The organism is Flavobacterium sp. Leaf82 (assembly GCF_001422725.1).
GTDB lineage: Bacteria > Bacteroidota > Bacteroidia > Flavobacteriales > Flavobacteriaceae > Flavobacterium.
Map to the genome: position 1 here is coordinate 288,358 of NZ_LMMA01000032.1, position 57,671 is coordinate 346,028.

48 protein-coding genes (1 of these 48 running past the window's edge) are annotated in these 57,671 nt (G+C 33.3%); 14 read left to right on the forward strand and 34 right to left on the reverse strand.

The annotated features are described in order from the left end of the window. Positions 1-868, forward strand: the 3' portion of a protein-coding gene (locus ASF10_RS15755; RefSeq protein ID WP_056250880.1) for an AAA family ATPase. It extends 344 nt beyond the left edge of the window; the window shows 868 of its 1,212 coding nt (coding positions 345-1,212); its start codon lies off the left edge, out of view; its stop codon occupies positions 866-868. A gap of 3 nt (positions 869-871) precedes the next feature. Then, the gene (locus tag ASF10_RS15760; RefSeq protein ID WP_056250883.1) at positions 872-1,594 is read left to right on the forward strand and encodes an RloB family protein; all 723 of its coding nucleotides are present in this window, start codon (positions 872-874) and stop codon (positions 1,592-1,594) included. 79 nt (positions 1,595-1,673) lie between these two features. Here the strand turns inward: ASF10_RS15760 and thrC are convergent, their stop codons facing one another. The 3 genes from thrC to thrA form a co-directional block, all read right to left on the reverse strand. Further along, on the reverse strand, positions 1,674-2,963 hold the full coding sequence (gene thrC, locus ASF10_RS15765) for a threonine synthase (protein WP_056250887.1): 1,290 nt from the start codon (positions 2,961-2,963) through the stop codon (positions 1,674-1,676). Positions 2,964-3,430: 467 nt separating this feature from the next. Further along, positions 3,431-4,366 carry a homoserine kinase gene (locus ASF10_RS15770; protein ID WP_056250890.1) on the reverse strand — a complete coding sequence of 312 codons (936 nt, stop codon included), beginning with the start codon at positions 4,364-4,366 and terminating at the stop codon, positions 3,431-3,433. 152 nt (positions 4,367-4,518) lie between these two features. Beyond that, a complete protein-coding gene (thrA, locus tag ASF10_RS15775) occupies positions 4,519-6,966 on the reverse strand; it encodes a bifunctional aspartate kinase/homoserine dehydrogenase I (protein ID WP_056250893.1) in 2,448 nt (815 codons plus the stop codon). A gap of 714 nt (positions 6,967-7,680) precedes the next feature. On the opposite strand from thrA, the gene hutH reads away from it, so the two are divergent. From hutH to ASF10_RS15795, 4 genes are all read left to right on the forward strand, one after another. Beyond that, a complete protein-coding gene (hutH, locus tag ASF10_RS15780) occupies positions 7,681-9,195 on the forward strand; it encodes a histidine ammonia-lyase (RefSeq protein WP_056250895.1) in 1,515 nt (504 codons plus the stop codon). Between the two features lie 48 nt (positions 9,196-9,243). Continuing rightward, positions 9,244-9,888 (forward strand): DUF47 domain-containing protein, encoded by a 645-nt coding sequence (locus tag ASF10_RS15785; protein ID WP_056250900.1) that lies wholly within the window; start codon positions 9,244-9,246, stop codon positions 9,886-9,888. A 32-nt stretch (positions 9,889-9,920) separates the two neighbouring features. Beyond that, positions 9,921-11,264 (forward strand): inorganic phosphate transporter, encoded by a 1,344-nt coding sequence (locus ASF10_RS15790; protein WP_056250903.1) that lies wholly within the window; start codon positions 9,921-9,923, stop codon positions 11,262-11,264. Between the two features lie 420 nt (positions 11,265-11,684). After that, positions 11,685-13,046 (forward strand): SMI1/KNR4 family protein, encoded by a 1,362-nt coding sequence (locus ASF10_RS15795; RefSeq protein WP_056250906.1) that lies wholly within the window; start codon positions 11,685-11,687, stop codon positions 13,044-13,046. Positions 13,047-13,131: 85 nt separating this feature from the next. Here the strand turns inward: ASF10_RS15795 and ASF10_RS15800 are convergent, their stop codons facing one another. From ASF10_RS15800 to ASF10_RS15825, 6 genes are all read right to left on the reverse strand, one after another. After that, positions 13,132-14,448, reverse strand: coding sequence for a serine hydrolase domain-containing protein (locus ASF10_RS15800; RefSeq protein ID WP_198529600.1), 1,317 nt, complete (start codon positions 14,446-14,448; stop codon positions 13,132-13,134). Then, positions 14,445-15,062 (reverse strand): HAAS signaling domain-containing protein, encoded by a 618-nt coding sequence (locus ASF10_RS15805; RefSeq protein ID WP_056250913.1) that lies wholly within the window; start codon positions 15,060-15,062, stop codon positions 14,445-14,447. The genes ASF10_RS15800 and ASF10_RS15805 overlap by 4 nt, the downstream gene beginning before the upstream one ends. Beyond that, entirely contained in the window at positions 15,059-15,394 is a 336-nt protein-coding gene (locus ASF10_RS15810) for a PadR family transcriptional regulator (protein ID WP_056250915.1), read from the reverse strand. The genes ASF10_RS15805 and ASF10_RS15810 overlap by 4 nt, the downstream gene beginning before the upstream one ends. Positions 15,395-15,503: 109 nt before the next feature. Further along, positions 15,504-16,022 carry a DUF421 domain-containing protein gene (locus ASF10_RS15815; protein WP_056250918.1) on the reverse strand — a complete coding sequence of 173 codons (519 nt, stop codon included), beginning with the start codon at positions 16,020-16,022 and terminating at the stop codon, positions 15,504-15,506. Positions 16,023-16,120: 98 nt separating this feature from the next. Further along, entirely contained in the window at positions 16,121-17,491 is a 1,371-nt protein-coding gene (gene rimK / locus ASF10_RS15820; RefSeq protein WP_056250921.1) for a 30S ribosomal protein S6--L-glutamate ligase, read from the reverse strand. Between the two features lie 143 nt (positions 17,492-17,634). Continuing rightward, positions 17,635-20,181 carry an ATP-dependent Clp protease ATP-binding subunit gene (locus ASF10_RS15825; RefSeq protein ID WP_055098076.1) on the reverse strand — a complete coding sequence of 849 codons (2,547 nt, stop codon included), beginning with the start codon at positions 20,179-20,181 and terminating at the stop codon, positions 17,635-17,637. Positions 20,182-20,439: 258 nt separating this feature from the next. Between ASF10_RS15825 and gyrA the strand changes: the two genes are divergently transcribed. Together gyrA and ASF10_RS15835 are read left to right on the forward strand one after the other, a co-directional pair. After that, positions 20,440-23,082, forward strand: coding sequence for a DNA gyrase subunit A (gene gyrA / locus ASF10_RS15830; protein WP_056250924.1), 2,643 nt, complete (start codon positions 20,440-20,442; stop codon positions 23,080-23,082). Positions 23,083-23,129: 47 nt separating this feature from the next. Continuing rightward, positions 23,130-24,398 (forward strand): tetratricopeptide repeat protein, encoded by a 1,269-nt coding sequence (locus tag ASF10_RS15835; RefSeq protein WP_056250927.1) that lies wholly within the window; start codon positions 23,130-23,132, stop codon positions 24,396-24,398. Between the two features lie 86 nt (positions 24,399-24,484). On the opposite strand, the gene ASF10_RS15840 is transcribed toward ASF10_RS15835, so the two are convergent. From ASF10_RS15840 to ASF10_RS15880, 9 genes are all read right to left on the reverse strand, one after another. Then, positions 24,485-24,901, reverse strand: coding sequence for an OsmC family protein (locus ASF10_RS15840; RefSeq protein WP_056250930.1), 417 nt, complete (start codon positions 24,899-24,901; stop codon positions 24,485-24,487). A gap of 627 nt (positions 24,902-25,528) precedes the next feature. Continuing rightward, positions 25,529-27,520: a DUF349 domain-containing protein gene (locus ASF10_RS15845; protein WP_056250932.1), complete on the reverse strand. Its 1,992-nt coding sequence runs from the start codon at positions 27,518-27,520 to the stop codon at positions 25,529-25,531. A gap of 225 nt (positions 27,521-27,745) precedes the next feature. Then, positions 27,746-28,063, reverse strand: coding sequence for a hypothetical protein (locus ASF10_RS15850; RefSeq protein WP_056250934.1), 318 nt, complete (start codon positions 28,061-28,063; stop codon positions 27,746-27,748). Next, on the reverse strand, positions 28,023-28,493 hold the full coding sequence (locus ASF10_RS15855) for a hypothetical protein (protein ID WP_131726547.1): 471 nt from the start codon (positions 28,491-28,493) through the stop codon (positions 28,023-28,025). The genes ASF10_RS15850 and ASF10_RS15855 overlap by 41 nt, the downstream gene beginning before the upstream one ends. A gap of 124 nt (positions 28,494-28,617) precedes the next feature. Beyond that, entirely contained in the window at positions 28,618-29,367 is a 750-nt protein-coding gene (locus ASF10_RS15860; protein ID WP_056250939.1) for a hypothetical protein, read from the reverse strand. A gap of 70 nt (positions 29,368-29,437) precedes the next feature. After that, the gene (locus tag ASF10_RS15865; protein WP_056250942.1) at positions 29,438-30,187 is read right to left on the reverse strand and encodes a shikimate dehydrogenase family protein; all 750 of its coding nucleotides are present in this window, start codon (positions 30,185-30,187) and stop codon (positions 29,438-29,440) included. Further along, positions 30,187-31,584: a tetratricopeptide repeat protein gene (locus tag ASF10_RS15870; RefSeq protein WP_056250945.1), complete on the reverse strand. Its 1,398-nt coding sequence runs from the start codon at positions 31,582-31,584 to the stop codon at positions 30,187-30,189. The genes ASF10_RS15865 and ASF10_RS15870 overlap by 1 nt, the downstream gene beginning before the upstream one ends. Before the next feature lie 277 nt (positions 31,585-31,861). Beyond that, entirely contained in the window at positions 31,862-33,058 is a 1,197-nt protein-coding gene (locus tag ASF10_RS15875; protein ID WP_056250950.1) for an aspartate aminotransferase family protein, read from the reverse strand. 286 nt (positions 33,059-33,344) lie between these two features. Then, positions 33,345-35,024, reverse strand: coding sequence for an OstA-like protein (locus tag ASF10_RS15880; protein WP_395395005.1), 1,680 nt, complete (start codon positions 35,022-35,024; stop codon positions 33,345-33,347). Positions 35,025-35,304: 280 nt separating this feature from the next. Here ASF10_RS15880 and ASF10_RS15885 point away from each other — a divergent pair, with 280 nt between their 5' ends. Beyond that, positions 35,305-37,176: an alpha-amylase family protein gene (locus ASF10_RS15885; RefSeq protein ID WP_056252207.1), complete on the forward strand. Its 1,872-nt coding sequence runs from the start codon at positions 35,305-35,307 to the stop codon at positions 37,174-37,176. A 240-nt stretch (positions 37,177-37,416) separates the two neighbouring features. Here ASF10_RS15885 and ASF10_RS15890 read toward each other — a convergent pair whose 3' ends face one another. The 8 genes from ASF10_RS15890 to rsfS all read right to left on the reverse strand — a co-directional run bounded on the left by ASF10_RS15890 (position 37,417) and on the right by rsfS (position 44,254). Next, positions 37,417-38,472, reverse strand: a complete 1,056-nt coding sequence (locus ASF10_RS15890; RefSeq protein ID WP_056250955.1) for a glycoside hydrolase family 130 protein — start codon at positions 38,470-38,472, stop codon at positions 37,417-37,419. Positions 38,473-38,629: 157 nt separating this feature from the next. Beyond that, a complete protein-coding gene (locus ASF10_RS15895; protein WP_056250958.1) occupies positions 38,630-39,412 on the reverse strand; it encodes a superoxide dismutase in 783 nt (260 codons plus the stop codon). A gap of 8 nt (positions 39,413-39,420) precedes the next feature. After that, a complete protein-coding gene (locus tag ASF10_RS15900; RefSeq protein ID WP_056250960.1) occupies positions 39,421-39,690 on the reverse strand; it encodes an acyl-CoA-binding protein in 270 nt (89 codons plus the stop codon). After that, positions 39,690-40,343, reverse strand: coding sequence for a phosphatidylserine decarboxylase family protein (locus tag ASF10_RS15905; RefSeq protein WP_056250963.1), 654 nt, complete (start codon positions 40,341-40,343; stop codon positions 39,690-39,692). The genes ASF10_RS15900 and ASF10_RS15905 overlap by 1 nt, the downstream gene beginning before the upstream one ends. After that, positions 40,333-41,220 carry a phosphatidate cytidylyltransferase gene (locus ASF10_RS15910; RefSeq protein ID WP_056250966.1) on the reverse strand — a complete coding sequence of 296 codons (888 nt, stop codon included), beginning with the start codon at positions 41,218-41,220 and terminating at the stop codon, positions 40,333-40,335. The genes ASF10_RS15905 and ASF10_RS15910 overlap by 11 nt, the downstream gene beginning before the upstream one ends. 1 nt (position 41,221) lies before the next feature. Then, on the reverse strand, positions 41,222-41,827 hold the full coding sequence (locus ASF10_RS15915) for a hypothetical protein (protein WP_056250968.1): 606 nt from the start codon (positions 41,825-41,827) through the stop codon (positions 41,222-41,224). A gap of 114 nt (positions 41,828-41,941) precedes the next feature. Next, positions 41,942-43,867 carry an ATP-dependent zinc metalloprotease FtsH gene (gene ftsH, locus ASF10_RS15920; protein ID WP_056250971.1) on the reverse strand — a complete coding sequence of 642 codons (1,926 nt, stop codon included), beginning with the start codon at positions 43,865-43,867 and terminating at the stop codon, positions 41,942-41,944. A gap of 15 nt (positions 43,868-43,882) precedes the next feature. Continuing rightward, a complete protein-coding gene (gene rsfS / locus ASF10_RS15925) occupies positions 43,883-44,254 on the reverse strand; it encodes a ribosome silencing factor (RefSeq protein WP_055098058.1) in 372 nt (123 codons plus the stop codon). Between the two features lie 93 nt (positions 44,255-44,347). Here rsfS and ASF10_RS15930 point away from each other — a divergent pair, with 93 nt between their 5' ends. After that, positions 44,348-45,085, forward strand: coding sequence for a biotin--[acetyl-CoA-carboxylase] ligase (locus ASF10_RS15930; RefSeq protein WP_056250973.1), 738 nt, complete (start codon positions 44,348-44,350; stop codon positions 45,083-45,085). Between the two features lie 287 nt (positions 45,086-45,372). On the opposite strand, the gene ASF10_RS15935 is transcribed toward ASF10_RS15930, so the two are convergent. Both ASF10_RS15935 and pyrE read right to left on the reverse strand, forming a co-directional pair. Further along, positions 45,373-45,765 carry a hypothetical protein gene (locus ASF10_RS15935; protein ID WP_056250976.1) on the reverse strand — a complete coding sequence of 131 codons (393 nt, stop codon included), beginning with the start codon at positions 45,763-45,765 and terminating at the stop codon, positions 45,373-45,375. Positions 45,766-45,874: 109 nt separating this feature from the next. Then, positions 45,875-46,525 (reverse strand): orotate phosphoribosyltransferase, encoded by a 651-nt coding sequence (pyrE, locus tag ASF10_RS15940; RefSeq protein WP_056250979.1) that lies wholly within the window; start codon positions 46,523-46,525, stop codon positions 45,875-45,877. Between the two features lie 7 nt (positions 46,526-46,532). Between pyrE and ASF10_RS15945 the strand changes: the two genes are divergently transcribed. Beyond that, positions 46,533-47,135, forward strand: coding sequence for an NUDIX hydrolase (locus ASF10_RS15945; RefSeq protein WP_056250983.1), 603 nt, complete (start codon positions 46,533-46,535; stop codon positions 47,133-47,135). A gap of 458 nt (positions 47,136-47,593) precedes the next feature. Then, positions 47,594-48,010, forward strand: a complete 417-nt coding sequence (locus ASF10_RS15950; protein ID WP_056250985.1) for a helix-turn-helix domain-containing protein — start codon at positions 47,594-47,596, stop codon at positions 48,008-48,010. A gap of 1,347 nt (positions 48,011-49,357) precedes the next feature. Here the strand turns inward: ASF10_RS15950 and ASF10_RS15955 are convergent. Beyond that, a complete protein-coding gene (locus ASF10_RS15955) occupies positions 49,358-49,702 on the reverse strand; it encodes a cyclic-phosphate processing receiver domain-containing protein (RefSeq protein WP_056250989.1) in 345 nt (114 codons plus the stop codon). Positions 49,703-49,871: 169 nt separating this feature from the next. Then, positions 49,872-51,599, reverse strand: a complete 1,728-nt coding sequence (locus tag ASF10_RS15960) for a M14 family metallopeptidase (RefSeq protein ID WP_056250991.1) — start codon at positions 51,597-51,599, stop codon at positions 49,872-49,874. Between the two features lie 275 nt (positions 51,600-51,874). On the opposite strand from ASF10_RS15960, the gene ASF10_RS15965 reads away from it, so the two are divergent. Both ASF10_RS15965 and ASF10_RS15970 read left to right on the forward strand, forming a co-directional pair. Beyond that, positions 51,875-53,224 (forward strand): DEAD/DEAH box helicase, encoded by a 1,350-nt coding sequence (locus ASF10_RS15965; protein WP_056250994.1) that lies wholly within the window; start codon positions 51,875-51,877, stop codon positions 53,222-53,224. Positions 53,225-53,581: 357 nt separating this feature from the next. After that, complete coding sequence (locus ASF10_RS15970) at positions 53,582-54,028, forward strand: hypothetical protein (protein WP_056250997.1); 447 nt, start codon at positions 53,582-53,584, stop codon at positions 54,026-54,028. Positions 54,029-54,209: 181 nt separating this feature from the next. Here ASF10_RS15970 and ASF10_RS15975 read toward each other — a convergent pair whose 3' ends face one another. From ASF10_RS15975 to ASF10_RS15990, 4 genes are all read right to left on the reverse strand, one after another. Next, positions 54,210-54,788, reverse strand: coding sequence for a PhnA domain-containing protein (locus ASF10_RS15975; protein WP_056251000.1), 579 nt, complete (start codon positions 54,786-54,788; stop codon positions 54,210-54,212). Positions 54,789-54,998: 210 nt separating this feature from the next. Further along, on the reverse strand, positions 54,999-55,457 hold the full coding sequence (coaD, locus tag ASF10_RS15980) for a pantetheine-phosphate adenylyltransferase (RefSeq protein ID WP_055098044.1): 459 nt from the start codon (positions 55,455-55,457) through the stop codon (positions 54,999-55,001). Positions 55,458-55,499: 42 nt separating this feature from the next. Further along, positions 55,500-56,192, reverse strand: a complete 693-nt coding sequence (locus ASF10_RS15985; protein ID WP_056251002.1) for a DUF421 domain-containing protein — start codon at positions 56,190-56,192, stop codon at positions 55,500-55,502. 176 nt (positions 56,193-56,368) lie between these two features. Next, positions 56,369-57,340, reverse strand: coding sequence for a D-alanine--D-alanine ligase (locus tag ASF10_RS15990; protein ID WP_056251007.1), 972 nt, complete (start codon positions 57,338-57,340; stop codon positions 56,369-56,371). Positions 57,341-57,671 lie beyond the last annotated feature (331 nt).

A 57,671-nucleotide genomic window follows, 5' to 3' on the forward strand; every position in this document is an offset into this window, starting at 1 on the left:
ACTTGATAATGAAAGAATTCATGAAGAATGGCTATACATATTAAATGAAAATTCAAAAAAAGAAACTTTATATTTTATCAGAAATATTGATGGAATTGGAGTGGCTGATGTTTTTGAGGAGGCAAAAATATTTATTGAAAATACGAAGGAGAATAGCTTGTTTATATCTTTGCTAGATCAGTTAAATATTGAAATAGGTAAGCAAATAATGGGAAGTTTCTCTTATATTTTTATACAATCTGGTGTAGAGCATGAGAAGTCTATTACTATGACGTCTTTAATGCATCAAACTAACAGTTATCAAGAAACAGTTGAAAAACTAATAAATAGATTAAATTTAGGTTTTCGATCTTTTCGTCTTGAATCGGACTCTAATGAGACTTTTAAAAAACGGATTAACACTATTCATAGTATTTTTGATGATAATGGAAAAATAGTTGGGGAGCGTGAATTTAAATTAGTTGAACATGAATCTTCAGGAACTAATAAAGTTTTTGATATTTCTGGTCATATTGCTTTTACGCTTTCGCTTGGATTGCACTTGTTTATTGATGAATTAGATGCGAAATTACACCCAATTTTAACTCAAGAGATTATTAAATTATTCAATAACCCAGAAACAAATCCTAATGATGCTCAACTAGTTTTTACTACTCATGATACTAATTTGCTTGGAGCAGGACTTTTTAGAAGAGACCAAATTTGGTTTACCGAAAAAGATAATTGTGAAGCAACTGATTTGTACTCTTTATTGGAGTTTAAAGATGAAGAAGGGCATACAATTAGAAAAGATAGAAGTTTTGAAAAAGACTATATAAATGGTCGTTATGGTGCTATTCCGTATATTTCAAACTTTCAAGAATTATAATCTATGGCAAATATTATTAAAATTGACAATGCTGATCTTAAGCGACAAAAAAGAATAGAAAAAAAACGAAAAGAGAATACTAAAGAAGTACGAGTTTATTTTTTAATAGTTTGTGAAGGAGAAAAAACAGAACCTAATTATTTTAAGTCATTTAAATCAAATGTGAAATCATTTGTTTATACAATAGATACATTAGGAGAAGGTTCTAACACCAAGGATTTAGTAAAAAGAACTATCAAAGCGAGGGATAAGTCTAGTCAAAAATATGATAGAGTTTGGACTGTTTTTGATAGAGATAGTTTTAGTCCAGATAATTTTAACGGAGCTGTTCAATTAGCAAATAGTCAAGACATTAAAGTGGGATGGTCAAATGAGGCTTTCGAGCTTTGGTATTTATTACATTTTCAATATAGAAATACCTCAATGTCTAGAACAGAATATAAAAAAGCTATAGAAGATGAAATAAACGCTAAAATAGCGAAAGAATCTAAAAGCAAAAAGCCTAAAAAGTTTGAGTATAAAAAAAATAGTACAGAAATGTACAATATTTTAGAAAAATATGGCAATCAAAATCAAGCAATTAAATGGGCTGAACAATTAATTGCAACACATACTTGCGAAAATTATGCTATTCATAATCCTTGTACTTTAATTCATCTTTTAGTTAAGGAATTAATTGGCGAATCAGATGAATTGATGAAAGAAATAAAAGATAGAGATGCTTAGTTTTACTATGAACGCTTAGATAAAGCCAAGAATTATTAAGTTTTATTCTTGGCTTTTATTTTTTCTAATATAAAGAATACTACCCCAAAAAGGCCTTCAATTCCTCATAACTAGAAATCTTAACACTAACTTTTTCCTCATTAATAACACTTTCAATTTGTTCCGGAATAGGAAGTGTAATACCCAATGCAGGTTCAACAACATCAAGGAATTTAATAGGATGTGCCGTTTCTAAGAAAACACCAATCGCATTCTCATGTTTTTGTAATTCTTTTTTCAAACCTAAATATCCAACTGCGCCGTGTGGTTCTGCGATATAACCGTTTGTATTGTATATTTGTTTTAGAGCTTCAAGAGTTTCTTCATCAGTATAACTATAAGAAGAGAAATCTTTTTCGAAAGCTTTTAAATCGTTGTTGTATAATTCCTGAATTCTGATAAAGTTACTTGGGTTTCCAACGTCCATAGCGTTAGAGATTGTTGCTTTAGAAGGTTTTGGATCATATTTTCCGCTTTCTAAGAATCTTGGTACAGTATCGTTTACGTTTGTAGACGCGACAAAATGTTCGATTGGTAAACCTAGTTTCTTTGCCATAATTCCGGCACAGATATTTCCAAAGTTTCCACTTGGGCAAGAAAAAACTAAAGGTTTGTTTTGGCTTTTCAAAGCTTTGTAAGCAAAGAAGAAATAGAACATTTGCGGCAACCAACGCGCAATATTAATAGAATTTGCCGAAGTAAGGTTTTTATGCGCTAAAGTCTCGTCCAGAAACGCTTTTTTCACCATATCCTGGCAATCATCAAAAACACCGTCAACTTCCAGAGCTTTAATATTTTTTCCTAAAGTTGTCAATTGTTTTTCCTGAATATCGCTCACTTTTCCTGACGGATATAAAATCACAACATCAACGCCGTCAACGCCAAGAAATCCGCTTGCAACAGCTCCGCCCGTATCGCCCGAAGTCGCTACTAAAACCGTATTTTTACTGTCTTTTTTGTCTTTATTAAAATACGCCAGACAACGTGACATAAATCGCGCGCCAACATCTTTAAAAGCCATTGTAGGTCCGTGAAACAATTCAAGCGAGTAAATTCCGTTTTCGACTTCCACAACCGGAAAATCAAAAACCAGAGTATCAGCAATGATTTCTCTTAAATTATCTTCCGGAATTTCATCCCCCACAAATTGCTGAATCACATCAAATGCAATATCGTTATGGCTTAGATTTTCGATTACGTTAAAAAATGCAGGATTTAATGGCGTAATAGTTTGAGGAAAATACAATCCTTTATCACTCGCTAATCCTTGTATCACAGCTTCTTTAAACGAAACTTCTGGTGCATTATGGTTTAAACTGTAGTATTTCATTTTTTTTGTGGCTTTAAGCAATAAGCTTTACGCTGTAAGTTTTGACTATTGCTTTTAATTATTTAAAATTTCAATAATTGTTATTCGGTTTGTTTTTGTCATTTCGACGTAAGGAGAAATCTTCGCAAGTAACTCCGTAAACTAAATCGATAATCTTTGTCGAGCTTCTCGTGAAGATTTCTCGTTCCTCGAAATGACAAACTGTGTGTTTACGCTTTTTGTCTATACTTTGTCGACAAACTAGTGCGATTCCTCGTTCCTCGAAATAACAAACTGTATGTTTACGCTTTGTGTCTATACTTTGTCGACAAACTAGTGCGATTCCTCGTTCCTCGGAATGACAAACGTTATGTTTTTTGTTTGCGTCTTTACTTTGCGGGACTTCTCCCGGCCCGAAGCTTCGGGATCGGGATCGCTCAGTCTGACAAACTTTGTCTTCTTATTTAATACATTTCACATTTCACATTTTACAAAATGCGTACACCATCCGGATTAATTTTCGAAACGTGAATTTCATATGGTAAATTCATATTTTCGTAAACATCGCTCATGGCTTTTGCGATTTTGTCTGCGGTTTCTTTTCCTTTGCTTAAAGCAAAAATCGACGGGCCAGAACCTGAAATTCCAGAACCTAAAGCGCCATTTTCGAGAGCCGTTTGTTTGATTAAATCAAAACCCGGAATCAAAACGCTTCTTAAAGGTTCTACGATTTCGTCATGAAGCGATCTTCCAATCAAATCATAATCTTTGGTGTATAAACCTGCGATTAATCCGCCCACATTTCCCCATTGCATGATCGCGCTTTTTAGGGAAACGGTTTGTTTTAAAACCGAACGCGCATCAGATGTTTTTAACTCAATTTGAGGATGAACCACCGTTGCAAACAATTCTTCCGGACTATCAATTCTGATAATGTCAAGCGGAGCATAACTTCTTACCAAAGTAAAACCACCCAAAAGGGCAGGAGCAACGTTGTCTGCATGAGCGTTTCCGCTGGCTAATTTTTCGCCCTGCATCGCAAATTGCACCAAATCTTTACGAGAATAAGGTTGTCCTAATAATTCATTAATCCCAAAAACTGCTCCAGCAGAACTTGCAGCGCTGCTTCCAATTCCGCTTCCGGCTTTGATATTTTTATAGATTTCGATTTCAAACCCAAAAGTTATCGGATTAAAATCTCTTTGATAAGCTTCTAACATCGCTAAAGCCGCAACACCCGAAACGTTTTTCTCGGTTTCTAAAGGTAAATCGGCACCAACAATTTTAGTAATACGAACTCCTTTTTGATCTGTTTTTCGAACAATCATTTCATCACCCGCATTGTCTAAGCAAAGTCCAAGTACGTCAAATCCGCAGGAGAGATTCGCGATAGTTGCCGGGCAAAATAGTTTTATTTGTGTCATTTTATTAAGGTTCTAAGTTGCTAAGGTTCTAAGTTTCTGAGTTTTCTTTTGCAACTTTTTATTTTTATGCTTCTAAGAATCTTAGGTTCTAAGTGGAAGATTTAAGGAAAAAACCTCAGAATCTTAGCAACTTAGAACCTTAGTACCTTTTTTTAATTATTTCCAATTCTAATAACATCCGCAAAAATTCCTGAAGCGGTTACGGCTGCTCCGGCTCCGGCGCCTTTGATCAATAACGGCTGATCTACGTAACGATCTGTGTAGAAAAGTACGATATTGTCTTTTCCTTCTAAGTTATAGAAAGGATGATCTTTTGCAATGAATTGAAGACCAACGCTTGCTTTTCCGTTTTCGAATTGAGCAACGTATTTCAATCTTGAATCTTTGGCTAAAGCTTCTTCATAAATACCTTCAAAATGAGCGGCGTGTTTGATTAGTGAAGCAAAAAAGTCTTCATTATTAGTGGTTTCTAAACAATCTGCCGGTAAAAACGATTCGTTTGCGATGGCATCAATATCCATTTCGTAACCGCTTTCGCGAATTAAGATTAAGATTTTACGCGCAACGTCGATTCCGCTTAAGTCAATTTTTGGATCTGGTTCTGTAAATCCCTGAACTCCAGCTTCTTTTACTACATCATGAAAAGAATTATTCTTATCAAAATTGTTGAAAATAAAGTTCAGACTTCCAGATAAAACCGCCTGAATTTTATGCACTTTATCGCCCGAAGCAATTAAGTTTTTTACGGTATCTATAATTGGTAATCCCGCACCAACATTGGTTTCAAATAAAAACGGTGCGTTGTATTGACGAGATAAACTTTTTAGTTTTTTATAATTATCGTAAGCAGATGAACAGGCAATTTTATTACAAGTTACAACGGCAATACTTTCTTTTAAGAACTTCTCATACATTTCAGAAACGCTTGCATTTGCTGTAATATCAACAAAAATACTGTTACGTAAATTCAGTTCTTTGGCGCGTGCGATAAATTCTGTTGGAATCGCGTGTTCGCCTTTATCTAAAGCCAATTGCCAGTCTTTTAGTGAAATTCCGTCTTCATCAAAAAGCATTTTTCTGGAGTTTGATAAAGCAATTACGCGAACATTTATTTTTAGATTTTCTTTTAAGAACTTTCTTTGATTATGAATTTGTTCGATGAATTTTTCACCTACATTTCCAACTCCCATTACAAATAGATTCAGCTGTTTTGTGTTTTCTTCAAAGAAGTTTTCGTGCAACGTATTCAACGCTTTTTTAACGTCTCTTTCGTTGATTACAGTCGAAATATTACGTTCAGATGCACCTTGCGCAATAGCACGAATGTTTACGTTGTTTTTACCCAAAGTACTAAACATTCTTCCGCTTAAACCTTGGTGATTTTTCATGTTTTCACCAACCAAAGCAATAATGCAAAGGTCTTTTTCGACAATAGCAGGATCAATTTTGTTTTGTAAAATCTCTACTTCAAAAGCTTTATTTATTGCAGCTTCGGCATTTTCAGCGTCTGAATTTAGAATTCCGATACAAATCGAATGTTCAGAAGAAGCCTGAGTGATAAAAATAACATTGATTTTTTCCTGAGACAATACTTCAAACAAACGTCTTGATGAACCAGCAACTCCAATCATTCCGGGACCTTCAAGCGTTACTAACGAAATATTATCGATATGGCTGATTCCTTTTACGACAGTATCTGTAGATGAAACCTGACTGGAAATTAAAGTTCCCTCAGCTTCCGGTTCGAAAGTATTTTTGATTAAAATTGGAATATTTTTTCTTAAAACAGGCTGAATCGTTGGCGGATACAAGACTTTTGCTCCAAAATGCGATAATTCCATCGCTTCCTGATATGAAATTGTTGCAATAGGCTGCGCTTGTTTTACGATTTTTGGGTTTGCAGTAAACATTCCGTTTACGTCAGTCCAGATTTCTAATTGTTCTGCATCCAGCGCTCCCGCAATTATTGCTGCAGTATAATCAGAACCTCCACGACCTAAAGTAGTGGTAATTCCGTCAAGAGTTAAGGCTATAAATCCTGGTAAAATATTAATTTTTGATTGATTCTCTGCAAAGTATTCCTGAATCAACTTATTCGAAACTTCAAAGTTTACAACCGCTTTTCCAAAATTGTTATTGGTTTTGATTAACTCGCGGCTGTCTTTATAAGAAATATTATTATCAACCTGTTTATAAGCCTGCGCTATGATATAAGAGGAAAGTAATTCTCCAAAACTTAAGATTGTATCAGCAGTTCTTGGAGATAATTCGCCTAATAAAAAGCAGCCATCCAATAAAGTTTCTAAGTGATTGATAATTCTTTTTACGTGACTTAATAAACTGCTTTGTTCGCTTACCGGAATTAAATCTTTTAAGGTATCAAGGTGTTTTTTCTCAATTTCGGCAACGATATCCCTAAAACTTTCGTCGTTTGCTGCCGCTTTTGCTGCTGCTAATTGCAATAAATCAGTGACTTTACTTAATGCTGAAACGACAACAACTAATTTATCTTGTTTAGATTTTTGGTTTATAATTTCGAGAACGAGTTTTATATTTTGAGCATTGGCAACCGAAGTTCCGCCAAATTTTAATACTTTCATTTTTTTGTTTTTTAATAAGGTGCAAAGATTTTGAGTAACAAAGGTTCAAAGGTTATCAACTGTGAACTGAAACTGAAAACTGCGGCTTTTTTTTCTTTGTAAATGTTTTTTATGTATCCATTGCCTCTCTTCTTTTAAGAAAAAAGTATAGATAACCAGGATTATATGTAAAATGTATACCCCTAAGGGGTAGTAGTTGTTGTAGTAGAAATTGTTGTAGCAGCAATTGCAACTCTTGTTTGAGCTGTCATTGTAGAGTGATATTTTGCGCTGTTACTTTTCATTTTGATTTTTCAAAAGTACAGTTTTTTATAAAAGTTAAAAAACCTAAAGACCTTTTTGCGAATATTTTAATATTTCAAATATAGGAAAAATAATATTGAGTATTTGTTAAAATTAAAACTACAAATATGACTTATTCATATATTTCGGAGTTTTTTACAGACTTTCAACAATGAATAAAAGCCGAATCCTCTGCAAAAGCGATTAAAAATAACAGATTTTGTCCTATATGTTAAGTAGGAGAAAAATTTTGAAATTTTAAGATTATAATTAAAATCAATTCATATAGATAAAGACTTAATTTTTGTCTGATATAGATTATGAAATAAGTAATAGGGAGGAAGTCAAAATGGCTAAATTTTAATTATTATGAACAAATGTTGCTTTTTAATATTGATTTGTTGAATTTTGACGTCTTAAAATACAAACATCATGAGAGAAATCCATTACATAAGTACCGAAACCTTAAATTTAGAAGCTTTACAAGAAATTATAGTAAATCAAAAAACACTTGAATTATCAGAAGAAGCTAAAGTAAATGTTCAGAAATGCCGTGATTATTTAGATAAAAAAATGGCTTCACATTCTGAACCTATTTATGGTATCAATACAGGATTTGGATCGCTTTGTAATGTGAAAATATCGAATGAAAATTTATCGCAACTTCAGGAAAATCTGGTAAAGTCGCATGCATGCGGAACCGGAGAAGAAGTTCCTGCTGAAATTGTAAAATTGATGTTGTTGCTTAAAATTCAATCTTTAAGTTACGGACATTCAGGAATTCAGTTGCAAACCGTAAACCGTTTGGTTGATTTTTATAACAATGATGTATTACCTATAATATATACACAAGGATCACTTGGAGCTTCTGGAGATTTGGCGCCATTGGCACATTTATCGTTGCCATTATTAGGAGAAGGTGAAGTTTTGTTTGAAGGTAAAAAAGTAGCTTCGGGCGAAGTATTGAAACATTTTGGCTGGGAACCAATTGTTTTACAATCAAAAGAAGGTTTGGCATTACTAAACGGAACTCAATTTATGAGTGCCTACGGAGCTCATATTTTAATAAAAGCGTATAAATATTCGTATCTGGCTGATTTAATTGGGACAATTTCGCTTGAAGGATTTGACGGAAGAAGCGAACCTTTTAACGAATTGATTCATTATATACGTCCGCATAAAGGACAAATTATTACGGCACAACGTATTAATGAGTTCCTTGAAGGAAGCGAAATTATTGCCCAAGAGAAAAAACATGTACAAGATCCGTATTCTTTCCGTTGTATGCCACAAGTTCATGGCGCTTCAAAAGATGCGATAGATTATGTTCGAAAAGTATTTAAAACCGAGATTAATTCGGTAACCGATAATCCAAATATATTCATAGACGCAGATCAGATTATCTCCGGAGGAAATTTTCACGGACAACCTTTGGCTTTAGCCTTAGATTTTATGGCGATTGCGTTGGCTGAACTAGGAAGTATTTCTGAAAGAAGAACGTATCAGTTGATTTCTGGATTGCGTAACCTTCCGGCATTTTTAGTAGACAATCCGGGATTAAATTCAGGATTTATGATTCCGCAATATACGGCTGCAAGTATTGCAAGTCAAAACAAGCAATTGGCAACTCCGTCAAGCGTAGACAGTATTGTGTCGAGCAATGGGCAGGAAGATCACGTAAGTATGGGAGCAAACGGAGCTACAAAAGCGTTACGTGTTTTAGATAATTTAGAGCGTATTTTAGCGATCGAATTGATGAATGCTTCTCAAGCAATTGCGTATAGAGAACCACTGAAATCAAGCGATTTTATCGAGATGTTTTTGAGCAGTTACAGAGAGGTTGTTCCGCTTGTAAAAGAGGATAGAATCTTACATTATGATATTGAGAAAACCGTTGAATTCCTTGACAGTTTCCAAATTGAAAACGATTTGTTAACAATGGCTTAACATTGCAAAATATTAATGAAGTAATTTTGCACTATCAAAAATATAAAAATGTCAATAAACAGTATTTTCCAATTTTTAGTGCCGAAAGACAAGAAATTCTTTCCACTTTTTGAAGAAGCTTCAAGCAATTTAATTGAATTAGCTTCTAATTTACACGAAGCTGTAAATCTTCCATTAAAAGAAAGAGAAGTTCTTTTTCAAAAAATTGATGAGTTAGAGCAAAGAGGAGAAGACATTACACGTCAAACCAATCTGGAATTAAGTAGAAACTTTATTACTCCGTTTGACAGAGAAGATATTCACACATTGATTACTTCTATTGACAACGTTGCAGATTATTTGCACGGAGCAGCAAGCAGAATGAGATTGTATCAGGTTGATAAGATTACAAAATCAATCAGAAAAATGACAGAAATCAATCTTGAAGCTTGTCAAAACATTGATAGTGCAGTAAAAGAATTGAGAAATTTAAAGAATTTCAAAGTCATAAAAGATGCTTGTGCCAGAATTAATAAACTGGAAAACAAGTCAGATAACGTTTATAACAAAGCAGTTTTTGAAATTTTTGAAAACGAAACAGATGCTAAAAATATTATTAAATATAAAGAAGTATTGTCTGTTTTAGAATCAGCAACAGATAAATGTAAGAGTGTTGCAAACATACTGGAATCTATTTCTGTAAAACATTCTTAAATTCAATTTATTTCATTCTGAAGTTATAATTTATGACGCTACTTATAATTATTATAGTATTAGCCTTAATTTTTGATTACATCAACGGTTTTCATGATGCGGCAAATGCTATTGCAACAGTTGTTGCCACTAAGGTTCTAACGCCTTTTCAGGCAGTTCTTTGGGCAGCATTTTTTAACTTTTTGGCATATTGGGTTTTCGGATTTGGTGTTGCAGATACTGTTGCAAAAACAGCGCACACAATGGAGATTAACCTGGTTGTTATTCTTGCTGGTGTTATTGCAGCAATTTGTTGGAATTTATTGACTTGGTGGTTAGGGATTCCTTCAAGTTCATCACATACTTTGATTGGTGGTTTTGCGGGAGCAGCAGTTGCTCATGCGATCGCCGTACATGGTTTTTCAGGTTATGTAGATGCAGACGGAACTACACATTACTGGTATCAAATCGTAAGTTGGTACAAAGCCGGAAAAGATGGCGGAATGCCTTCTGGGGTTCTTATTATCATTGCCTTTATTGTTTTAGCACCTTTATTAGGGGCTTTAGCATCGTATTTAATTTCGATCTGGTTACTAAATGCTTCTCGCAAAGTTATTGGTCCTAAAATATTTACAGTAGTTTTAATGATTGCTACCGTTTGGTTTGTGAGTACTTTAATGGTACCTTATGAAGAGATTCTTAAGCATGGTAAACCTCGTTTTGATTCTCATTTTTGGAGTGTAGCTTTTGATCCGCATAACATCAAATGGTTTTTAGTTGCTTTTATTATCTTAACGGTAAGTGCATTTTGTTTGATATTTAGTAGTTTAAATCTACATCAGGCAGATGCTGCGTTGAAAAAAATGCAATTACTTTCTTCTGCTGCTTTTAGTTTAGGACACGGAGGAAACGATTCTCAAAAAGTAATGGGTATTATTGCTGCTGCTGTAGCAGTTTATATCAATACAAATCCGGGTGTACATATGGATTCCTGGTTAGATGTTGTATTGCCAAATGATGATTTAGGAATAAAAGGAGTAATGCCGGGATGGATTCCGTTAGCGTGTTATTCTGCAATTGCTGCAGGAACTTTAAGTGGAGGTTGGAAAATTGTGAAAACAATGGGTTCTAAAATCACAAAAGTAACTTCGTTTGAAGGTGTTGCTGCTGAAACTGCTGGAGCTTTAACGCTTTATTTTACTGAGCATTTAAAAATTCCGGTAAGTACAACACACACAATTACAGGTTCTATCATTGGTGTTGGATTAACAAAACGTGTTTCTGCTGTTCGTTGGGGAGTTACCGTAAGCTTAATTTGGGCTTGGATCTTAACGATTCCTATCTCAGCTATATTAGCAGGTTTGGTATACTATATTTTAAGTATATTCATAGGATAATAAAAAGTTTTTTGTAAATGTGAGATCTCAAAATCATATTTTAAAACAGATAAAAAAAGCTGGTTTCTTTATTGAAACTGGCTTTTTTGTTTGATATCATAGGTTGTTTTGAAATTATAATGTGTTTATATTTACTCCATAATATACCATCAATTCTAAAACCTGTGGAAAGAGAAAAAAAAATACCACGGAGAACGCAAAGTTTTTAAATATACGAAGTTTAGTAAAAAACACAAAGTTCGCAAAGCTTTGTGTGCTTAAATTGTGTAAACACAACTTAAATCTTAGTGAACTCTGCGAATCCCGATAGCTATCGGGATTGCGTTCTCTGCGGTAAAAAATAATTACGGCGTATATTTTTTTTACTTCCCTACAGCATTTAGAATTGATCCATAATAGAGGAAGACAAAAAGATTGTAAATGGATAAATTGAACCAGATAGATAGAATTAAAAGTAAGCTGCTGATCGCGAAAAATACTGATAAAGATTTAAAAGTATTTGGTGCAGCAAGTCATAAATATATTTTAGGAAAAACGATTAGTAACGATGATGTTCTAAGTTTTGAAAAGGACTTTAATTTAGTGCTTCCGGAGGATTATAAAGCATTTTTACTTCGTATTGGTAATGGAGGAATTTCGTATGAGAATTCTGCCGCTGGACCAGGTTACGGAATTTATCCTTTTGGAGAAAATGTAAATGAATTTCTATATGAAAATGCAAAGCAATATTTAAAAGAAGATTCTAAGATATATCCAAAGATGTCGGATGAATTTTGGCATATTCTAAACAAAAATATAGAAGAAAATGACGATCTGGCTGACGAAGATTATGAACTCGAATTAGGTAAAATATTTTCGGGATTATTGCCTATCGGAAGTCAGGGATGTAGTTATTATCATGCACTGGTTTTAAATGGCGAATTTAAAGGAAGAGTTGTTAATGTAGATAGTGACAGGCAAAAACCGTATTTTGCTTTCGAGTCAGATTTTTTGCATTGGTACGAAAGATGGCTTGACGAAATTATACCTGAAAATGAAATGGCAAAGCAACCTGATTTATTTAAATATACATTAGGTGGTATTACAAGTTATATTCTTGAAGTGTATTTTTCTACGGATGATTATGAAACTAAAATGGAATGCTTGTCTGGTATTTTGAAAAAGCAAAATCCCGATTCAGAAACTATTGATGTCTTAGAAAAAGAATACAAATTAAGTTCTGGCGAAATTCAAAAAAAGCTGCTTCAACTACTTACTAAGTTTGATTTTGAACGAGCGTATCCTTATTTAGTTGATTTTTCAGAGGTGAATTTGTTGGCTGTTTTTCAATTTGTGTTTTGGTATGCAAAAGATAAAAGTTTTAGGTTTCTGGATATTATAAAATCAAAAGGGGACAATATTAATGACGAAGAAACTTTTGATTTTTGTACTTATTTATTAAAAGAAATGAATTTTGACTACGGTTCTATTATTGTTCCGTTTACGACTAATCAAAGTGAAAGCATAAGAGTTAGTGCTTATTATTCGTTAGGCGAGTTGCAAAACAAAAGTGATTATATTGATGCTTTTATTGCGGGTCTTAATGATGGTTCAAATAGGGTTATTCATATTACTTTACAGGCATTAGAAGGAATAAAAGATAAAAAGCTTTTAAAGTATTACAAAGCCATCGCTGAAAAATTCCCTGTAGAGCAAGATTATATTTTAGTGAATCTTAATCATAGACTAAAGTCATTTGGTTTAAATAATAAAACAATAAAGAAAATTAAAACAGATTCTTAAAGCAAGAATGTTTTGGTTTTTAGAAATAAAAAAGCTGGTCCTATATTTAGAAACCAGCTTTTTTTTATCATTTAAAATTTTCTGTTTATTGTTTATTAAATGTAAATTCTTTTCCGCCCTGTTTTAGGATCATTTCTTTTTTATCAGGATTAAATTCTAAAATAATTCCTGCAGCATCAAATTTAAAAATGTTGGTGGCAGTTGCCTCAAGAGGAAAAGAAGGTTGTCCTGTTGCTTGCGCGACTAATATGTTGTCTTTTTTGGAAATATCTATTTTTAACGGAATTTGCGTACTGCCATAACTCCCCAAATAAGGATCAAGTGTTTCTGTAGTGACAGTAATACTCGTAAAAACCGGCATTGTATAAGGTTTGTTAAAATACGAACTCAAAGCGCATAATAAGATATTGTTGTTGTCGTAACCCATTGCTCCGTTTGAAGTTATGGCTAATGCCAGTTTTTCTTCCGGATAATAATCTACAACAGATCTAAATCCATCAATTGCCCCATTATGACCGTAACCTTTTCTTTCGAAGTACGGAAGCTCCATAATTACCATTCCGTATTTGTCTTTTATAGTTTTCATCTCATTTAAATGTTCAATAGAAACAATTTTTCCGGCAAAAAGACCTTCGATGAATAGGTTTAAATCTGTTGGATTAGATACAATTGCTCCGGCTCCAAGCGGAATCGACATATCGGTCTCAGTTTCTTTTTCCCATTTTCCTGACAAAGTATAAGAATAAGCTTCGTTGTTTTCTAAATTTATTTTTCCTCCTAAATAAGTATTTTTTAATTTTAAAGGTTTGATAATTTTTAAATTTAGGATTTCGCCATACGATTTCTTGTAAATGTCTTCCAGAATATAGGATAATAAAATATAGTTCGAATTACTGTATTTTCCTTTTGTATTGGGTTCAAAAACGACATCTCCGGCAGCTATACGTTCTGTCATTTTAGCTCTGGATTGAGGTTGAGTATTCCATTTTAGATAATCTGGGTTATTGGTAAAATCATAAATACCGCTTCGGTGGTTTAATAAATTAGAAATCGTAATGGTTTTTGCATTTTTTATAGTCGGAAAATAGTTGTCGATAGTTTGGTTTAAATCTATTTTTTTCTCTTCGACAGCTTTAAAAATAAGAGATGCAGTAAAAGTTTTTGAGATAGAACCAATTCGGTATTTTGAATTTATACTGGATTTTTTCGAACTTGCAATATCATCAAACCCAATTGATTTGGTATATATTGTTTTTCCGTTTTCAGCAATGGCAATGCTTCCCATGAATTTATTATTCTTCTCCAGTAAAGCAAATAAACTGTCCAGTCTTTTGGCATTGAAAGTTTGTGAGAAAGCGCTCGTAACAATAAGAGCACATAAACAAGTAATGATTTTTTTCATAATAGTGTTTTTTGATTGATTGATTTTTTGAATTTTAGTAATAGGGTTATAATGAAATAGAAAAATACGATTGATAATAACATTACCGGAATAAACCAGTTGCCCAGAACTTCATGAGTCTGACTTTTAATCTGATCTTCGGGATTTATCATTCCTAATACAAAAACAGAAAAGGAGTCTTTTTTCATGTAAAGACCAACAAGGGACGGATTAAAAATTTTTGCGAAAATCAGAAAAACGAAGCCAAATAGAAAAAGATATAAAACAAAGAAAAAGATGTACGAAATGCCGTTTGTAAAATTTAATACCAATGCTTTGAAAACGTGAACAGGATTAAATGTTTTTGTTGCCTGTTCCAGTTTTTTATCAGCTACAAGTGGTTTTAGAACTTCTTCCGGAGAACCTAGTTTTTCTATAATGTCTAAAAGGGAATCAACTTCGTTTGCGCCATTTTTATGTTGAATCGATTCATAAATATGGCTGTTAAATTCCATATAAATATCATCCTGATTTATTTTTGATAATGAAGCTGTAGCTTTTCTAATGCGCTTCATGTAGTCGTTGTAAATTCGTTGCGAAGCTTTCTCTTCGAATTTGATGTCTTCTATTCTCATTGAATGATTTTTTTGATTGATTTTTCGAGATTCTCCCAGTAAATATTCATCTGGATTAAAGTTTCGGTTCCGGCTTCTGTAAGAGAATAATATTTTCTTGGAATACCGGTTTCCTGTTCTACCCATTTAGAATCTACTAATTCCTCTGTTTTTAATCGATTCATTAAAGGATAAAGAGTTCCTTCTGCAATTTCTATTTCGGTATGTTTTCTTATTTGTTCGATAAGTTCATAACCATAATACTCATGATTTTTGAGCACGTTAAGAATAATGAAAGTCAATGTGCCTTTCTTTACCTGCGATTTCCAGTTTGTCACAAATGTTTCGTTCATTTGGCTAATATATAACAAAATACATAGTATAACAAAGTATATAGCTAAGTTTTTTTTAATTTATAAAAATAAATTTGTTGATATTTAGGTGTTTAGCGGGTTTTAACGGCTATTTTTGCAGATTTTTACGATTGTGTTTTCGTTTGTAGTGCGTTTGTTTCAGGCTCTTTTTATCTTCTGAGATGATGCTTATTGTGCCGTCAATTTCCAGCATCGCAAGTTTTACATCTCCAAAAAATTCAATTCCGTGTTCGCGCATTGCTTCTTTTAATTCTTCGTGCGAAATGTCTAATTTGCTTAATGCATTGAAATCTAATTTCCCGTCGTGAATCAGGATTTCGGGTTTGTCTAATAGTAAACTATTTAGAAATTTATATTTATGCGTTAATTTTTTAATGATATAATTGACCACAAACAAAACCAAAGCGGCAACTAATCCTCCTGAAAGACTGGTATCAGGACCAACCATAGCATTTTGAACAGAATTACTAATTAATAAAATCAGGATAATATCTGCCGTATTTAATTGTGAAAGTTCTTTTTTGCCAAAGATTCGCAATGCTATTGTCATAAAAAAATAGACAGCAACGCTTCTTAAAATAATATCTAAATAGGGTAGTAATATCATTTTTTAGGATTTAAATTAAATAAAAAAGCTTTGCCGAAGTTTAAACTTTGACAAAGCTACTAAATTAATTAGGTGTGATTAAGTTCAAATGAACTTACTTATATCAGTTTAAAATTCTTTTCAATTGCTTTAATCATTTCGCCTGCAATATCTTTGTTTGTTGCGCCTTCGATTCCTTCAAGACCTGGAGAAGAATTTACTTCAAGTAATAAAGGTCCTTTTGAAGAACGGATAATATCAACTCCGGCTACTTTTAAATCCATTGCTTTTGCAGCTTTTATGGCAATTCGTTTTTCTTCGGCAGTTACTTTTATAACTGATGCAGTTCCTCCAAGATGTATATTTGCTCTAAATTCTCCCGGCATTGCTTCACGCTGAATAGCAGCAACCACTTTTCCGTCGATTACAAAACAGCGAATGTCTTTTCCGTTTGCTTCCTTAATAAATTCCTGAACCAGAATATTAGCATTTAAACTTTTAAAAGCATTGATAACACTTTCTGCAGCTTTTTTGGTTTCGGCCAAAACAACACCTTTTCCCTGCGTTCCTTCTAATAATTTTACAATTAAAGGCGAGCCTCCAACCATTTTAATCAAATTGTCAGTATCAAGAGGAGAATTTGCAAAACCAGTAGTAGGAATGTCAATTCCGCTATTTAAAAGCAATTGTAAAGAGTATAATTTATCACGTGATTGCGTAATCGCAGTAGCGGAGTTTAAAACAAAAACTTTCAAGGCTTCAAACTGACGTGTCAGAGCGCAACCGTAGAAAGTAATACTTGGACGGATTCTTGGAATTATTGCATCAAATTGATTTAATATTTTTCCGCCACGATAATGAATTTCCGGAGTTTTAGCGTCTAGTTTCATATAGCATTCCTTGATATTCAAAAAATGCATTTCATGTCCGCGCATTTCACCCGCTTCCATGATTCTTTTATTGCTGTATAATTCAGGATTACTGGCCAAAAGCCCAATTCGTAAACCAGAAGTTGCTTTCTCTGAATTTTGATATAATTCTTTTAAGGTTTCAGGAGTTGGCTGTCCTAACATGTATTTTTCTTCAGGATCAACCAGTACGCGTCCGCTCATGGCTTCACGTCCTAAAAGCATGCGAAAACCCATTGAATCCCTGTTAGTCAGAGTCATTTCTATTGGCCATTTGATATCGCCAAGTTTTATGCTGGTTTGAATAACATAACGATGTTCTCTAAAACCGCTTGAACTTTTTACTATTCTTTTGTCAACCAACGGAGCTTCGCAATGAATGATGGTTTTAATATTATTCTGAATTGGATTAATATCAAATTTCACCCAATTGGCATCATTTTTTATAAAAGGAGCTATGTTTATAGCGTGCATTGCCGAAGTTTTAGCACCGGAATCCACACGAGCTTTGATTGTTGGGATTCCTAGTTCTGGAAATGAGCACCATTCTTCGCTACCTAAAATGACTTTGTTTTGAAGCATACGTTATTATTTGTTTTTATAGAATTTAATAGCCAAAAATAGCTATTTGCTTTTACTAAAGATACTAATTTTTATAAAAAAAATACCCGTTATGTTATGAAAACGTAACGGGTAAATTATATTTGTTATAAAATTTAAATTATTTACAAATTTGTAGGTTCCTCGGCTTTATGTATTTCTACTGAAAGTTCCTGAGAATCATCTTTTAAATCCATTAAGATTTCATCACCTGAATGTATTTTAGAAGTTATGATTTCTTCTGCCAACAAATCTTCAACATATTTCTGGATTGCTCTTTTTAGAGGTCGTGCTCCAAACTGTCTGTCAAAACCTTTTTCTGCAATAAATGCTTTGGCTTTGTCAGTAAGATTCAGTTTGTATCCTAACTCTGCAATACGAGAATATAGTTTTGCAAGTTCGATTTCGATAATCAAATCAATATCGCCTTTTTCTAATGCGTTGAATACGATTACGTCATCAATTCTGTTTAGGAATTCAGGTGCAAAAGTTTTTTTCAAGGCATTTTCGATAATGCTTTTAGAGTTTTCATCGGCCTGAGCTACTTTTGCAGCAGTACCAAATCCTACACCTTGTCCGAAATCTTTTAACTGACGTGCTCCAACATTCGATGTCATGATAATGATCGTGTTTTTAAAGTCGATTTTGCGACCTAAACTATCCGTTAAATATCCGTCATCTAAAACCTGAAGCATCATATTGAATACATCCGGATGCGCTTTTTCGATCTCATCTAAAAGTACAACACAATATGGTTTTCTACGAACTTTTTCAGTCAATTGACCCCCTTCTTCGTAACCTACATATCCCGGAGGCGCTCCAACTAAACGAGAGATAGCAAATTTTTCCATGTATTCACTCATGTCAATACGAACTAACGCATCTTCAGAATCGAATAATTCTTTTGCTAAAACTTTAGCTAATTGGGTTTTACCAACTCCGGTCTGACCTAAGAAAATAAACGAACCAATTGGTTTATTAGGATCTTTAAGTCCAGCTCTGTTACGCTGAATAGAACGTGCAATTTTTAAAACTGCTTCGTTTTGACCAATTACTTTATTCTGAATCAATTCAGGTAATTTAGCCAGTTTATTACTTTCTGTTTGTGCAATTCTGTTTACAGGAATTCCAGTCATCATAGAAACAACATCGGCTACATTATCTTCTGTAACTTCGATTCTGTTGTTTTTAGAATCCTCTTCCCATTGTTCTTGTGCAACAGCAAGATCTTTTTCGATGCGTTTTTCATCATCGCGAAGTTTGGCAGCCTCTTCGTATTTTTGTTTTTTGACTACCATGTTTTTCATTTCGCGAACTTCTTCTAACTGACGTTCTAAATCAAGGATTTGTTTAGGAACATCAATATTAGTAATGTGTACGCGAGACCCGGCTTCGTCAAGAGCATCAATAGCTTTGTCCGGTAAAAAACGCTCAGACATATATCTGTTTGTTAATTTAACACAAGCCTCAATAGCTTCCTGAGTATAGGTAACATTGTGGTGATCTTCGTATTTGTCTTTAATATTGTTCAGGATCGCAATAGTTTCCTCAACAGATGTTGGTTCAACAATTACTTTCTGGAAACGTCTTTCAAGAGCACCGTCTTTCTCAATATATTGTCTGTACTCATCAAGAGTTGTAGCACCAATACATTGAATTTCTCCTCTTGCCAAAGCAGGTTTAAACATGTTCGAAGCATCTAATGAACCAGTTGCTCCGCCAGCACCTACAATGGTATGAATTTCATCTATAAAAAGAATGATATCATCATTTTTTTCAAGTTCGTTCATTACGGCTTTCATTCTTTCTTCAAACTGACCGCGGTATTTTGTTCCTGCAACTAAACTGGCAAGATCAAGTGTAACCACACGTTTATTAAAAAGAATACGAGATACTTTCTTCTGGATGATGCGTAGTGCCAGTCCTTCTGCAATAGCAGATTTACCAACTCCGGGCTCTCCAATTAAAAGTGGGTTGTTCTTTTTTCTACGGCTTAGGATCTGAGAAACACGTTCAATTTCTTTTTCGCGTCCTACAACCGGATCTAGTTTTCCTTCTTCGGCCATTTCTGTTAAATCTCTCCCAAAATTATCTAAAACCGGAGTTTTGGATTTTTTGTTTGACTTATTGGCTGGATTATTAAAACTACTTTCTTTAAGACTGTCATCTTGTCCTGAATCATCATTATACGATTCGTTTCTTGGCAAGTTTTCTAAGAATTCTTCTTCGTTTGGAGTCATATTTAAATATTGTTCTTTAGCTATGTCATAATCTATTTTTAGTTTATTCAACAGCTTGGTTGTTGGATCGTTTTCGTTTCGTAAGATACATAATAGCAAGTGCGCCGTGCTGATAGACGAGCTCTGAAATACTTTTGCTTCGAGAAAGGTTGTCTTCAGTGCTCTTTCCGCCTGACGCGTAAGATGAAGATTTTTCTTTTCGGCATTTACTTCAACGCTCTGATTGGCCGGACTCAGTATTTCTACCTTCCTGCGTAAATGATCTAAATCGACTGCTAGGTTATTAAGTATATGAATAGCTTTTCCGTTTCCATCCCTTAAAATGCCCAGCATTAGATGTTCAGTACCAATAAAGTCGTGGCCCAAACGTAAGGCTTCCTCTTTACTGTAGGTAATAACATCTTTTACTCTTGGTGAAAAATTATCATCCATAATATATAATTGGTATTGTAAATTTAGTGAATTAGTGTTTGAAAAACAAAAACCATACCCTTAAGGAACTCCTGACAGCTAAGAGACAAAAAAAATAACAATAAAAGCGTTAAAAAACGCTTAATTTATTAACCAAAACCTAAAATAAAGTTGTTAATAAATCATTGAAATAAGTGTAAGTAAATAGCTGAAAAAATTCCAAAAAAACGTATCTTGGCACGCTTTGAAACTAATATAATTATTTAAACATAACAACTTATGTCTGAAGGAGAAAAGTTAATTCCTATTAACATTGAAGATGAAATGAAATCAGCTTACATCGATTATTCGATGTCAGTAATTGTATCGAGAGCGCTTCCTGATGTTAGAGATGGCTTGAAACCAGTGCATCGAAGAGTTCTTTACGGAATGTATGATTTAGGTGTAACTTCAAGATCTGCCCACAAAAAATCTGCAAGAATCGTAGGAGAGGTTCTGGGTAAGTATCACCCACACGGAGATACTTCTGTTTATGATGCAATGGTTCGTATGGCTCAGGAATGGAGTATGCGTTATTTATTAGTGGATGGTCAGGGTAACTTTGGTTCTGTTGATGGTGACAGTCCTGCAGCGATGCGTTATACTGAGGCCAGAATGCGTAAGATATCGGAAGATATTATGGCAGATATCGAAAAAGAAACAGTTGATTTTCAATTGAACTTTGACGATACATTATATGAGCCAAAAGTAATGCCTACAAGAGTTCCTACTTTATTAGTAAACGGAGCAACTGGTATTGCAGTTGGTATGGCAACAAATATGCCTCCACACAATTTAACTGAAGTTATCAATGGTACATTAGCGTACCTTGATAATAACGATATTGAAGTTGACGAATTAATGACACATATTAAAGCTCCGGATTTTCCAACCGGTGGTGTAATATATGGATATGAAGGAGTTCGTGAAGCTTTTAAAACCGGTAGAGGGCGTATTGTTATGCGTGCTAAAGTTGGTTTTGAAGAAGTTGACGGAAGAGAATGTATTATCGTTACCGAGATTCCTTATCAGGTTAACAAAGCCGAAATGATCAAACGTACGGCTGATTTAGTAAACGATAAAAAAATTGAAGGGATTGCCAATATTCGTGACGAGTCTGATAGAAACGGTATGCGTATCGTTTATATCCTGAAACGTGATGCTACGCCAAACGTAGTATTGAATACCTTGTATAAATTTACATCATTACAATCTTCTTTTAGTGTAAACAATATTGCACTTGTAAAAGGTCGCCCACAAATGTTGAATCTAAAAGATATGATTCACTATTTTATTGAGCACCGTCATGATGTAGTAGTGCGCAGAACTCGTTTTGAATTGCGTAAAGCAGAAGAAAGAGCGCATATCTTAGAAGGATTGATTATTGCATCTGATAATATTGATGAAGTAATTGCGATCATCAGAGGTTCTAAAAATACAGAAGAAGCGCGTGAAAAATTAATCGAAAGATTCAATTTGTCAGATATTCAGGCACGTGCAATTGTTGAGATGCGTTTGCGTCAATTAACAGGTCTGGAACAAGACAAGTTAAGAGCTGAGTATGACGAATTAATGAAATTAATCGAACATTTGAAAGCATTATTGGCAGATGTAGATTTAAGAACGAATTTAATTAAAGAAGAACTTGAAGAAATCCGTGAGAAATACGGAGATGAGCGTCGTTCTCAAATAGAATATTCTGGTGGAGATGTGAGTATCGAAGATTTAATTGCTGATGAAAATGTTGTAATAACAATTTCTCACGCAGGTTATATCAAACGTACAAACTTAACGGAATATAAAACTCAAAATAGAGGTGGAGTTGGACAAAAAAGCGCAGGAACAAGAGATCAGGATTTCCTTGAGCATATGTTCGTTGCAACCAATCACCAATATATGATGTTCTTTACGCAAAAAGGAAAATGTTTCTGGATGCGTGTTTACGAAATTCCTGAAGGAAGCAAAACTGCAAAAGGAAGAGCAATCCAGAATTTAGTAAATATTGAAAGTGATGATAAAGTAAAAGCTTTCATTTGTACACAAGACTTAAAAGACAAAGATTATATCAATAGTCACAATCTTGTAATGGTAACGAAACAAGGTCAGGTTAAGAAAACTTCTTTAGAGAAATATTCTAAACCAAGGGTAAATGGTGTTGCTGCAATTACAATTAAAGAAGGTGATGAGTTACTTGAAGCAAAATTAACTAACGGAGAAAGCCAAATTATTTTAGCTGTTAAATCCGGTAAATTAGTTCGTTTTGAGGAAACCAAAACACGACCAATGGGAAGAACAGCTTCCGGAGTTCGTGGAATTACTTTAAAAGACGATACTGATGAAGTAATTGGTATGGTTACGGTTGATAAAGAAAATGTTAACGACTCACAAATTTTAGTTGTAACTGAAAACGGATACGGTAAACGTACCAAATTAGTGGATGACGATGGTGAAGATGTTTACAGAATTACAAACCGTGGAGGTAAAGGTGTTAAGACACTTAATATAACAGAAAAAACAGGAAAATTAATTTCGATTAACGCTGTAACAGATGCTGATGATTTAATGATTATCAACAAATCAGGATTAACAATCAGAATGGCTATTGAAGATTTACGTGTTATGGGTCGTGCAACACAAGGTGTTCGATTGATTAACTTAAAAGGTAAAGATTCTATTGCTGCCGTAACAAAAGTTATGAAAGATGACGTTGCAGAAGTTGTTGTTGATGAAGATGGTAATGTTATAGAATCAGTTATTGAAAGAGTTAAACCGGATTTAGAAGTTCTTGAAGATGACGGTACTGTAGAAGATGACGACGATGAAGAAACTGATGAAGTTGTAGAAGACGAAGACGAATCTGAAGAAGAAGAGTCTGAAGAATAAAAATAACAATTACGAAAATTAAAATTAAAAACCACAAATTGAATACTATGAAAAGTAAATATGTAATACTTGCGTCAGCATTATTGATTTCAGTAGCTACTTTTGCTCAAAAAGATCAGATAAAAAGTGCTGAAAAAGCATTAAAAGGAGGAGACGCACAAGGAGCGATTGCCATTCTGAAAGATGCTGAAAACCTGGTTGTAAATGCCAAAGATGTTGAACAGGCACAATACTACTTTGTAAAAGGTAATGCTTATTTAGAATTAGCAAATAAAAAAGTAGAAGAAAGTAAAAACTTGTCTCTTGCAGCTGAAAGCTATAAAAAGCTAATTGACGTTGAAAAAGCATCTGGAAAAGTGAAATATTCTACTCAGGCTGCAACATCAATTACTGACATTAAAGGAAAATTGATTAACTCAGCTATTGCAGATTCTCAGGCAACTAAACATGCTGAAGGAGCAAAAAAATTGTATGATGCTTATTTATTAGATAAAAACGATACAATCAATTTGTATTACGCAGCTTCAACAGCGGTAAATGCTCAGGATTTTGATCTTGCATTGCCAATGTACGAAGAACTAAAAAAATTAAACTATTCAGGAAAAGGAACTAGTTATACTGCCGTAAATAAAATTTCAGGTAACGAAGATGGTTTTAATAATGCAAAAGACAGAGATTTAGCAGTAAAATTAGGAACTCACGAAAAACCTAAAACTGAAGCTATTCCTTCTAAAAGAGGTGAGATTTATAAAAACTTAGCTTTAATTTTAGTTCAAAAAGGACGTAGTGAAGATGCTAAAAAAGCAATCGCTGATGCAAGAAAAGCAAATCCTGAAGATACTTCTTTGATACTTACAGAAGCTAACTTGTATTTAGAATCTAAAGATTTTGAAACTTACAAAAAATTAGTTGGTGAGGCTTTACAAAAAGAACCAAACAATGCTGATTTAGTATTTAACTTAGGAGTTATCAGTGCAAATTCAAAAAATAATGCTGATGCTGAGAAATATTATTTGAAAGCTATCGAAATTAATCCAAACTATGCAAATGCTTATCTTAACCTTGCAGCTTTAAAATTAGAAGCTGAAAAGCCAATTATTGATGAGATGAATAAGTTAGGTACTTCTGCAAAGGATATGAAACGTTATGATGTGTTGAAAGCACAAAGAGAAAATGTTTTTAAAGGAGTTATTCCTTACCTTAAAAAAGCAAATGAACTAGATCCTAAAAATGAAGATGTTTCTAAAACATTATTAGGTGTTTATAAAGCATTAGAAATGACTGCTGAAGCAAAAGCTTTGAAAGCTACAATGTAATTCTAGACAGGATTTTATAAAATAAAAAACCATTCACCGCGGTGAATGGTTTTTTTTATGCTCTTGATTTACTATTCTGAATTAGCTTATAATAAAGTGACAGAAAGTGTAATCGTAGTATTTAGAAGTTTAGAAATCGGGCAGATCTCTTTTGCTTTTGCAGCTGTTTTTTCAAATTCTTCAGCTGAAATATTAGGAACTGTTCCTTTTAAATCTAAATGTATTAAAGTTATTGTTCCGTCTTCAAAAGTTACTGTAGCTTCTGTATTTAAATCATCTGCAGTAAAACCACCTTCGTTAAGTAAAAAGCTTAATTGCATTGTAAAACAGCCAGAATGTGCTGCAGCAATCAATTCTTCAGGATTAGTTCCAACTCCGTCTGCAAACCTTGTTTTAAATGATAATTGTGCGTTATCTAATGTAGTACTTTGTGTGCTGATTTTTCCGGTTCCTTCCATGCCGGTTCCTTTCCAGTTGGCATTTGCTTTTCTTGTAAATTTCATTTTTCGTTGTTATTAAGATTAATAATTGAATTTGTTCATTTTAATTGATCATCAAAAGATGATGTGGTTATCAAATATAATAAATATTTTACAGAATAGTTTTACGAAGTTGAATTGGAAGTGTTAAGTTTAGGGGTTTATTTTTTATATTTTATGTTTCAAGTTTCAGGTTTCAGGTTTCAGGTTTCAGGTTGAAATGAGATAAATGTTAGTGTGAATTTTACCGCAAAGAACGCTAAGGTTTTATTTTGCATTGCAGTTAGAAAACACAAAGTTCGCAAAGCTTTGTCGCATTATATTATTATATGGTATGTCTGGCTGAGCGAAGTCGAAGCCCTGGAATGTTTTTATGAAAAGAAAATCAGTAATATTAAATATGGTTTATATTCATAAAAACTTCTTAAATAGATTTCAAACTTTGTCGAGCTACTTGTGGTCCTTCGACTTCGCTCAGGATGACAAAAATGAGAAAAAACAAATTAGTAGCGAATCATTATTATAGACATTGCTTTGCGAACTTTGCGTAAACCTTTGCGTTCTTTGCGGTAAAAAAAACGTTTTAATATAAAAAAGGTGTAACGAATATATATCATTACACCTTTTTATTTATTGTAGAAACTTAAAACATTATTCCTGACCCAGGTTACGTAATTGTTTCAATTTATCTTTCCAAAGTTCCAGGCTTTCTTTGTGGATCGCGATGTTTTTACGCACCTCAAGAACTATAGAATTCTCTTTTTTAGCATTTTTAGTATTCGTAAAGAACTGAATGTTGTTTTCTAATTGGAAAATTTCATTTTGAACTTCTTCAATTTTACGCATTAAGAAAATCTTTTCGTTATCTAGTTTACGAGTGTCGTTACTGTCAGACAAAGAATCGATACGGTTAGAAAAACGCATCATTTCGGTTTCTTTTTTACTCAAACTTAATTTTTCAAAAAGAGCATCCAGGATTTTATTGAATTTTCCTTCGATATGACGTCTTGAAAAAGGTACTTTTCCATATCCTTTCCAGATTTCGATATGCGCTTTAATAGCATCAAGATCTGTTTTGTGATCACCTGTAAGTTGGTAAGCACGTAAAATATCTAAGTATGCTTTTTTATTGTCGAAAGCAGCTACTTCATCAACGTTTTCTTCAGACTTATGTTCTTTTAGTTTGTCGAAATAATGATTACAAGCGTCTTTAAATTCCTTCCAGATTTTGTCTGAATATTTTTTAGGAACGTGACCAATCTGTTTCCACTCTTCCTGAATTTGTTTCATTACCGGAGTAGTAGCGCTAAAATCAGTGCTTTCCTGTAATTCTTTGGCTTTTGCAACAAGAGCCATTTTTTTATTTAAATTGTCGTTTTGATCTTTTTTGATGTCTTTATAAAATGAATTTTTAAAAGAATTAAAGTTTCTAACGGCAGTTTTAAACGTAGCCCAGGTTTCTTCATTAACTTCTGAAGGTACTTTTCCGGCTGCAAAAAACTCATTTCTAAGTGCTTCAACTTTCTGAATTTGTACCAGCCATTGTGAGTGAGAGTTAACTTTTTCAGTTCCTAAAACTTCAATTTTGGCAATAATTTCCTTTTTAACTTCAAGGTTTTTTTGCTCGTTTGCTCTTTGGCTTTCAAACAAAACTTCTCTTTTATCATGGATTTTTTTAGTCAGTTCGCTAAATTTATTCCAGATTGTATCACGGTGTTCTTTAGAAACCGGTCCAATATCTTCTTTCCAGATTCTGTGTAAATCTTGTAATTCTCTAAATGATTTACTAATATCAGTTTCATTTACTAATTCTTCAACACGAGCAATTATTTTTTGTTTCTGATCCAGATTATATTTAAAATCCAAATCTCTCGCTTCACGATCTAAGTGTAAATAATCATAAAAATTTTCAACGTGAAAATGATAATTATTCCAAACGTGATTGTATTTGTCTTTTGGAATTGCTCCGGCATTTTTCCATCTTTCTCTTAAATCATTAAAATGTTTAAGCGTGTCTTTGATGTTTTCCTGAGGATTAATAAGCTCTTTAAGTTCTTCAACTATGGCAAGTCTGTTTTCTAAATTTGATTTTAGATTCGTTTGTAAATGCTTGAAATGTGCATTTCTTTTTTCTCTAAAAACATTATAATATTCGTCAAATTTTGATTTTAACGGAGAATGATATTCGAACTCCTCATTAGGATCTTGTTTCGAAGCGTTAAATTCTTCTTTTTTCTCCTCTATAAGATGGTTGTATTGTAATAAAAATGACTTTTTAATTTCTTCGATATGATCTTTTACAGACATTACTTTGTCTATATTGATCAGTTTTTTAAGCTCATCAACAAGTGCGTCCAAAGAGAAAGTATCATAATCCTGCATAGGAATGTCATGACGCTCTTTTAGCGTTTCATCTTCACTTTCTTCGGCATTCGAGTTTGTTATCGCGTCTAATGCTGTCTGATGGTTGGATTCTGTCGTTTCTGCTGTGTTTTCTGCTTCAGTTTCAGTATCTGAAGCTGGAATTTCAGCAACCGTTTCAGTCTCCAGTTTTTCAACTGCATTCTCTTGTGTAGAATCGTTAATTTCGATTTCTAGTTTTCCGTCTGCTTCCTGCAGGTTATCATTCTTTTCTTCTAACATTTTAAATGTATAAGGTTTTTTATTTTAAACAGAGCGAAAGATAGTAAAGGTGTTTCTAAATACAAAATAAATCGTTTGTTTATACGCTATTTTGCGATGAAATTCTTATTTATAATGCAATTTTACAAATATGATATGAAATTTTTCGCTGTTTTTTTTGAATTTAATTTAAATTTAAACTTTGTATTTTTTTAATAATCGGTTTGCAATTTTAAATGATTGCAACTAGAACAAAGTTAAAATTCCGACTTCAATACCATAATTATACGCTTTTTGACCTCCAAATGCAACACTTGGATGAATGTAAAACATATTATTAGGAGTAAATTTTCGTCCAAATTCTAAATATGAATTATTTTGAAATCCGTCTAATGTCGCATTATATCGAAAAGCAATATCGGCGCCAATCCAGTTTTTGCCAAAATAACGTAATAATAAATTTTCGTATAAAGTGGTGTTTATTGTATTTCTATTGTTTGAACCAGCAAAGCTGGATTGATATTCAAGTGATGAAAACCATAAGTACCGTCTGTATATTATCAAGATAAGAGCCATAATATAGAGTGGGAACAATAATCCATTTTCCGCTGCCAAGTTTGGGATCAATTGCTGAGTTCGTAACGATCCGGGTTCTAAAAGCGATTCCTCTTTTTTTATCTATATAAGGAATATATGTTGCACCAACTGAAAGATCGCCTAAACCTGTTTTATAAATGCTTTCAGTATTTGTAGAAACCAAGGGTATATCTGCGCGTACATTCCATGATTTATTACCAATTGGTAAAATTAATCTAACATTAGTAGTATTGAAGGAACCTTTTTTGGTATCAAGATATTCATTAAAAACTAAAATTGTCTTTTTAAAATAATTAATACGACCTTCTTCAAAAGGATTTTCCTCGTTTTCTGTACCTTGAGAATGTACTGTACAGTAAAAAAGATAAAAGAATAGAATAAAAATTACATTTTTCATTGGTTTTTGATTTAAAACCAAACATACGTAAAAATAAACTTACAAATTAAGTTTATTTAAGAAATTATTCTAAATTATTTAAGATTTAATTTAATTTTTTGTTGATTTTATCTAATTTATAATTTTAAAACAGAATTAGCAATCCTGCTTCAATACCAAAGTTGTATGTTTTTTGGTTGCCAAATGCAATACTTGGATGTATGTAAGCCATATCATTTGGGGTTATTTTTCGTCCAAATTCTATAAAAGCATTATTGGGATATCCCTTGTTGGTGGCGTTATATCGAAAAGCAACGTCAGCAGCAATCCAGTTTTTTCCAATGAAATACATCAAGTAGTTTTCAAATGCTGTTGTATTTATATCTTGTCGGTTTTGAGATCCGGCAAAACTCAATTGGTTTTCTAATGAAGCAATCCACAGCATCTTTTTATTTATGAAATAAGTACCATAAAATAATGCGGGGGCAAAAATCCATTTTCCTGTGCCGAATGCGGGATCTACAGCAGAATTTGAAATTACCCGGACTCTAAAGGCAATACCTTTACTGCGATCTAAATAAGGAATATAGCTTATGCCAAGACCAATATCTCCAATTCCGGTTTTATTGACAGATGAAGTATTTGTAGATATGAGAGGTAAATCTACTCTTAAATTCCAGGCTTTATTAGCAATAGGATGTAAAAAACGAAGTTGTGTAGTGTTGTATGATCCTGAATCTGTATCTAAATATTCATTAAAAAGCAAAATGGTTTTTAAATAATAGTGATAACGCGCTTCAGTGTAAGGATTTTTTCCCGGCTCTAAAGTGTCTTGAGCTTTTATTGAAAAAGTTATTAAAAAGCTTAATAAATAAAATAACTGTAATTTATTCATAACTACTTGTTAATGAGTAGTCTAAATTACATAAATTACAGTTATTTTTTTTCTTTATTTTTTCGGTTTTTTACTTATTCCAGATTTTCCAGGCTTTCTCTGCCTGAAAAATAAGCATGTCGTAACCATTTTTTATTACTGCGCTTTTTTCTTTGGCGTTTTTAAGGAACTGAGTTTCTGCAGGATTATAGATTAAATCGTATGCAATATGTTTCTCTGTAAAAAACTCATACGGAAGATCCGGACAAGCTTCTATATTTGGACTTGTACCGACTGGTGTACAGTTGATTATGATTTGGAAATTATCAAAAGTTGTAGCGTTGATTAAATTATAATCAATAATATTTTCCTTTGCTTCTCTGGATACAAAAGTATATAGAATACCAAGTTCGTCAAGTGCAAAGGCAACTCCTTTAGATGCTCCGCCTGTGCCTAGAATAAGCGCTTTTTTATGATGTGGTTCTAATAAGGGTTCTAATGATTTCTTAAAACCATAGTAGTCTGTATTATATCCTTTTAATTTTCCGTTTTTGGTAAATTTAATAGTGTTTACAGCGCCAATTAAAGCTGCTTTTTTTGAAAGTTTATCTAAGAAAGGTATGACTTGTTCTTTATACGGAATCGTAACATTAAGGCCTTTTAAATCAGGATTGTTTTTAAGTAGTCCTGTTAGATGACTAATTTCGGCAATATCGAAATTTTCGTAGCTGTTGCCGGCAAAAACTTCGTCACTAAATTTTTCTGTAAAATATCCTTTTGAAAATGAGTAACTAATATTACGACCTAATAATCCAAAACGTCTTCTTAAAATATCAATCATTATTGCTTTCTATGTTTTTCAATATAATTTTTAACCATTTTTTTTGCCCATACTACTGGAAATAAATCTTCGATCAGAATATAATTGTCAAAATTTAAACGTAAACCGTTGCTTAAATGAAACTTTGCTTTTGTGTTTTCCTGAATCATGAAATACAATCCTGCTAAACGATATTCGATCTCGTTTTCTTCAGGAAAATATTCAGATGCTTGTAATAAGGTTTGAATTGCGCTTTCGAATTCTCCCAAAAACTGAAGAATATCAACCCAAAATAACCAGGTATCTAAGGCATGATCTCCAAATTCTACTGCTTTTCTATAACCAAACTCAGCTTCTTCAAAAAAGTTCATTTGTTTGTTGATCGTTGCGTAACGTTTCCAGTACAAACGATTTTGATTGTCGATTGCTAATGCTTTATTGACAAAAAATAATGCTTTTTGAAAGTTTTTCTGGCGAACATAAAAATCAGTAATGGCAATCCATCCTTTGTCTAAAAGTGGATCTTCATGTACGGTTTGATTGTAATATTGAAGTGCTTTTACGGCATTACCTAATTTTTCGTAGCATTTACCAATACGCAATAGGGCATAGGATGTTGCATCGTCTAACTCGATGGTGCGGTTGTAGCTTTCGATCGCTTCGCCGTATTTTTTCAGACGCTCGTATGCTTTTGCTTTTTCCATGAAAGCGCCTAAGAACTCATCGTCAATCAGGGTTGCATAATCAAAAGCACGAATAGCATTTTCGTATTCTTTTACGCCATAATGCAAGCGCCCAAGCTGATGCCATGCGATTTCGCTATATGGATTTTTGTTGATGTATTCGTTTAGATATAGGATGGCTTCCTGGTTTTGATCTAAAAATTCAAAACAATAAACCACGTTATACAAAGCAGACTGATCTTCTAAATCTTCTTCAAGACATTTGATAAAACTGTCTTTTGCCATCTCAAGGTTATCCATAAAAAGATATTCCATTCCAATCAAGTTGTACACATCAGCGTAGTCGTCTGTATATTGCAGGGCAATTTTAAGTAGTTCTACCGCTTTTTCGTGTTGATCTCTTTTAGAACAAATATTAGCTTTTTGGATGTAAATTTCCTCGTTATTGGGTTCGATTGCATATAACTCATTTAAGAGCTTCTCAGCGATTTCTAGTTTGTCGTCGTAAACCAACATTTCTACTTGTACTAATTTTAAGCCCGTAGATTTTGGGTGTTGGTCTAATGCAAGTTTCAAGGCCTTCTTTGCTAAATTAGCCTTACCTATGTCTAAATAATGAAGAATAATTTCTTCAAATTCTTCAGAATCAAAAAAGAGTACTTTGTTAGTTTTTAACATCGACTCAAATTTGGATAAGGATAGGTTATAATCTTCTTCTTCGTTGCTTAATTGCATACTGTCTTTATTTGAAATTAGCCTGTTATAAATTTAGGCAACCATATTATTGTTGTGAGGAATGAGAATTAATTGTTGTGAACAATTTAATTAACAATATGGACAGAATTTCTATTCTGTTTTAAGTTATAATCTTTTGATGTTTAAAAGATTAAATTTGATTATTATTCTATATTTTGTTTTTAACCGGGAGTTCTAGCCCTGATGGCAGCGATATCCTTTTGTTTTTTTCTTTAAAAAACAAAAGATTTAGCGAACAGAAGGAAATAGCTCCTGATTAAACTTCTTGTTCTTTTTTCAATATTTCATCCATAACATTTAAGATTACGGCACAACCTTCTTTTATTTCTTCTTGAGAAATGGTCAATGGCGGTGTTATTCGTATTGCGCATCCTTCGAACAGCAACCAGAATAAAATGAGGCCTTTATCCTGACAGTTTAAAATAACCTGATTCGTTATTTCGGCACTTTCTGTCATAGCGGCAAGCATTAATCCTTTTCCTCTAACTTCCTTTATCAAAGGATGTACCAAAAGCGATCTGAAGAGTTTTTCTTTGTCTAAGGCTTCTTGCATTAAGTTTGTCTCAGTTAATTCTTGCAAAGTTGCCAAACAAGCTGACGCAATGACAGGATGACCTCCAAAAGTTGTGATATGTCCCAGTTTAGGATTTTCTGTCAAAAGATCCATTTTTTCTGCTGAGGCGGTAAAAGCACCAACGGGCATTCCGCCACCCATTCCTTTTCCCATAACTACAATGTCAGGAACTACGTCATAGTTCTGAAAACCAAATAGTTTGCCGGTTCTTCCAAATCCGGGCTGAATCTCGTCAACAATCATCATAGCTCCAATCTCATCGCAACGTTTACGAACTTTTTGCAGATAATTATTTTCCGGCTGAATAAATCCTGCACCTCCCTGAATGGTTTCTAAAAGTATAGCAGCTGTTCTGGTGGTTATTTTTTGTAAATCTTCTTCGTTATTAAAAGTGATAAAATCAACATCCGGAAGCAAAGGGCGAAAAGCTTGTTTGCGTTCCTCAAATCCCATAACACTCATAGATCCCATCGTATTACCGTGATAGGCATTATGACAAGATATAAGCTGGCTGCGACCTGTGGTGCGTTTCGCTAATTTAAGCGCGCCTTCGATTGCTTCTGTACCTGAATTGACCAGATAAGTTTTATTTAGAGAATCCGGCAGGAGTGAAGCAAGTAATTTGCAATATTGAACGGCGGGACTTTGCGAATATTCGCCATATACCATAACATGCGAATACTTATCCAGCTGATCTTTAATAGCCTGATTAACTCTTGGGTGCTGATGTCCAAGCGTACAAGCAGAAACACCAGCAACAAAATCTAGATATTTTTTATCATTAGTGTCGTAAATATAGGAACCAATGGCGTGTGAAACTTCCATTCCTAAAGGGTAAGGAGAAGTTTGCGCCTGGTATTTTATAAAATCTGGATTCATTTTTTTAAAGGTTCAAAGTGGTAAAGGTACTAAGGTTCTAAGTTTAGTTTCGGTCTTGGTTTTCGGTCTCAGTATAAAACTGAAAACTGTGACTGAAAACTGCGACTAAATACTGTGACTGATTTTAACCGCAAAGATCGCAAAGTTTTACGCAATGGTCACAAAGCTGGAGTCAAGTTTATATTATTAAAATGCAAAGTTCGTAAAGCTTTTCGATTGAAAACTGCGACTGCAACTATTTTTACTGCAAAGATAAGGAACTGAAAACTGCGACTGCGACTGAAAACTATTTCTTAGTCTTAGTGCTTGTTTTGGTTGTACTTGCTTTGACCGCGGGTTTCTTTTTGTCGTAATCCAGGGTTTCTTTCCTAACTTTCATCGGGGTATTTTTGTCCTTGGCTTCTTCGTCTTTTCCTTCCTGAACTAATTTGTCATTGAGTTCATTGTCTTCGGCGGTAAAAATATCATCTTTCGATTTTATTCGTTCGTCTCCGCGCCAGCGAAGTCCTTTTAGTTTACGTGCATTTTCCGGCAAATCGGCTTCAGGGTAAACATCACCATCTACTTTATTAAAAAAAGTGATGGTTTCTACCGCATTATTTTCTAAGATAAGATTGATTTTACTACTTACATTTTTATTGATTCCAATAAGTTCATTGGCATCATTACGCATATAATAAATGACTTCGGTATTTTTGATAACATCTACATCATGGAGTTTCCCATCCAGAAATTTCCCAAACAAATTGAGTCCCTTAACCTGATTAAAACCTGTGCCCAGAGTATCCCGCGAGACTATAAAGGTATTATTGAGTACTTTTAAGGAGTCTAATTTTTTAGTATTATTATCGCCTATTAAATGCATGACATCTCCGGTGATTTGGTTTTCACCATTCCATAAAATCGGATTTCCAATTAGTTTTGTCAAAGCGGTTTTTGAGTTCGAATGTATCGAATCACATTTTCCGCTCATGTCTATTTTATAAAAACGGACGTTATTATAAGCTCTCAATATTCTTTCGCCTTCTTTTCCGGTAACCATTAATTTTTTTCCGTGAATATAAACCGAATCATTCTCTACCAGATTAACCGCAACGGCTCTTTTAGTAACAAACATCGAATCTTTAAGTTTGTAAATTTCGGCATAATGACCTTTGACGATTCCGCGATTGATAGAATCTGTAATTTTTACATTGCGGGTTGCTGATGCAAATTCAATATTTCGATTGTAATATAAACTATCGCCTTCAATACGTCGATCGTCATATTTAATGTATGATTTCCTTAAAAAATGTGCCAGGTTTTTCTTGGTGTCATAAAACCCTTTTTCTGTATAAATATAATTGGATTTACTTGTAATCGTTGATGGACCAAATAAATAGGTGTGACCTGAATTGCTGTAATAATCTAAGTGATTAGATTTTATAACATATTTAGGATTTGTAATGGTAACTTCTGTAAGGAATTGAAATTTCTTTTCGGACACAAAATATTTTCCGGATTTGCTTACCAAAGTATTGTCTTTATTAACAATTGTACCTTTTGTATTGTAAAATACCTGCTGAACATTTCGGTCAAAATTAATGGTATCCGTTGTTAAAGTAGCATCAGGAGAACTCATAACAGCATCTCCGGTTGCAAAAGCTCTTTTTTGATTACCACTATATTCTGCATATTTACTATTCAGGAATAAAGTATCACCTTGTACTAATTGCACATTTCCAAAGGCTTTTAGATAGTTTTCTTTCTGGAAAAAGTAGGCTTTATTACAGGTTAATACAACTCCGTCATGATTTACTTTTACATTTCCGGTTAGTAAAACTCCGTCAGGTACTAAGTCCTGATTGACTTCTACTAAATCTGAATTTTCAATATTAATTACTTTTGGCTTTGGTGCCTGGGCAAAAATGAATTGAACGCTTAACAAAAGCAAACAAGAGGATATGAAAAATAGTGATTTCTTCAATTGATTAAATTTTTGTCAAATTTATGAAAAAGGTTACAACCTTTGGTGATATTAAGATTAATTTATAATTCAAAATGCGTGCAGCGATAAGGGATTTTACCGATGTCTAATTTATCAACAAAATAAGGGACTCTTTCGTTGTAGTTTAGCTTTTTAAATTGAAATAGGGTTAAAATTAATTTTAGGTTCTTCCTAATATAAAAATAAGTCTAAATTTAGAGAATAGTTTAAGGATTATAGATAGAATCTTTAATCAGGAAAAAAATTAGTTTAAATGAATATGATCAACAAAAAAGTTTTTATTACGGGATTGGCTGCAAGCATGCTTTTTTCTGCATGTAAAACCAAAGACTTAAAAATGAATACAATAAAAGAAGAAGTTTCCGATGATAGGAAAATTGTAGTATATCAGGTTTTTATCCGTTTGTTTGGAAATAAAAATACAACCAATAAACCTTGGGGAACAATTGAAGAAAATGGTGTTGGAAAATTTAATGATTTTACAGATAAAGCACTTCATGAAATTAAAGATTTAGGGGTTACTTATATTTGGTATACCGGTGTTCCGCACCACGCTTTGGTAAGAGATTATAAAGCTTACGGAATCTCTGATGATGATCCCGAAGTTGTAAAAGGTCGTGCCGGATCGCCTTATGCAGTAAAAGATTATTATAATGTAAATCCTGATTTAGCGGTGAATCCAGCCAATAGATTGCAGGAATTTGAAGATTTGATTGCTCGTACGCACAAAGCAGGTCTAAAATTAATAATAGATATTGTGCCCAATCATATTGCCAGAAAGTATGAAGGAAAGAATAATCCTGATGGTGTTAAGGATTTTGGTGCCAATGACGATGTGAATGTTGAATACAATAGAAATAACAACTTTTATTATATACCGAATCAGCATTTTGAAATTCCGGACAATGATGTTCCGTTAAACGGAGAAAAAAATGCGCTTGTTGATGGCGTTTTTGATGAAAATCCTGCAAAATGGACTGGAAACGGATCGCGTAAAGTAAAACCGGATCAAAACGATTGGTACGAAACGGTAAAAGTAAATTACGGAATTCGTCCTGACGGATCTAAAGATTTTCCTGAACTTCCGGCTGGATTTGATCAAAAATCGTATGCAGAACATTTTGCTTTTTGGCAGGACAAAGACGTTCCGGATTCCTGGAAGAAATTTAAATCTATTGCTTTGTATTGGACAGCTAAAGGCGTTTATGGCTTTCGTTATGATATGGCCGAAATGGTTCCTTATGAATTTTGGAGCTACATGAACTCGGCTATTAAAATGAAAAATCCAAATGCTTTTTTATTGGCAGAAGTTTATAATCCAAATGAATACCGAAATTATATCCGTTTAGGAAAAATGGATTATTTGTATGATAAGGTTGAAACATATGATAAACTAAAAGATGTGATTCGTGGAAAATCGAATCCTGATGGATTATCAGATATTCAGAAGGGAATGTTGGATATTGAACATAATATGCTTCACTTTTTAGACAATCATGATGAACAGCGTTTGGCAAGTCCTGAATTTGCAGGAACTCCGGAAAGAGGAAAACCTTTAATGGTGGTTTCAACAACAATTAGTACGTCGCCAACAATGGTTTATTTTGGACAAGAAGTAGGAGAGGCGGGAAATGAAAATGCAGGTTTTGGAACACATTCCAGAACTTCTATTTTTGATTATATTGGAGTTCCCAATCACCAACGCTGGATGAATGACGGAAAATTTGATGGAGGAAAATTATCTGATTCCGAAAAAAACCTTCGTGATTTTTATAAACGATTGCTGAATTTTTCGATTAACAGTTCAGCTTTAATGGGAGATTTTCAAGAGATTCAATCCGTAAACCGTCAGAATAATCAAGGTTATGATGAATCAATTTATTCGTATGTGCGCTGGTCCGAAAATCAAAAATTGGTAATCGTTGCGAATTTTTCTTCTGACAAAACAAGTACGTTTAATTTGAAAATTCCTTCTGATATTATTCTAAAATGGAATTTAAAAGATGGTGAATATGTGCTTACAGATCAATTGTATTTGAATAAGAAAAATGTTTTGGTTGTAAAGAATGGAGAAGGAACTATTATAGTTGAAATAGCACCTTCGGAATCATTTATTTATGAAGTAAAATAGTTTTTAACATGTATTAAATACAGAAGGTTTTTTATCTGGGTTATCCTAAAAAAAAAACGGAGGATCACGCTAGAACCTCCGTATTAAATTTTAGAAATGTCATTAGAGTTTTGTATTATATATGAAGCAACAAAAATATAGATTACGGGTCAATACTATTGCAAAACCAGATTAGTGAAAATTAGGAAACGAAAATTATAGGTTTGGCTTTTAAAATGGTCAATTTCTGATATAAGTTTTTTAAATATTTAGAAGTAAAAGAATTTCTTTAATCGAAAATTGAGCACCACAAACAAACTCATCCGAAGCTCCGTAATAAATGGTAAATGTATCTCCGTCTGGTTCTACAACATGTCCGTTGGTGAATACTACGTTACCAAAAAATCCGCTTAATTCATATTCTGTAGTAGGAATCATTATAGGTTTCTCAGTTCTTGCAATTACTTTCGACGGATCTTTTAAATCCATTAAAAAAGCACCTAAACAATACTGATGATTTTCATTTGCTCCATGATAAATTTCTAACCAGCCTTTATCCGTTTTTATAGGAGCAGCTCCGGCGCCAACCCTTTTACTGTCCCAAAGTCCTTTTCTGGTTTTAATAATGCAATGGTGATTTCCCCAATGAATGCCATCAGGAGAAGAAGCCAACCAGATATAATTACCGCCAATATCTACACTGCTTGGGCGGTGTAAAGCATAGAATAATCCGTTTATTTTTTCTTCAAAAATGGCGCAATCCTTATTGTGTGCCGGTAATATCATGCCGTGTTTTGTAAAATCTTTCCAATTGATTGTTGTGCGTAAACCAACTCCAACACCATTATCTGAGACAGAAGTAAAAGTTAAATAATACGTTCCTTCGATTAAAGCAACACGACAATCCTCTATACCAAAAGTTTCCAACATGCCTTCTCCAACCAGAGACGGGTAATTTTCAGGTTCATAAAACTCATGTCCATCTTCACTACACAATAATCGCAAGTGAGAAAGTGTTGTTAAATAATCAGCACCTTTATAATTAATCACTCTTGCATCTGTTGCTATTAATTCCGGATCTTCTTTAGGAATTTCAATGATTTTGATAGTACCAGTTTCTGTTAATATTGGGAAAGAAATAATACCCTCTTTTTGTTTTGGTCTTTCGGCTACACGTACCACTAACCAGGTTTTATTCTGGTATTGAAATACACCCGGATTCAATAAACAGGTGATTTCTAATCCTTCTCTGCTTGCTGGAATATCTGTAGGTGATAATAATGGATTATCTGTAAAACGTTTTGCTATATCTTTCATTTTTTTTTACTGCTAAGTTGTTGTGAATAAAAAGGTAAGACAATTTTCTTTTTTAAGAACATAAGTTAACTTTTATTTAAATTAAGAATATTTTTGAAGATTTTAAATTTTTGGCAAAAAAAAAAGCTGATACTTATTTGTATCAGCTTTTTGTGTTTTATACTTTTTTGACTTTCTTTAAAGCCTCTATATAATTTTCGTTTACCTTATCCCAATTTATATGTTGATAAAAGGCATCAATATAACTTCCTTTTCTATTTTGGTAATCCAGATAATAAGCATGTTCCCATAAATCGATTCCTAAAATAGGTGTTCCGGGAATCAGGGCATTTTTCATTAAAGGATTGTCTTGATTCTCTGTTGTGGTTACCTGTAGTTTTCCATATCTGTCTACAACTAACCAAACCCATCCGGAACCAAATTGTTTTGTTGCCTGACCTTTAAACTGATTCGTAAGATTAGCAAAAGAACCAAATTCTTTATTAATAGAACCAGCCAGCGTATCTTTTGGAGTTTCTTGTTTAGGAGTTAAAATATTGAAATACAAAGTATGATTGTAATAACCACCAGCGTTCTGACGAAGTTTTGCATTGCTAAGATCCATTTTTTTCAGGATATCTTCAATTGGTGAATTTTCAAACTCCGTATTTACAATTTCTTTATTAAAATTATTCGTGTACGTTAAATAGTGTTTAGAATAATGTGTTTCTAAAGTTAGCGTTCTTATTTCTGGAGCCAGTCCATCATAAGAAAAAGGTAGTTTTGTCATCTCAAAAGAACCCGGATCAGCTTTTATGTCATTTGGCGATCCTATAGTAATCTTTTCTTCTTTAGTTGGCAAAGGAACTTCTACTACTTCAGTTAGCTTGTTGTTATCATTACAAGAAAATAATAGAAAGAATGAAGCTAAAATGCTGAAACGAACAATGTTTTTCTTCATAATGTTAGTTATTTAATTGTTAGTGAATTAATGATCTCAATATAATTTTCTTTAGCCTCATCGATCGATATATGACTAATTTGCATCCATGCGTTTGTTTTGAAAGCGTCTCTTAAATCAAAATTCTCAGATTGATTGTAGACTGCAGTCCCAAAAGTTGCCTGTTTGTAATAAGCATAAAGTCGCAGCTGCACATCTTGCGGCAGTGAGGCCTGAGTCATTTTTAAAGCAGTTTCTACAGCCTCAGAAAAACGAGTATCTAAATCTTTTTCGATCATTAAGCTTTTGTAGCAATAATGGTTTTTCCTCCAATTGCTTTTTGGTTTAATACCACATTAATAGGCGTACCTAAAGGTAAAAATAAATCTACTCTTGAACCAAATTTTATAAAACCTGCATCAGTACCTTGTACAACCTGCATACCTTCCTGAGCATAATTTACAATTCTGCGCGCTAAAGCTCCGGCAATTTGTCTGTATAATATTTGTCCAAAGGTTTCATTTTCGATTACTACCGTAGTTCTTTCGTTTTCTTCGCTTGCTTTTGGATGCCAGGCAACTAAAAATTTACCAGGGTGGTATTTACTGAATTTTATAATTCCGTCCATAGCATAACGCGTTACGTGAACATTTATTGGAGACATAAAGATAGAAACCTGTAAACGTTTATCTTTAAAATATTCGCCTTCATAAACTTCTTCAATAACCACAACTTTTCCGTCTACCGGAGCAAGAATATGATCGCTGTTTTTAATTGCAATTCTTTTAGGGTTTCTAAAAAACTGTAAAATAATAATCAAAACTATTATGCCGGCAATCTGAACAAGCATTCTTAGCCAGGTAATATCAATGAATTTGTCAGCAATTAAAAGTACAGCTACTGCAAATGCAGTACCTAATAAAATGGACGGGCCTCCTTCTTTATGAAACATAATATAAAATTTGATAAAATAAAAATATAATTGGTGCTACAAATATAACACTATCTAATCGATCTAATACGCCTCCGTGGCCAGGCATTATCGCGCCACTATCTTTTACGCCAGCAATTCTTTTAAACTTTGATTCGATCAAATCTCCTATAGTTCCAAAAATGCTTACTATTAAAGCAATTATAGTCCATATAAGGATTGATTTACTACTAAAGTCAGGATTAGGCTGAATGTAAAATTTCGAGATTAAAAAACCGGCAAAAGCAGCAAAAACTACTCCGCCAAGAAATCCTTCAATTGTTTTTTTAGGAGAAATGCGTTCAAATAATTTATGTTTTCCAATAGATTTTCCAACCAAATAGGCAAAAGTATCATTGGTCCAGATTAATACAAATAATCCAATGATAATTTTTGGGTTATAATCTTTGATACCAAAAGAAATTTTAATGATAAAAAGAAAAGGCAACATGATATAGCCAATCAGGTAAATGTATTTGGATATTCTGCTTATATTTTGAGTATCATCAAATAAAAAGACAATACACTTTATCGATACAATCAGGGTAATAATGAGTAATATGGTAAATAATCGATCTGTATCGATTGTAAATACGATATTCTCTTTTAAAAATTTATTGATGTAATTTTCAGTTTCGGTTCTGTAAAAACTAATTAAGGATACAGCCGAATAAAAAAGGGTAACGAATAAAATAGAAAAGACTTTGTTGATACCTACCAAGTTAGAAAACTCGTAAGTTGCAATCACTAAAAAAACGCCAAAAAGAATGATAAAGCTTTCTGTAGAAAACAAAATTGAAGTTAATAGTAAAGCGATATAAACAGCACCAGAAATGGTTCTCTTAAGTGTTTCATTCATCTTAAAGATCTTCTAGGAGCAATAAATACAAGTTTTTTGCAACACTTCCGTATTGAGTAAAATCTTCTTCTTTTGCTTTTTCGAAATATTTTATGGTGGTAATATTAGTAGGGTAGTCCCTTTCGTATTTTCTTTTGATAGCACTCAGTCCATCACTTTTAATCAATTGCAGCTGACTTGTCGTAGCAATAATTACAATATTTGCAGGTAATTCGTTTGGTTTGTCTTGCCTGATTTGTTTTGATGAAAATAAAATAGAACCTTCATCAGCAATTAAATTTTCGCAGGTTGCCAGTAAAAATTTAGGATTTCTAGGAGAAATATAAGTTAGTTTATTCTCTTCTAATAAACTAAACAAAGCTGGTTCATAACATAAAACTTCATTTTCGAACCAGTCATTTTCTTCTAAGATGTTTTCAAATTGCTCTGCAACTTCTTGCTTGTTTTCACAATACAAAAATTTACCGCCATTTTTTTTGAAATTGAAAATGAATCTTTCATCTATAGATAAATGACTGTCAGGAGAGTGATTTCCTCCATATTCGCTTTCAGTTTCTTCATCAGAAGAGGTATCGCTTGAACCAAATATTTTTTTGAAAAAATTCATTTTTATATGAAATACTTTACATGTTAGTTGAAAACGTTCAAAGATAAAAAAATCTTAATTCAAAAGGCTATTTTGAATTAAGATTTTAAAAAATATTACATATTTATTGAATATTTATGAAACCACTTCTTCTAAATTTTTATCAAAAGTTCGTTTTCCGAAAATAGTTTCTAAGTCATCTTTAAAAATAACTTCTTTTTCAATTAATATGTCAGCTAATTGATTTAGCTTGTCTTTGTTTTCTTCTAAAATTTGAATTGCTCTTTGGTATTGACCTTCAATTAATTCTGAAATTTCTTTGTCAATTACTTTTGCAGTTTCGTCAGAATAAGGTTTAGAGAAATTGTATTCGCTTTGTCCTGTAGAATCGTAATAAGTAACATTTCCAATTTTTTCATTCAAACCGTAAATTGTTACCATAGCGCGAGCCTGACGTGTAACTTTTTCTAAATCGCTTAATGCACCAGTCGAAATTCTGTCAAAAGTTACTTTTTCAGCAGCTCTTCCGCCCATAGTAGCACACATTTCGTCTAACATTTGATCAGTTCTTACGATTTGTCTCTCTTCAGGTAAGTACCATGCAGCTCCTAAACTTTGTCCACGAGGTACGATAGTTACTTTAATAAGTGGTGCAGCGTGCTCTAACATCCAGCTTACAGTTGCGTGACCAGCTTCGTGAATTGCGATTGCTCTTTTTTCTTCTGGAGTAATTATTTTGTTTTTCTTTTCAAGACCACCAATTATTCTGTCAACAGCATCTAAGAAATCTTGTCTGTCAACTGCAGTTTTGTTGTTACGCGCAGCAATTAAAGCAGCCTCGTTACAAACATTTGCAATATCTGCACCAGAGAAACCCGGAGTTTGTTTTGCTAAGAAATCAAGGTCAAGACCTTCAACTTTTTTAATAGGTGCTAAGTGTACTGCAAATATTTCAGCTCTTTCGCGAATGTCCGGTAAGTCAACAAAAATTTGTCTGTCGAAACGACCGGCACGCATTAAAGCTTTATCAAGAACATCAGCTCTGTTAGTTGCAGCCAGAACAATTACGTTAGAGTTTGTACCAAAACCATCCATTTCTGTTAGTAATTGGTTCAATGTGTTTTCTCTTTCGTCATTTCCGCCTGACATATTGCTTTTTCCTCTTGCTCTACCAACAGCATCGATTTCGTCGATGAAAATGATAGCAGGAGATTTTTCTTTAGCTTGTTTAAATAAGTCACGAACACGTGAAGCACCAACTCCTACGAACATTTCTACGAAATCAGAACCTGATAATGAGAAGAAAGGAACCTGAGCTTCTCCTGCAACTGCTTTTGCCAATAAGGTTTTACCAGTTCCCGGAGGTCCTACAAGTAGGGCTCCTTTAGGTATTTTACCTCCTAAATTGGTGTATTTTTCAGGATTTTTAAGGAATTCTACAATTTCTTGTATTTCTTCTTTTGCACCTTCTAAACCAGCAACATCTTTAAATGTAGTTTTAATATCGGTTTTCTCATCAAACAATTTAGCTTTCGATTTTCCAATGTTAAAGATTTGTCCGCCACCGCCACCAGCGCCACCTGACATTTTACGCATAATGAAAATCCAAACACCAATAATAATGATGATAGGAAGTAAACTGATTAGAATATCGCTCCAGTTGTTTTTCTGCAAAAAATTAAAATCTTTCAGTTTGCCTTCGCCAACTGCTTTTTCTAATTTAGTTTGAAAAATTTGGTCGTTACCAATTTCTAAAGTATAATGAGGACCTTTGTTAGGTCTGTCAAAAATATCTTTAGCCACTTTTTTGTTTGCTGCATCTTTAAGCGAAGCAGCATTTAAATATACCTCAGCTTCAGCTTTATTGTAAACAATAACTTTTTCAATCTGACCTTTTTCTAATAAAACATTAAATTTAGAAGAGGTTAATTGAGCTGGTTCGCTTAAGTTAGATCCTCCGGTTGCAAAACTTATAAATAAAAAAACTAGAAGTATTGCGGTGTATATTAACCAAGGACTTATTTTAAATTTACTCGGATTTGGATTATTATCTTTAGCCATTAGAGAAAGTTTCTTTTAGTATTTGTTTTCGATTGTAGTTATTTTGGCGTCACCCCAAAGGCTCTCGATATTATAGTATTCACGAATGTGTTTCTGGAAAACGTGTACAACAATGTGCACATAATCCATAAGAACCCATTCTGCATTATCGGTTCCTTCTACGTGCCACGGTTTGTCTTTTAAGTCTTTAGATACTGTTTTTTGAATTGAGTTAACAATGGCGTTAACTTGGGTGTTTGAATTTCCGTTGCAAATGACAAAATAGTCACAAACTGCCGTGTCTATATCTCTTAAGTCAAGAATATCGATATCATTTCCTTTTACTTCTTCAATCCCTTTGATTATGTTCGCCAATAGAACATCATTGTTAATAGTCTTTTTCGCCATGAATTATTTTATATGATTTTGTAAAGTTACCAAATTTTGTGATTATTTTTGAACCTTAACAAAATATTAAATTAAGTTAATTAAATTCCTTTAATGAAACTAATCAAACTCGATGCCATAGATTCTACAAATGATTTCCTTAAATCGTTAGCAAGCAAGGATGAACTCGATAATTTTACCGTAGTAACTGCTGAAAATCAGACAAAAGGAAAGGGGCAAAGAGGATCTGAATGGCAATCTGAATCAGGTAAAAACTTAATTATGAGTGTCTTGGTAAGAGAATTTCTCTATAGTAATGATCAGGTCTTTAATATGAGTGTTGTAGTTTCTTTAAGTGTAATCGATGCTCTAAAAACGTTAAATATTCCTAATTTATCTATAAAATGGCCTAACGACATTATGTCATACAACAAAAAAATTGGTGGCATACTTATCGAAAACACCATCAAAAGTGATGGCAGGATTGTGTCAGTTGCCGGAATTGGCTTAAATGTTAATCAGACAAATTTTGATCATTTACCCAATGCCTCTTCTTTGGCAGTGATTTGTAAATCTGAATTTGATAAAAATAAACTACCGGATTTAATAGTCGAAAAAATACAAGAAAAAATACAGTTCTGGAACACGAATTTGGCTGATTTATGGTCAGAGTATTTTAATTCACTATTCAGAAAAGGAGTTCCTATGCCTTTTAAACATCTTGATGCCAATAATTCGGGAAATTTCATGGGAATCATTCAAGGTGTTTCTCCTGTTGGTAAAATACAAATTTTGCTAGAAGATGATTCGGTTTCAGAATTTGAAATTAAAGAAGTTCAGATGCTTTATTGAAAAAGGTTCATTCAAAGGTTCAAAGGGCGAAAGTGACAAAGGTTCAAAGGTTTTCCTTTACTTTTATTTAAAGTCAAATAACGCCTACGTTTGTCATTTCGAGCGAAGGGAGAAATCACACTCGTAGTTCAACAAAGATTGGTGATTACTATTGTCGAGTTTCTTGCGAAGATTTCTCATTCTTCGAAATGACAATTGTTACGTTTAAAAAAAATGTCTATTCATAAAAAAGCCTGATTGTAAAATCAGGCTTTTAAATTTTATGTAATTTGAGAATTAATAATTAATTAAAGCTTCGTCATATTAGTTGCCAGAGTTTCGATAAACTTGCTAATTGGTCCTTTGATCATCATAGCCATCATAGCGTTGAATTCTCCATCAAAATGAAGTTGTACAGCACTTTCAGTATCTGAAACACTTTCGATATTCGAAACCAAAGTAAACGGAAGTTTATCACTTGCAGCTCCCAAAACGATTTTGTTTGGCGCTACTTTTTCTTTCATTTTAAGTTTTATTTCCGGCATACCTTTTAATCCAAAAATAAAAGCATCTTCACCAGTTACTTCAAATTTAGCAATATTATCCGGCATTAATTTTTCAAAATTCTTAACATCAGTCAATAAATCAAATAAATCTTGAGATGATTTCTGAACAGTAACTTTTGGACTTTCTAAGTTCATATTTTAATTTTTTTACTAATTGTTTTTTTTAAGATGAAGCGTAGCAATAATTTCAAATTCTAAATCTAATTTCTTTCTTCTATCATCTTGCATCTAAAGAACCTAAAATCTATTCTTCCTCTTTCCCCCAAGTAGATGGACTTTCGTTCCATTCCAGCAAAGTCGATTGTTGCTCTTCGGTAATATATTGTTTCTGAACCGCTAAGTCTAATAAATTTTCGTAATTACTTAACGTATACAAATCGATATTAGCATTTTTAAAGTTCTCTTCGGCAACATTAAAACCGTATGTAAAAATCGCAGCCATACCTTTTATGTTCGCGCCTTCGTTACGTAAAGCTTCCACAGCCATCAAACTACTGTTTCCTGTGCTGATTAAATCTTCTACAACAACAACATTTTGTCCTTTTTGTAAAAAACCTTCAACTTGATTTTGTCTTCCGTGTTTTTTTGCTTCCGGACGCACATAAACGAACGGTAATCCAAGGCTTTCAGCAACCAGAATACCTATTCCAATAGCTCCAGTGGCAACACCGGCAATAACATCTGGTTTCCCAAATTGTTTTTCAATATTCTTCGCAAACTCATCACGAACATAGTTTCGGATGATCGGAAATGAAAGAATTAACCTATTATCGCAATAAATAGGAGATTTCCAACCAGAAGCCCATGTAAAAGGATTTTCGGGATTCAATTTAATTGCATTTATTTGCAAAAGCAATTCGGCTGTTTTTTCGGCAGTATCTTTATTAAAAATCATAGTACAAATGTATAAAGTTTTTGTGAACGACAAACCACTTTTTTTGACAAATGAGATCTCGAAAGAGACTGATTTTCAATTATTCTTGTTAGAGAGTATTGATATCGAGCATCTTATCGTTAAAATGTTTCAAAATAAAATTCAAAAGGCTTATTTGTATCATCCTGACGAAAAGGAAATTATGAAAACCCTAAAGGCCAAAATCCCAGTAAATAAAGCTGGTGGAGGTCTTGTGTACAATAAAAAAGGCGAAGTTTTATTTATTTTCAGAAACGGAAAATGGGACTTACCAAAGGGCGGAATAGAAAAAGGCGAAGAAATTGAAGACACCGCAATGCGCGAAGTCGAAGAAGAAACCGGCGTAGGTAAGCTCAGAATCACCAATAAACTCGAAAAAACCTATCACGTTTTTAAACGCAACGGAAAATACAAACTAAAAGTCACACATTGGTTCGAAATGCAATCAGACTTTGAAGGAACTCCACAAGGTCAAATCGAGGAAGGCATCGAAAAAGTAGCCTGGCTAAATCCCGAAGAAATCAAAGAAGCCCTAAAAAACTCTTACGAAAACATTAAATTATTGTTTGAAGAAGAGAATACGGTTTCTTAAGTTGAAGCAAGAAGCAAGATTATAGAAGCAAGATTATAGAAGCAAGATTATAGAAGAAAGATTATAGAAGAAACAATCTATATGAATTTTAGTTTTATAAACTTAATTTGGGCGTGCCACCAATTAAAAAAAGACCTAATCAACTTTGCGTTCATTAGGTCTTTTTTTAATTGCTGTCGGGCTATACGCGCTACTTTGGTAGCTAGCTTCTATCCCTCACGCAAAGCTACACTTTGAGTAGAAAATTTGTTTAAAATTTCACGTTTCAGGTTTTTTTGCTAGAAGTCAGGCGTTTTATAATTTCTTATTTTGACGATTTCATGTCTCAAAAATCGTACTTTTGTTTAGTACAATAAGTAATACGTTGTTAGTATACAAATCATTTTGATTGTATCGTACCCAGCAAAATTTGTTTTTTATATATTGCTTGTTATTACTCTTAATATTATCTTTGAATTATGAGCACACTTACAAAATCAAATCATATAGGGCGAAAAATTAGCCGAATTCGAGAACTTCGTGACATGAAACAAGAAGCATTGGCACAAGCTTTAGGAACTAGCCAACAAACTATATCTGCTCTTGAAAATAGCGAAACCATCGATGACGACAGACTTGCAGAAGTTGCAAAAGCTTTGGGAGTAAGTGTTGAAGCACTGAAAAATTTTTCAGACGAAGCTGCAATTAATTATTTTAATAATTTCTATGATAATAGTGGAAGTAATGGTGCGTTTTCTCATGGACCACTATTCACTTTTAATCCATTAGATAAATTAATGGAAACTATAGAAGAAAACAAAAGACTGTACGAACGTTTAGTTCAGGCAGAAAAAGACAAAGTTGAGTTTTTACAAAATATATTGAAGGATAAATAGTTTTTATTCTTTCTGTGAAAAAAAGCCCAATAAAAATTTAAATTTTTATTGGGCTTTTTTATGCTATTTAGTTTACTGTTATTATTTAAAACTATGTTTTCTTCATCGTATTTAAAATAAGTATGACATTTTTTTGCTCTGAAAGAGCTTTAGCAATAGCATGGTGCAAAGCACTATGATAAAATTACGATTATTGTTTAGCCCTGTAAGGGCGAAAGTTTCATCTCGAACAAAACGTTTCTAAAAATTTAATATCATTTTTAAGAAAATTATAATTCTATTGTAGATCGATATTGTTTGTTTGCTTTTGCCCTTTCAGGGCGTTTTTTTGTACTTAATTTAGTTCGTAGCGCGTTGCACTACGCTATTGATTTTAGGCTTTCAGCCTATTTTTAAAGGATTGTAATCCTGTAGTTTTTAATATCTTGATTAAAAAGTAAACAAACTAGCTCTTTGAAGTGTTCACTTTACTTTTGCTCTGAAAGAGCTTTAGCAATAGCATGGTGCATAGCACTATGATAAAATTACGATTATTGTTTAGCCCTGTTAGGGCGAAAGTTTCATCTCGAATAAAGTGTTTCTAAATATTTTAATATCATTAAAAAAAATATAATTCTATTGTAGATTGATATTGTTTGTTTGCTTTTGCCTTTTCAGGGCGTTATTCGCACTTAATTTAGTTCGTAGCGCGTTGCACTACGCTATTGATTTTAGGCTTTCAGCCTATTTTTAAAAAGAATTGAAATTTCTATAATTTTAATACCCAGCTCTACGAAATTTTGACTTTGCTGACTGCTGTGCGAAGTCTCCTGACTTCGTACCCGCTCCAATAATCTACAAAGAGAAGCAAAAAAAATCATAATGGAATATAGGAACGTGTACGAAGTCAGGAGACTTCGCACAGCAATTGCGAACGTTTCGTGGAGCGGGTTTTTAATTTGCTTGGCCAACTTTGATAAAGTTTATCGAAAGAATTTTTTAAGAATCTTTGAGCAGTATAAGTATTCTACAATTTTGAAACAAAAAAACATTCCAGAGGAATGTCTGCTCGGTAGAATCAAATTCGAATTATGGTTATACGTTCCGTAGGAACGTTTGATTAATGGCGACAGATGTATTATTTTCGAACAGCAGGTGTCCCTACAGGACACGCACTTCAGAACAATATTATTTTTTTTCTACCGATGAGATATTCCTACGGAATATTAAACATGGTTATTGATGTACACTTTCGTGGATTTGTAACATAGCTTGGCTAAATATTCACAATTGATTTTGTACAGCAGTCAACGGATCTTAGAAATATGCATGTAGAAGAACAGTTTTAAAATATTAGATGATGTTTCCTTACTTATTTAGACTCTTCAAATATTTAATATAATTATCAAGCAGGCCTTGAATTTGCTGACTGGCAACAGGATTCGCTGAATGAACATTGAATATTAAATTTTCTAAATCAAGTCCAGATTCATAAACGAGCCATTTTGCTGCCGCATAACCGTCTTCTGCAATGATATCATTTTCGTCTAAACCCAAATCATTATCAAAACTGATAAATTCAGGAAGTCCATTTTCTAGAATTACCTTCTTGAAATCTTGAAAATTTCTAACTACTACAAAATGATCATTGGTGAGTTTTTTGTAAACCATATTTACATCTCGAATGTCGTCAAGAAAAAGCTTGTATGTCATTATTTGTTATTTTAAAAGATATTATTCAAACTTAATTCATCTTTATCAAAGCTCAAAACTTTAATAAAGATGCTTATATGCAAAGCTTTGCGACCTCAGCGTTTTTTCAACACAATCAAAATCAAAAACCTTGCGCTCTTTGCGGTAAAAAAAACGTTACGATTAAAATCTACAAAACACGATAAACGGGATATTGCAAATGCGCCTTTTCATAATGCACAGAATTTTTGTAAATCCAGTTTAATTGTGCTTCAGCATTTTTAGCAAATTCGCGATCGTTTTGTTTTTTAGTTTCTAATTCGGCTTTTAGGGCTGGATTTTCTTTTAGAAGTTTTGCAGCCGTATCTTCAAAAATATATTCTGAATAATGTTCTTTTTGTTGTAAAATAGGATCAAAGAAATTCCAGTTAAAGAACGAATCAACACCTTCTGGCTCAAAAGCTTCTACGAGATATTTTACGCCTTTTTGGCTTGTCGAAACTACGTAGTCACCTTTGGCGAAAGCCATTTTTACAACTTTAGAATTTATCGTTGTATTGTAATGCAAATAATGACCTTCGTAAGCATTTTGTACGGTTTTAAAATCAGCAATTTTATAGCTTTCGACTGCTATAATTGTATCGTTTTTTAGCTGAGAATAACTAATATTGTTATTCTTCAATAAATCAATAATATTCCAGTAACCACGCGGAATGATATAAGCAGACGGAATAACAACATCTTTTACTGATTTGAATTCCTTGATATACGGAACATCTTTTTTATATGGCTTGTTTCGGTCATAATACAAGCGATTTCCTGTTGTAGCGTCGCTTTTTTTGTAACTCGCTTCATATCCTAAAAACGAAAATGTAGTTGCTTTTGTACTGTCTAATTCCCATTTTAAAGTGTATGGTTTTTTAGGCTGATATTGCTCTAAGTTTTTCACTCGAAGCGCTTTGATTTTTTGATAATTAGCGTCTGTAAAATCCAAAGTCGATTTGGTGTATTCGTAAGTCATTTTTACACGTTCGGCATATTTTTTCAGCATATGAGTTTCCACCACAAAACCTATCGTATTAAACAACGAAGTATAACCAGTCGTATACCGCGGACTATCTACAAACTGACCAAAACCTTTGTCTGGAGTATCTTTAAATGAATCTACATAAGGCGTCGTTTCAATCTTTTTTTGTTGTAAATCTTTTACTAATGCCGGCATCATTTCGTTATTCAGGAAATCACCCAAAACGGTTCCCAGTTTATTATGCTGAGTCATAATATAAGTCAGTTTGTATTGATAATCAGATCCGTTGCTTACGTGATTGTCAATAAAAACATCAGCATTTATTTTCTGAAAAATGGCAACAAAACTCTTAGTATTTCGAGTGTCAGATTTCATTAAATCACGATTCAAATCATAGTTTCTGGCGTTTCCTCTAAAACCGTAAATTTCCGGTCCGTCCTGATTCGCTCTAGTAGTCGAATTTCGATTTAAAGCCCCGCCAATATTATAAACCGGAATCGTTACCAAAACAGTATTTTTAGGTGCTTTTAGTTTACCAATTGCCAAATCTCTGTAAAGTTGCATTGTAGCGTCGATTCCGTCAGGTTCTCCGGCATGGATTCCGTTATTGATAAAAAGAACTGCTTTGTTTTTCTGAATTTTTTCAAAATCAAATTCCTTGTCGGGATTGTAAACAATCATGTGCAAAGGTTCTCCGGAATCTGTTAAGCCCATTTCTTTGATCTGAATCGTTGGGAAATCATTCGCTAAAAGTTTAAAATAAGCAATAGTTTCAGCATACGAAGCCGATTGATTTCCGTTTCCTTTCTCAAAATAAGTATCGTATTTTTTATTGTTTTGTCCTAAGATTGTTAACGAAAAGAGTAGAAGTGGCAGAATGAAAAATCTCATGTTTTGGGTTTTAAATAGAGAATCAAATATAGAAATTTTGTTTCAGGTTTCAGGTTGAAGTGCGATCATAGTTTGTATGGATTTTTACCGCAAAGAACGCAAAGTTCACAAAGCTTTGCGAACTTTGCTTTTGTCAACATAATCTAAACACAATCAATTGTAAAAAACTTTGCACTCTTTGCAGTAAAATCTCAAAGTTGCTCTATTCGCATTTCAACCTGAAACCTGAAACAAAGAAAACCTGAAACAATCAGTATTTTGACTACTTTTGCAAAATGAATAAAAATCACCATTCCAACAACATACTTTTGAATTTAGGAATCGAAAGCCTAAACGAAATGCAGGAAGTTGCTCAAGACGCAATTTTAAACGATAACAATGTATTGCTACTTTCGCCTACAGGATCAGGAAAAACATTAGCTTTTTTACTGCCTGTTTTAGAATTATTGCAACCGGAAATCCTTTCGGTTCAATGTTTAATATTAGTGCCTTCGCGCGAATTAGGTTTGCAGATTGAGCAGGTTTGGAAAAAAATGGGAACGCAATACAAAGTAAATATTTGTTACGGCGGACACTCGATAGATACTGAAATTAAGAATCTTAGCAATCCTCCGGCAGTTTTAATAGGAACTCCTGGAAGAATCGCAGATCATATTGACAGAGATACTTTTCGTACAGATAAAATCCAGACTTTAATTCTGGATGAATTTGATAAATCATTGCAATTGGGTTTTCATGAGCAAATGTCTTATATCATTGGTAAATTGACGAAGCTGAACAAACGCGTATTGGTTTCGGCAACTTCAGATATTGAAATTCCAAGATATACAAGAGTCGTAAATCCTACAGTTTTAGATTTTATTCCGGAGCAAGAGGAGAAAACGAATCTTTCTATGAAAATGATTGTTTCACCTTCTAAAGACAAATTAGGAAGTTTATTCAACTTGATTTGCTCTCTAAAATCACAATCGGCTATTATATTCTGTAATCATCGTGATGCGGCAGAGCGTATTAGTGATACTTTAAACGAAAAAGGAATTTACGCTACGTATTATCATGGCGGAATGGATCAGGATGAACGTGAACGTGCTTTGATTCAGTTTAGAAACGGAAGTATGAGTTACTTAATCACGACAGATTTAGCGGCTCGTGGATTGGATATTCCGGAAATGAAACACGTAATTCATTATCATTTACCTCTAAAAGAAGACGAATTCACACATCGTAATGGTCGTACAGCGCGTATGCAAGCTTCTGGAACGGCGTATATTATTATTCATGAAAGTGAAAAACAATTAGATTATATTGATTACGGAATGGAAGTCTTAAAAGTTGAGAACGCTACAACTTTACCAAAACCGCCAGAATTTCAAACTATTTATATTAGTGGCGGAAAGAAAACAAAACTAAATAAAATTGATATTGTTGGTTTCTTTTCTCAAAAAGGAAAACTGGAAAAAGGCGATTTAGGCTTGATCGAGGTAAAAGATTTTATTTCGTTTGCTGCTGTAAAATTCAATAAGGTAAAAGACTTGCTTCATAATATTAAAGATGAGAAAATGAAAGGCAAGAAATTTAAGATTGAAGTTGCCCGTAAAGTGGTAAAAAAGGAAGAGGAGAAATAATATTTTTTTAAATTTTATTTAGGTTTAGAATAACCTTTTAATTTTTTTGTCGCAAATCTTTGTCATTAATGCACTTTTATATAGTTTAAAAGCGAGTATTGTGGTGAAAAAATCAGGATTTTATGACGTTTTAGAGCCTTTAAATTTATGGTTTTACATTATTTTGATTATAAGTTTTACAGGTTGAATTAAGTTTTAATTTATTGAAATTCAATAAATTAATTACAGGTTGTTATAGTCGTAAAACGGTTTTAAAATAACTTCTTAATCTATTGTTAATAAATTAACGGCTAAGACTTTAATTTATCATATTTTCTGCGTTTCTTGTGCCCGTAAATAATAAACCCCAAATTAATTATGAAAAGAATTATTACGATTGCTATTTTGATGTTTAGTTTTGTGTCTTTTGCACAAATCAAAGTTCTTGAAACCGTTCCAGTTGAAAGATTAGGAAAAGTAAATAACAACTATATTCAAAAAATAGGAGATGAGTATACTGTTTATTATACTAGTATTCAAAATGATGACGAATCTTCAAGCTTAAGAAAATTTACATTTAAAAATGTAAATAATGATTATAATAGCCTTTACAGCATTATTGTAAACGGTTTTACTGCAAGCCCTTTATATGATATTAAATTAGAATTACCTAATAACTATATTTGGTTGCATTACACAGGAAGTGTACTTCCTGAGAAAGCTACAGTTCAGTTTATGGTTTCCTCTAAAGAAGCTTCTTCTGCTACAAGCAGTGTTTCTGAGCCATTTGTAAAAGATCAGATCAATAAATTATTTCAAAAATAATTTTTAGTTTCAGGTTTCAGGTTTAATTTGTTTCAAGTTATATCTTTGTCATGAAACATTAAATAATATTAAAAAAGGCTATACAATTTTGAATAGCCTTTTTTTTAGTTTACAGTTTTTTGTCTCAGTTTTTAGTTTGTTGCGACAACTGCGACTGAAAACTGAATACTGTGACTGATATTTATATTTTCTTCACGTATTGTGTGATAATTACAATTTGCTGACCATCGACTTTTCCTTCGATATATTCGGCATTTTCGTGATCTAAACGAATATTACGAACAGCAGTTCCTTGTTTGGCAACCATGCTTGATCCTTTTACTTTAAGATCTTTAATTAAAACCACAGAATCTCCGTGGTCTAAAATTACTCCATTACTATCACGGTGAATGATTTTGTTTTCGTCATCTTCGCCTTCGCCTGTTGCTTGTGCCCATGCGAGTGTATCTTCGTCTAAATACATCATGTCAAGTAATTCCTGAGGCCATCCAGAAGCACGCAAACGGCTTAACATTCTCCAGGCAACAACTTGTACGGCAACATTTTCATTCCACATACTGTCATTAAGACATCTCCAGTGATTTAAATCTACATTATCCGGGTTTTCAATTTGGTCAATACACGTATTACACGCTAAAATACTTTCGTCAAGTCCGCCTTTTTGAGTTGGCAATACCTGATATACTTTTAGGTTTTCTTCGGCTCCACAAAGTTCACATTTAGATCCGCTACGTTTGTTTAATTCTCTTTCGATGCTCATTATTTGGTGTTTATTTTAAAATGCGAAATTACTTATAATTTGATTGGCTTGCAAGTTTATGTTTTGGCGTGGTTTTGCACCACGGATTTTGCTGGTTGAAACGGATTTTTGTCATTGCGAGGGACGAAGCAATCTCATTTGCTGGATTCTAACCAGAACGAAATTAGTAGTGTGTTTGCTTCGTTCCTCGCAATGACTTTGTGTGGGTTGTTATTTCTTCACTCGAACCGCATCCGGAACCAGCATTTCGTATTCGCCGCCATGACGCAATACATCACGAACTATACTCGAACTAATAAATGAGGTACTTGCTGCTGTTAATAGAAATACGGTTTCTATTTTAGATAGTTTTCTGTTAGTGTGAGCAATGGCTTTTTCGAATTCGAAATCGGCAGGATTGCGCAAACCTCTTAAAATGAAATTGGCCTTTAATTTTTTTGCCAAATCAATTGTCAATCCTTCGTAAGTAATAACAGAAATTTTAGGTTCGTCTTTGAAAGTTTCTTCTATAAAACGTTTTCTTTCTTCGAGTGAAAACATATACTTTTTTTCGGCATTGACACCAATAGCGATTACAATTTCATCAAATAAAGGAATTCCTCTTTTAATGATATCCTCGTGTCCTAATGTAATTGGGTCAAATGATCCCGGAAATATGGCTTTTCTCATTTTTTTTCTTTTAAGATTCAAAAGCTTTTTTTGAATTGATTTTTAAGTAATCCTTTTTGTGTTTATTGCCGGAACCCATTCGTCTTTTTTGCAGACTTCGCATTTTGCAGTTCCCGATTTTTGTTCTTCGGTATGGCCACAAAAAGTACAGGCATGTATGCCGTCATTTTCAATAATTTTGCTTTTTTTATTAAATGCTGCTGGCAAAATTGGTAATCCGTATTTTATTTCGTGATCTTCATAAAAGAACACGCTTATTTCTCCGCTTGTTTCTATAAAAGCATGTTTTACCTGACCAAGATGTTCTATAGATTTTATACGAAGCTCAGAGAAAAACTCATCTTGCGCGAGGCTTTCTTTTTTGAAAGTCGCAATAGAAAATTTACCATTATTGATCAAACATTCGGTTTTGCCTTCGATAAATTCTTCAAATTTTTTGCTTTTTCCGGTAAGCCAGGTTACAGAACGGTATAAAATAATAATTACCGTAAAAACGATTGCAGCCGGAACAATACCCACATCTTCATAAAACATTGGGTCTCCTGCGGCGGATCCTAATGCAATTATAATTACGGTTTCGAAAATCGATAATTGTTTTACACCTCGTTTTCCTGCTAACTTTAAGGTGAGCAGTAAAATGATGAACATAACTGTAGAACGAAATATTACTTCCAGAGCAAAGTTTGCGGGAAGGTTATTGTAAAAAAGTCTATTCCATTCGAATATTTCTTTCATTTTTTTTAAGGTGTTAAGGTGCTGAGAGATTAACGTGCTAAGTTTGGTCGGTTAAGGATCATTTGTGGTTTGCTCACTTTGCGGGACTTCGACTTCGCTCAGTCTGACAATACTTTGTGGTTAAAAAAAAGGTTCTGAGATCTTAGTAACTTAGTATCTCAGAACCTTAGTATCTTTTAAGAAAGCGCTAACTCAATCGCATTGGTGAATAAATCTTCAAGAGAAATTCCGGCAGCTTTTGCTTGTTGCGGGATTAAACTTTCGGTTGTTAAACCCGGAATTGTGTTCATCTCCAGCATATATGGTTCGTTGTCTACAATGATGAATTCGCTTCTTGAGAATCCTTTCATTTTTAAGACTTCGTAAGCACGTTTGGCAGTTTCTCCTACTTTTTGTGTTAGCTCATCTGAGATTCTTGCTGGCGTAATTTCTTGTGATTTCCCTTCGTATTTGGCTTCGTAATCAAAGAAATCATTGTCTGAAACAATTTCGGTGATGGGTAAAACCTTAATTTCGCCTTGGTAATTTATTACTCCAACAGAAACTTCGGTTCCGTCAAGGAAACTTTCGATGATGATTTCGTTATCTTCTTTGTAAGCTACTTCGATAGCAATTGGTAATTCGGCTTCTGATTTTACTTTTGAAATTCCGAAACTAGAACCTGCTTTGTTTGGTTTTACGAAACATGGCAGACCAACTTTTTTAACGATTTCGGCTGTATTTATAACATCACCTTTATTTAGGTAATAAGAGATTGCTGTTTTGATTCCGTATGGTTTTAAAACCGATAATAAATCACGTTTATTAAAAGTTAATGCAGCTTGGTAATAATCGCAAGACGATTGCGGAATCCCTAATAATTCGAAATAAGCCTGCATTAATCCGTCTTCGCCCGGAGTTCCGTGAATGGCATTGAAAACACAGTCGAAAGTAATTTTTTGATCGTTTACGGTTACTGAGAAATCGTTTCTGTCAATTGAAAACTCAGCGTTATTTTCGTCTACATAAACCCACTTTTCTTTAAAAATATGAATACGGAATCCGTTGTATTTTGTTTTGTCAAGATATTGGTAAACAACGTTTCCGCTGATAAGCGAAATTTTGTATTCGCTTGAATATCCGCCCATGATAATGGCTATGTTTTTCATTCTGTATTTTTGTTTAAAGTTTTATTTTGTTTCAGGTTTCAGGATTTTTGCCCTGAATTCCACGAAGTTTTATTACTTGTTTTTTATTCGTTTTGTTTGTCAGACTGAGCGGAGTCGAAGTTACTTATGCTGAATCACTTTGCGGGACTTCGACTCCGCTCAGTCTGACAAAATTGTGAAGAGAGTTTTAAAATATCTTCATGAAACCTAAATCTCTAGCCCTGATGGAAGCGGCATCCTTTTTCTTGCTTCTTTAGCAAGGAAAAGATAAAGCGTACAGCAGGAAATAGCTCCTGAAAATTATCCTCCGACTTCACTCAGGATGACAATC

Coding starts and splice junctions, on each gene's coding strand:
- ASF10_RS15760 (WP_056250883.1), top strand. CDS start 872: ATGGCAAATATTATTAAAATTGACAATGCTGATCTTAAGCGACAAAAA.
- thrC (WP_056250887.1), bottom strand. CDS start 2,963: ATGAAATACTACAGTTTAAACCATAATGCACCAGAAGTTTCGTTTAAA.
- ASF10_RS15770 (WP_056250890.1), bottom strand. CDS start 4,366: ATGACACAAATAAAACTATTTTGCCCGGCAACTATCGCGAATCTCTCC.
- thrA (WP_056250893.1), bottom strand. CDS start 6,966: ATGAAAGTATTAAAATTTGGCGGAACTTCGGTTGCCAATGCTCAAAAT.
- hutH (WP_056250895.1), top strand. CDS start 7,681: ATGAGAGAAATCCATTACATAAGTACCGAAACCTTAAATTTAGAAGCT.
- ASF10_RS15785 (WP_056250900.1), top strand. CDS start 9,244: ATGTCAATAAACAGTATTTTCCAATTTTTAGTGCCGAAAGACAAGAAA.
- ASF10_RS15790 (WP_056250903.1), top strand. CDS start 9,921: ATGACGCTACTTATAATTATTATAGTATTAGCCTTAATTTTTGATTAC.
- ASF10_RS15795 (WP_056250906.1), top strand. CDS start 11,685: ATGGATAAATTGAACCAGATAGATAGAATTAAAAGTAAGCTGCTGATC.
- ASF10_RS15800 (WP_198529600.1), bottom strand. CDS start 14,448: ATGAAAAAAATCATTACTTGTTTATGTGCTCTTATTGTTACGAGCGCT.
- ASF10_RS15805 (WP_056250913.1), bottom strand. CDS start 15,062: ATGAGAATAGAAGACATCAAATTCGAAGAGAAAGCTTCGCAACGAATT.
- ASF10_RS15810 (WP_056250915.1), bottom strand. CDS start 15,394: ATGAACGAAACATTTGTGACAAACTGGAAATCGCAGGTAAAGAAAGGC.
- ASF10_RS15815 (WP_056250918.1), bottom strand. CDS start 16,022: ATGATATTACTACCCTATTTAGATATTATTTTAAGAAGCGTTGCTGTC.
- rimK (WP_056250921.1), bottom strand. CDS start 17,491: ATGCTTCAAAACAAAGTCATTTTAGGTAGCGAAGAATGGTGCTCATTT.
- ASF10_RS15825 (WP_055098076.1), bottom strand. CDS start 20,181: ATGGATGATAATTTTTCACCAAGAGTAAAAGATGTTATTACCTACAGT.
- gyrA (WP_056250924.1), top strand. CDS start 20,440: ATGTCTGAAGGAGAAAAGTTAATTCCTATTAACATTGAAGATGAAATG.
- ASF10_RS15835 (WP_056250927.1), top strand. CDS start 23,130: ATGAAAAGTAAATATGTAATACTTGCGTCAGCATTATTGATTTCAGTA.
- ASF10_RS15840 (WP_056250930.1), bottom strand. CDS start 24,901: ATGAAATTTACAAGAAAAGCAAATGCCAACTGGAAAGGAACCGGCATG.
- ASF10_RS15845 (WP_056250932.1), bottom strand. CDS start 27,520: ATGTTAGAAGAAAAGAATGATAACCTGCAGGAAGCAGACGGAAAACTA.
- ASF10_RS15855 (WP_131726547.1), bottom strand. CDS start 28,493: ATGAAAAATGTAATTTTTATTCTATTCTTTTATCTTTTTTACTGTACA.
- ASF10_RS15860 (WP_056250939.1), bottom strand. CDS start 29,367: ATGAATAAATTACAGTTATTTTATTTATTAAGCTTTTTAATAACTTTT.
- ASF10_RS15865 (WP_056250942.1), bottom strand. CDS start 30,187: ATGATTGATATTTTAAGAAGACGTTTTGGATTATTAGGTCGTAATATT.
- ASF10_RS15870 (WP_056250945.1), bottom strand. CDS start 31,584: ATGCAATTAAGCAACGAAGAAGAAGATTATAACCTATCCTTATCCAAA.
- ASF10_RS15875 (WP_056250950.1), bottom strand. CDS start 33,058: ATGAATCCAGATTTTATAAAATACCAGGCGCAAACTTCTCCTTACCCT.
- ASF10_RS15885 (WP_056252207.1), top strand. CDS start 35,305: ATGATCAACAAAAAAGTTTTTATTACGGGATTGGCTGCAAGCATGCTT.
- ASF10_RS15890 (WP_056250955.1), bottom strand. CDS start 38,472: ATGAAAGATATAGCAAAACGTTTTACAGATAATCCATTATTATCACCT.
- ASF10_RS15895 (WP_056250958.1), bottom strand. CDS start 39,412: ATGAAGAAAAACATTGTTCGTTTCAGCATTTTAGCTTCATTCTTTCTA.
- ASF10_RS15900 (WP_056250960.1), bottom strand. CDS start 39,690: ATGATCGAAAAAGATTTAGATACTCGTTTTTCTGAGGCTGTAGAAACT.
- ASF10_RS15905 (WP_056250963.1), bottom strand. CDS start 40,343: ATGTTTCATAAAGAAGGAGGCCCGTCCATTTTATTAGGTACTGCATTT.
- ASF10_RS15910 (WP_056250966.1), bottom strand. CDS start 41,220: ATGAATGAAACACTTAAGAGAACCATTTCTGGTGCTGTTTATATCGCT.
- ASF10_RS15915 (WP_056250968.1), bottom strand. CDS start 41,827: ATGAATTTTTTCAAAAAAATATTTGGTTCAAGCGATACCTCTTCTGAT.
- ftsH (WP_056250971.1), bottom strand. CDS start 43,867: ATGGCTAAAGATAATAATCCAAATCCGAGTAAATTTAAAATAAGTCCT.
- rsfS (WP_055098058.1), bottom strand. CDS start 44,254: ATGGCGAAAAAGACTATTAACAATGATGTTCTATTGGCGAACATAATC.
- ASF10_RS15930 (WP_056250973.1), top strand. CDS start 44,348: ATGAAACTAATCAAACTCGATGCCATAGATTCTACAAATGATTTCCTT.
- ASF10_RS15935 (WP_056250976.1), bottom strand. CDS start 45,765: ATGAACTTAGAAAGTCCAAAAGTTACTGTTCAGAAATCATCTCAAGAT.
- pyrE (WP_056250979.1), bottom strand. CDS start 46,525: ATGATTTTTAATAAAGATACTGCCGAAAAAACAGCCGAATTGCTTTTG.
- ASF10_RS15945 (WP_056250983.1), top strand. CDS start 46,533: ATGTATAAAGTTTTTGTGAACGACAAACCACTTTTTTTGACAAATGAG.
- ASF10_RS15950 (WP_056250985.1), top strand. CDS start 47,594: ATGAGCACACTTACAAAATCAAATCATATAGGGCGAAAAATTAGCCGA.
- ASF10_RS15955 (WP_056250989.1), bottom strand. CDS start 49,702: ATGACATACAAGCTTTTTCTTGACGACATTCGAGATGTAAATATGGTT.
- ASF10_RS15960 (WP_056250991.1), bottom strand. CDS start 51,599: ATGAGATTTTTCATTCTGCCACTTCTACTCTTTTCGTTAACAATCTTA.
- ASF10_RS15965 (WP_056250994.1), top strand. CDS start 51,875: ATGAATAAAAATCACCATTCCAACAACATACTTTTGAATTTAGGAATC.
- ASF10_RS15970 (WP_056250997.1), top strand. CDS start 53,582: ATGAAAAGAATTATTACGATTGCTATTTTGATGTTTAGTTTTGTGTCT.
- ASF10_RS15975 (WP_056251000.1), bottom strand. CDS start 54,788: ATGAGCATCGAAAGAGAATTAAACAAACGTAGCGGATCTAAATGTGAA.
- coaD (WP_055098044.1), bottom strand. CDS start 55,457: ATGAGAAAAGCCATATTTCCGGGATCATTTGACCCAATTACATTAGGA.
- ASF10_RS15985 (WP_056251002.1), bottom strand. CDS start 56,192: ATGAAAGAAATATTCGAATGGAATAGACTTTTTTACAATAACCTTCCC.
- ASF10_RS15990 (WP_056251007.1), bottom strand. CDS start 57,340: ATGAAAAACATAGCCATTATCATGGGCGGATATTCAAGCGAATACAAA.